The following is a 57,671-nucleotide window of genomic DNA, read 5'->3' on the forward strand; positions in this document are numbered from 1 at the left end:
CAATCCTGTTCAATCAATCCGTATTTGCCGTCATTTCGTTTGTACACGACACTTACCTCGGAAGTGTCAATGTTGGAAAATACAAAGAAATTATGTCCCACCATATTCATTTGCAGGATCGCTTCCTCCACGTCCATCGGCTTCAATGTGAAGCGTTTGTTGCGCACAACCTCCAATTCTTCATCCTGTTCTTCCAAGGCGACGGAACCATTCGATCCGCCTTCCACGAAAAGCGTCTTCAGGCTTCCTTCCTGACGGAACTTCCGGTTGAGTTTGGTTTTGTGCTTGCGGATTTGGCGCTCAAGCTTGTCCACTACCCCGTCGATCGAAGCATACATATCATCGCTGCGGACTTCCGCGCGAAGCGTGACACCGGCCAGCGGGATTGTTACTTCCACCGTATGAAGACCCCGTATAACGCTGAGCGTTACGAAACCTTCTTGAGTAGGGGGCGCATCGAAATACTTCTCAAGTCTGCTGAGCTTCTTATCAACATACTCTCTCAAAGCGTCGGTCACTTCAATTTGTTGACCTCGAATGCTGAATTGCATGGGCACTCCTCCTTTGCACCTTTATTATACCAAAACGTAAGCGCCATGTAAAAAGTTTAAAATTGTGTAATACGCTTTCAAATGTAAAAAAAGACCTGAAGCGCCAAGGCTTCAGGTCCGCGGGTAACTTGCTCCGATATAAGTTGTTGAGCTTTCTATCCTGCTGTTTGTTACTTCGTCTGCACGGTGACGACTTCAACCGTCGAGTATCCCCCGGTGCCGTCCCCTGCTACAAGGTAAACCTTGTATTCCTTGCCGCTGGCAAGGCCGGTGATCGTAATTGGAGTTTGGGTTCCAGGTATAATGACCGGTAGGCCTCCGCTCCATCCGCTGCCGACGGCAATTCCTGAGGCGTTTTGCCCGTTCCACACCTGTTCGGCGGTAGGAGCAGCGGCTCCCGTCGCAATCGACGGGTCGGATGGGATCACGACATAGCGGATTTGTCCGGCCAGATCACCCGCAGAGCCGTAAGTTACATATACCACTGAAGTAACGGTAGTCGATGTTCCTGACGCGGCGTAAGTGATTCCCGTTACCGTGCTTGCCGTTGTCTTGAAGTCCACTCTCGCTACGCTCACCGACCGGTTGCCGTAATTATCAACCAGGATAATAAATGCGGAATAATTCGTACCGGCCGTTAGTCCATATACGGAGAAGGAAACGGTACTGCCGGCGGTTGTAAACTTCAATCCTTTATTCACCACCGATACGCCGCTTCCCGCCGAACCGAGGTAAATCTCATTAACGGTTGGCAGCGCTGCCGAGCCGGCTGCGACCACATAGTATACCGAGCCGGTAACGTTGGACGTGAAATAGACGTCTGCCGTTACCGAGCCTACATGGCCGTAAGTCGCTCCGCTTACTGTTGGATACGAGACCGTGCCGCCTCCTCCGCCGCCCCCGCCAGTGGACGGTGTCGGAGCAGGGGTAGCCGACGGCGTCGGCGTCGCTGGTGTCGCACTCGCGCCGCCGGTATTATGGGCGGACGAGTTGCCAACGATGATCACCGCTTCCGCGCGGGTCAGCGGTTTCTTCGGTCCGAACGTACCGTTCGGATAACCTGTAATAATCTTCAGGTTGGCCACAGCCGCAACCGAGCCACGGGCCCAGGCTGAGATTTGTGCAGCATCCTTGAATGTCGTTGACGTTGCATCGGTGCTAAGGTGCAGTACCTTCGCCGCAATGACCGCCGCTTCCTGGCGTGTAATCGGACTGTTGGGGTGGAAGGTGTTGTTTGAATAGCCGTTGATATATCCGGCTTTAACCGCCTTCGCTACCTCGCTGTAAGCCCAGTTCGTGGTCTTGACGTCCGTAAAAGTAACCGTTGCTGTGTCCTTAAAGCTGAACAGACGATTGACCACAGCTACAAATTCCGCCCGTGTAATCGCTTTGTTCGGCTTAAAGGTACCGTCCGGATACCCCGTCAAATATCCTTTGTCCAGCCAGTCCTGCACTTTGCTCTGCGCCCAGTGCCCTTGAATGTCCTTAGGCGTGGATGCAGCGGATGCGGCTCCAAGCGAGCCGAACACCATTCCGATTCCGAGGACCCCGGTCAGAAGACCGCGCCAAAACTTTTTCATACTATTATTCACTCTCCTATCTTTGTAGTGGGAATAGTCATTAAATAAAGACAGAATAAGCTCAACAATTACCCACTCTCCCTATTCCAGGACATTTTACCGAATTCCTGCTTGAAATTTACAAAAGATGTATTCTTCTCAAAAAAATAAAAAAAGACCCCAGGATACCCCAGGGTCTCTCGCTAGCGTCGTCTCAATTTGCTAACCATCTACCGTATATGTAGGTCGGCTATGCCGGATGATTATAATTTGATTACGTTAGCTGCTTGTGGTCCGCGTGCGCCTTCCACGATGTCAAACTCAACCGACTGTCCTTCTTCCAGTGTCTTGAAACCTTCGGTTTGGATCGCGGAGAAGTGAACGAATACGTCGCCGCCTTCTGCAGTCTCGATGAAACCGTAACCTTTTTCTGCGTTAAACCATTTAACTTTTCCTTCCATTGCTTGAACATTCCCTTCATCATCAAATGAACGTGAGTCTTGCTCACAATTCTGACTATACCACCGCGAGTTCTCTGTTGTCAATTGGAAAAGAAAATGATTACCTTCAATTATTTCCCATACCAATGTTTGTAGAAAACAATACGCGATCATACAATCAAAAGAGGAACAGATGAGTAGTATTACCCCACTGTCCCTCGGTTTGAAACATGTATGCGAAATTATTTTTTTCGGTCCATTAAAATGCTGTCCGGAGTATAGCCGGCTTCGTAAGCGCTTCGCTGAGCCTTGGCCAGATTGCGGCGCTGTAGTCCGTCACGGGCCTCCAGACGGTGTGCATTCATACGGGCAAGGATCGCGCCGTCATGTTCCAGAATGCTGAGGATGGCGAGTTTTTGGGACTCGGCCAAAGACTGATGGTTTTCGACAATCTGTTTTCCGATATCATCGACAAGATTCTGACGGTTCTCGACAAAAGCAGCGAGTTCCTCGTAAGAGGCATCCGGCAGACGAGAAAGAACATTTTGAGTAAGCAAGTTCAGCTCTGTTATTATGCTATCCATTCTGGATTTCCTGGCCCGCCGTCATCTTGGCCGCTTGGGCGAAGGCCTGGCGAAGCTCGGACAGGTAGCCGAGAGCTTCTTCTACCGGCTCCTTAGCCTTCTTGATGTTAGCCTGAATCAATAGATAGTTGGAATATTCGTATAATGAATAAAGTCCATTGGATACCTCATAAGATCGATCCAGAGTCGCCATGAGTTCAGTGACAATAGACTGTACTTTTCCCAGGTTAATATTGACTTTCTCATAGTCGGCGGCGTCCATGCCCTCCAAAGCGGTCTTGCCAAACCGGATCGCTCCGTCAAACAACATAAGCAGCAGCTGTGAGGGACTAGAGGTCTGTACGGACGACTGCCGGTATTTATCGTAAGGAGATGTGATCATAACGTTCACCTTTCTTTTCCGTCTGGCTTATGAATTTAAGTAGCTTGTTAGGCTGGAAGATTGACTGTTATACTTACTAATTGCGGTTTCCATGGCTGTGAATCTTTTGTAAATATTGTCCTCGTAATCGTTCATACGGGCTTGAAGGTCTTTAATTCGTGTGGTATAGTCGGCCAACTCTTTTCCCATTACGCTATCAGTTTTGAAAGCCGCTGTAACATCGGATGAGAACTTCGATGTACCGGCTTTGATCGATAATTTCTCAACTGCATTTGTCATTTCGGTTGAAAGTTTGTCGAACAGTCCGGTAGTCGGACTGCCGGAAGGTCCCTGAAATACCGTGGTAACCTGTTGAGGATTATCTGAAAGGGCTTTTTTGAGCTTCTCTTCATCAACATACAGTTTACCGTTCTCATAATATTGTCCCGTCGTAATCCCTATAGAGCTTAGCTGTCCCAGTTTGTCGGTCAGAGCAGAACGAATCGTGGCAAGGGTAGACTTTAGAATGTCATCATTTTTCAAGAGCCCGCTCTTGGATTTATTCTCCCAAGCCTCAATCTGGGTTTCCGACATCTCTTTCTTCTGTTCATCGGTTAAAGGCGAATAATCGGTATATCGATCCTCATTAACCTTTGTGTTCAATGTATTTAGCAAAGTATTATAGTCGGATACAAAGTTCTTAATGGATTCCAGCGCCTTTGCCGGATCGTTCGTGGTAGTTACTTTAGCGGAAGTTGTTGTTTTATCCAGTAAAGTAAAGGATACCCCGTTCAGCTTGAAGCTGTTGCTGGCGAATTCCAAAGAGGTCCAAACAGCATCCGACCCATTATTCACTTCTATCTTCGATGGTTGGTATGCCGTTTGTACAAGCGCACCTGCACCGAATAATTTCAAAAAGGAATCCGCGGGGTTAAGAGTCACTGTCCCGCTTGCTGAATAGATTTTGGATGAGATTGAAAGTTTACCGGTCACTTCATCAAACTTCGCTGTGACGTTAGCACCATCTGTCTGACTGATTTTGGTAACCGCATCGGCGATAGACATATTTTGAGGCAGATCAATGGATTTGCCATTCACCGTTAATTTAAATACACCGCCTGTGGCTGAAGCGCCAGAGTTAAGCTTCTGCAGATCAGCCAGCGTAGAGCTGCTGGTTAGTCTCGCCTGATTGACCGCCGACATCGTTGCGCCGGAGGTAACAGCAGTCGCCGCTTTAGCAATCTGAGTTACTTTGATATTCATGGTAATGCCATTGGCATCGGCAGTGGCTTCGGCTTTAAGCGCATCTGTGTCGCCTGTAACAACAGCCGATTGCGTATTCAAAGCGCTCGATTTATCGTAGGTAGTAAGTTTATTGGTTTTAAAATCAACAAGCTTGCTGTTGATCTCCCTGTAGTTGTCTCTTTGCCACTCCATGATCTGCTTCTGTTGAGTCAATTTATCTAGCGGTGCTCTTTTGGCTGTCATCATCTGTTTAACGATACTATCAACATCTATACCCGAAGCCAAACCGCTAATTCGAAGAGTCGCCATCGTATCACCCCTGTTCTATACTTTCTCGTCTACAATAATCCCTGCGAATTCCATCATATTGGCAACGAGGTCCAATGTCTTCTCCGGAGGAATCTCTCTAATTAATTCGCCCGTGTCTTTATTGAGGACTTTTACCATGATAGCTTTGGTTTCTTTGTGTACACTAACCTCGAACGTTGTCTCAGGCCCTTCCAATGCCTTCAGCACTTTTTCGAGTGCTTTTACGGTCTGTTCTTGCCCCTTTGAAACGGTGACGCCTTGGATCTCCAATTTCTTCAATTCACCGGTTGTATAAACATTTTCAATACTGTAGTTGTCCGCTTCCGAAGACTTGGAATTCGGCTTGATCCGGTAATCCGGTATTGAAGTTTTGTAACCTCCTGCATTTGATAAGCGGACATCCATAATCAGTACCCTCCGTGGTTTTATTTATACTGTATTTATCGGATAATCCCATAAAGAATTAATATATAGATTACAATAAATCTCCTTGATTCAAAAAAAGATTTCCAATTAAATAGAAATGTTCCATCCGAGTTTATTCAGTGTCGATTCAATAAGTTCATAATTATAACCTTCAAATTCGCCTCTGTTATCGATTATATCTTTCAATAATGCCGGATTATCTTTTACATATATCCAAGATTGAGTACGATAGTCACACACTTTAATAATTTGCGCCGGGTTACCCGCAATAACCACATGATCCGAAACATCTTTTGTAATCACGCTGTTGGCCCCTATGACAGACCCGAATCCTATATTAAGATTACTTACAACTCTGGAACCTGCTCCAATCCATGCACCGTCTCTTACCTTCAGGGTATTATTATCCATTATATTTTGTAAGGCTATCGGCAAATAAGGCGACCTGTATTCATGATTGTTATCGGATAAGTACAACTGAGGACCAAAAATGACATATTTCCCTATCTCTGTTTTATTAAAGGATTCAATAATAACGTTTCTATTTATAAAGACATTGGACTCAATATGCAGATTGACTTCTGTGTTTTTATTAAACGATCTATGTACACAGATAGGAATGATCGCCAAGTTGGACATGATCCCCAATAGAGATGCGCTCCGTGTTCGTAAAACCACGTTCTTGCCAATCTGTATATTTCACCCAAAATGGAAGTGCTTTCTTATTTCCTCTGTATTCATATACCACCCCTTCAAAAAGTACCTTCAATCTCCCAACTTTGGTATATCCATTAATCAAATGCAAATAAAAAGGAGACCCTAGAAGGTCTAGAGTCTCCTTTCTGATTGATAAGATTAACGAAGCAATTGCAGAACGCCTTGCGGCTGTTGGTTCGCTTGAGCCAACATTGCTTGAGCGGCTTGAGCCAGGATGGAGTTCTTGGTTTGTTCGCTCATTTCCTTCGCCATGTCTACGTCACGAATACGGGATTCAGCAGCAGTCAGGTTTTCGGAGGAAGTGTTGAGGTTGTTGATTGTGTGTTCTAAGCGGTTTTGGTAAGCACCTAATTTAGATCTTTCCGCAGAAACGGTTGTGATGGCTTTGTCAATTACTGTGATTGCCGAATTTGCATCCGTTTGAGTGGAGACGTTGATACCTGCAGCTGTAACTGCGTCAGCGGTTTTTGCTCCGTTTGCAAAGGATGCGGAAGTTGCGGAAGTAGTTCCGACAGTGACTGTAGCAGCCGTCGATGCGCTAATCGAACCATCCAGAGTAAGGTTTACACCTTTAAACTTGGTTGGGTCTGTGAATGAAGCCGTAGTTGCGTCATTCTTAACGATAATGCTTTCGTTAGTTGCGCCCGCAGTCAAAGTCAACTTCACTTCGTTGGAAGCCAAACCACCCGCAAGCGTACCTGTAGTCCCTCCAGTAGCAGCTGTACCAGCACCAGCGCCGCCTACTTGGGCAGTGTAACCATTAGCAGTCAAAGCTGCATTCAGAGCTGCTGCTGTCTGTGCACCGGTTGTAAAAGAGCCGAGAGTATCCGTATCGTCAAAGTCGCCAGAAATCGTGAATGTCTTGTTAGCCGCATCATAAGCAACCGATACAGCAGATAAGTCGCCGCCGTCGCTGTAATTGATGGTTACACCATTCAGCTCGGAAGTCTGTCCAGTAGTAGTCAATGTGATACCGCCGATAGCACCTGTAGTTGCCGTAGCAGCTGTTGCGTTAGCCGACAGAGTAATGGCTGTGCCGCTAGTTACAGCAGTACCCAGGTTAACGTCCAGATCAGCGCTCTTCACATCGGTAGCGCCAGTCACAGTTGCCGTAGCTTTGTCGCGAGCAACGCCCAGAGACTTCGCATCCATCGAGGAGATCGACAAAGAAAGGTTTTGATCGGCATTTGCACCGATTTGGAACTTCACTTCGCCCAGGTTTCCGTTTTGGATTCCGCCGTTAAGCAGCTTTTGGCTGTTGAACTCAGTAGTATTGGAAATACGAGTCAATTCAGTTGCGAGTTGGTCAACTTCAGCTTGGATCTTCTTACGATCATCCGAAGTATTCGTATCTGTGCCTGATTGAACTGCCAGTTCACGCACCCGTTGAAGGATGGAATGAGTTTCGTTCAATGCACCCTCAGCCGTTTGGATCATCGAGATAGCATCTTGACCGTTACGGGAAGCTTGGTCCAGACCACGGATTTGGCCGCGCATTTTTTCGGAAATTGCAAGACCTGCAGCGTCATCGCCCGCACGGTTGATGCGAAGACCGGAAGACAGCTTCTCAATGTTCTTGCTTTGGTTGACAGTGTTGGTGTTCAGCTGACGTTGCGTGTTCAGCGATGCAATATTGTGGTTGATAATCATTTGATATTTCCTCCCTGAAATAAGTTGATCCACATCCTTGTGGTAACACTGCTGTTAAGGTCGGCCGCCCCTCCAATCAGTGCCTACTATATATATCGTCCGCTTGCAAGCAATCTTTATAGCATTTTTCTGTTTTTCAAATTTATTTTGACTTGAGGCGGTCAATGAGGGCGTTCAGGCTGCTTGGCGCCGGAGCTGCGGATTCCTTGTTGCTCTCTTTAATAGACAAATAGACCTCCTGCCGAAAAATATCTACATGCCTCGGAGCGGAGATGCCGATTTTAACGGTTTCTCCTTCCACGCCGAGGATCGTAATCTCAATATTGTCCTGAATGACTATCGATTCTCCCTTTTTGCGCGCAAGAACTAGCATGATGGCTCGCCCTCCTTGGTTTGTCCTTCCGTCCACAAAAGCTGCTTGGTTAAATAAGGAGAACGGTGAAGCACAACCTGTTTGCCGAGCCGCTTCACCGGATTAAGCACGACGGGGGCTAGCAGATTCAGCGTAGATTCTTCCGGCGTGTCTCTGATCGTTACAATGGCACACACCACAACCGAATTCGATATTTCCAACTCCTCCGCTTCCGTATCAGGCAGGTCGAACTCATAATGAGGATAAAAAACAAAGGGATCGGTCAGCAAAAAAGAAAGACTCTCCGTCTTAAGAGATTGCAGATACGAAAATGGTCCTTCCTGCAGATCAATCATCGCAAATTCCGTCTCCTGCTCAAAACCGGGAATTCCTTTCGGAAAATGGTAGATCTCTTCATCCTGTATATCTAGCGGACCTAAAGCTGTTGTTTCTATAATCATTGCACTCAGCACTCCTCTGCGTAAAATAACGTATGAAAAAAGCTATAGATGGCCATTAACAATCCATCTATAGCTTATAATCCTAGACCTGCGCGTCAAGCACCTGCGGCGTAAAGGTCAAAGATGGCTTCTGCCGCAAGTAAATCTCCACGCTGGACGGCGTGTAATGAAATTGGGGTTTATTTTGCTCCACCTGGATACGAACTTCGGCTCTGCGGTACTCAATCTGCACCGGAACCGCCTTAATATCAATATCTACATTATCATAGGAGGCGGGGCCGCGCACTTCCGGGTAAGATACTGGCTGCCAGTCCTCCCCATAAACTTCGCCGATCGAGTTCCCGGGCTTGTGAAAATTGGCCATTCGTTCGCCCTGCTCCATTCTCTTCGCGATTCCCTGCAGCCAAAGCTGTTCAACGCCCGAATAAATACGCTGGCTCATCTCGCGGTATGTTCCGCCCGTATATGCCGCGCGAGCCCGGGATTGGTCAATCGTCACCTCTGGTGCCGGCTGGTGGATATTCCATTCTCCCGGGGTTGTCGTAATCTGCAAATCTGCGGGAGGCTGGCTGATGGTCAGATTTCCTGGTGTTGTCTCCATCCCGATCAGCGCCGGTGTCTGAGAGATTTGCACCATCACCTTCATGGATGAACACCTCCTGTTTATCTAATGAAATCCACCAGAGAATTTTGAATAATCTTAGCCCCGACCGACAGGGAGGCATTATAGATGTTTTCCTGAATCTTGGATTGCGTCAGCAGCTCAGCATAGTCTCCGTCCTCGGTTTTGGCTTGAAGATCCGTCAAATTGACCTCCAAATCGCTGAGCCGGTTCTTCATCAGCTCAATCCGGTTTGATTTGGCCCCAACCTCTGCCTGTACAGCCAGCAGCTTATTGGTTCTCGAGTCGATGTTGCCTAATTGTTTAGATACTTCCGCTGTATTACCCACTGTCAGCGCGGCGGAGATATTATCGATCACCGCAAAAATATTATCGCTATCCTGTCCGCCGAACACTTCATTTCCGGTGATGTTAATGGGAAGTTGAACACTGTCTCCTACCGTGTAATTTAACAAACCTTCATCCGTTACAATCGAGGAAGCGGTAGACGTATCCAGTGTACCATCGGCTCCGGTTGGGAATTGATACGGCTGCACATCATACTGCTGGCCGTTAAAGATATACTTGCCCTTAAACTGGCTGTTTGCGATATCAATCAGCTGCTCCTTCAGCTGCTTCACTTCGGCATTAATGCTGTTAAGCGCCTCCTGCGAGTTGGTTCCGCTTGCCCCTTGAACTGATAGTTCCCGCAGCCGCTGAATGACATCCCCGGTCTGTGTAAGCACCGTATCATTAAACTCCAGCCATGAGATCGCATCGTCCACGTTCTCCTGATACTGCGAGTTCGCTGACAGCTCTGAACGGTAACGAAGGGAGTAGGTGATTCCGACGGGATCGTCGGATGGCTTATTGAGCTTTCGGCCGGTAGCCAGTTGAATCTGGGTATCGTTCATGTTACGCGCATTGCGGTTAAGATTGAGCAGCAGCTGAGCGTTCATCATATTGGAAGTTACTCTAAGCATATCAGACCCCTCCTTCCTTATCTGCCGACGGTGCCGGTGGCATTAATGAGTTTATCAAGCATTTCGTCATAGGTCGTCATAAAACGCGCGGCAGCGCTATAGGCATGCTGGAACACGAGCATATTGGACATTTCTTCGTCTAGAGACACTCCGCTCACGGATTGGCGGCGGGCATCCACCTGCTGCACCAGATAGTTGGAGTTCTCCGTCTGACGTGTCGCTTCTTGCGATTGTACACCAAGCTGTCCAACCATAGTTTTATAAAAAGTGCCTGGAGTGCCCTTAATTCCGGTCGGTGCTGTAAATGTGCCGGATTGCTGGTTGGCAATCAACAGCGCCAGCGTATTATTGCCTTTGACAACAGCCTCCGATGCCCCCGTGCCGGTCGTACGCAGGGAAGTTGCCAGCAGATCGGTATTGGCTGCAATTTCAGGGTTAAAGGTGATATTGCCTGCGGTAATCGTACCGCCATCACCGCTTATGGTGAACAGCGGTTTACCCGGATCCAGGGTGCCGTCCATCGTATACCCAAGTTGGTGCAGCCCGTTAAGCCCGTTAACCGTCGTTTTGACGTCTTGGTTCAGCGTTGCTCCCTGCGGCATGGCGTCGCCGGCGGTCAAAGTCGCTGCCGTACCATCCGCCCGAATAATCGAAGCATCATTGGTCAGGATCGTTCCCGCAGGCAAAATGGAGCCCTTGGGCAGCGTGACCTCCACCGCTCCAGTAGCGATTGTATTCGCCATATTGTTCAGTTGGCTTTTATAGTCGGCCACATACCTCCTGCTGGAGTCGATCATTCCGTAAACTTCGCCGGATTTCAAATCGCCGGTAGTCCCATCTCCGTATGCGGTAGTCAATGAATCTGAAGTTACGCTCGAAGCCGCGAAACCCTGAACAAGCTGCTGGCCGCCAAGTGAAATATTATAGCCGCTGTCGGTTTGCGTCACGCTGATATTGATGATTTTGGACAGCTTGTCCGCCATCAAATCACGCTGGTCGCGAAGATCGTTCGCCTTGTCGCCCATGCTCTCTATCCGGAATATCGACTCGTTAAGGTCAGCAATCGAAGAAAGATAACCATTGATTTCGGTAGCTTTAACGCCGATATTGGTCGCCAGGTCGCTGTCCAGATTGTCCAGCTGTCTGCTCATATAGTTGAGCGCGTCCGCCATCGACTGGGAGGTCTGAACAACGATTTTGCGCGCGGTGCTGTCTTCCGGGTTTTTGCTGAGGTCGGACCATGATTTCCAGAAGTTATCCAATACGGTGCTGATTCCCGTCTCCGAAGGCTCATTAAAAATCGACTCCAGCTTGTCCAGCGTATCGGACTGGATGGTCCAACTGCCGAGCGAGGAATTCTCCCCGCGGAACTGATCGTCGAGAAAAGTCTCGCGGATTCGCTCGATAGAGCCGAATTCTACGCCTGTGCCAAGCTGCCCCGGAGAAGTGGAGTTGCTGAAACCGTAAGCTTCAATCGGTCTGGAAGCAGCCATTTTGACAGTCTGGCGTGTGTAGCCTTCGGTGTTGGCGTTGGCGATATTGTGTCCCGTTGTGTTGAGCGCCGCCGTCTGCGTGACAAGGCTTCGCCGGGCGGTTTCAATTGAGTGGAAGGTTGATGTCACTTCTGTTCCCCCTATGCCTTTTGGTTAATCCAAAGCAAGCTTGCGATGAAGTCTTTATCTGTCTATAAGGCGGAACTGCTAACCAATGCTAACCTTTGGCATCAAAAAGACCCGGTCGGCTCGGAGAGCTGGCTCTGCCAGACGGAGGCTGGTACGTAATTTCCTGATTTGGTCTTCCGACCAGCAAATCAAGGGAATAATCTATAAATGCAAGCGACTGCTCAATCAGTCTCTGGTTCAGTTCATTGGCTTTTTTCAGACGGGCTAATGTGTCCGCCAACTGACCTTGGATATGCAGCAGCCGCGCTTTGTCTTCAGGATCAAATACAAGCCGGGACAGTTCGGTCAAATTCAAATTTAATTGAGAACGAATGCCGACTCCCTGTAAAAAAGCGAACACGCTCTGTTCACGCTGCTCCTCAAGCTGAGCGCTAATCTTCGTCAGTTTGGACTCCCGGCTCAGGATATCAACCAGACTCTCAATGTTGTTGTCCATAATAGCCTGTTTCTTCGCAGCGGCCAGATCGAGCATCTGTAAATGATTCTCGTCCAGCCGCTCCAGCAGTTCAATCAATGTTGTTAATGACATGGATGGATTCACCTAATTCTCGGAGGATTGCTTAAAAAAGGGGGCGAGTTTCTCAGCGAGTTGGGATGCGTCTACTTGATAAGTACCGGCGGAGACCTGTTGCTTCAAGCTTTGAATTCTTTGGGCGCGTTCATTATCGACATTCCCGCTGTTCTGCGCTTCCAAAAGCTTCATGGCTTCCGTAGAAATGGTTACCTCGTCTTTGCGTGTGCTTTTTTTCATTTGTTCCTGCCTTTGCGATTCCGCATTCCGTTGGTAAGGGTTAATCGGATTAATTCGTCCGCTTTCGTTGATTTTCACAATTCACACCTTCTTTCGATTATAAAAAGGCCGATAATCTTTACTAAGTTTATCGGCCTTAATTGAAACATACTTTATAGCTGAAAGCGTATTTTTCCGGAAATTATTGGCCGCGCAGCTTGTCAACCGCCCTATAGGCTCCATTGGAACCCTTCCGGGAAGCTTCCGCAGCGGCGCTTTCTTTCGATGCATTCATTAAATCTTTGGTCAGTCTTCCGCGGCAGCTGTCGCACATATGCCCTTCCCGGATCAGCGTTCCGCATACCTCACAAGGGTACATTATATTCGGCGCGTTCGCGATGGAAATTCGCCCCTCACGAATAAAGCGGGTAATTTCTTTGATTGGTATGTCGGTGGCGTCGGAGAGTTCTTGAATATTGGCACCTTTGTTCTCCCGCAAATATTTCACGCAAATCTCATACTGCTTCTCCAGTTCCTTGATGCAGGACTGGCACAGCTCCATAACATTCTTGACGTAAATCCGGCCGCACCGTGGACAATTATCGATATTCATATTCGGCAGCCCCCTTTCCTTCCATAGTAATCCGTCATGAGACTTCTTGTGCTCCTAGATTACATGATTGCGCCGGTTTCGTCTATGGCTTGCCAATCTGGAGAAAGGATTACCTCGAATAGGAACGGCTTACCTAAGCTGTATCAATCATCTCTTGTATGAAAGCTTGTTCCAGCCGGACAGCAAAACGCTTTGTATCACTGTTCTTCATGGCCAGCAAAATACTCCTCTCGAATAATTTTCTTTGTCGGTATCAAGCTCCTATCCCTTTATCCCAACAATTAGGTTTAAATTTACTCAATCGAGTATATCCTGTAAATACATGTTGATTTAATGTTGATTTATTGAGAACTTTTCTTTTTCCTATGTTTAACTTCATGGTACAATGGAGGCAAGAGGTGATGAACATGGCAATCACGGATATTCTGGAAGTGCAGGAACGTCAAGAAATCTATGCAAGTAATATCTTTTCTTCCCGTCAATTGCGGGAAAACATTATTACTTACAAAATGTTATGTGATGCTGTCGAGGCTGCAGGAATTATAACCTACCGGTTATCCGATGAGGATTTTCTAGATAAGGATAAATTTCTGTCTGCCCAACAGGATATCGTGTTCTTGCTTACTCAGGTTCAAGGCTCACCACAAGCAAAGTCGATTAGAGTCAAGCACTATCCAACAAGAGAAGTCGCCCGCATGCTAGGGGTATCTCATCAAACTATTTCCCGCTGGATCTCCCAAGGCCGGTTTAAAGGAGTATCCCGCTCCGAGCCGGGGAAACATGTGGACATTCCTGTTGACACACTCTTGGAGTACCCAAGTGGTGAAGTGGTGCAGATTAGTGGTGTAGCTGAGGCTTACCATCAAAGAATGCAAATAGCCGCGAGAACGGAGACAGATGACGAACTCAGCTTTATTAACAACAAACTTGCTTCCTATGAAGAAAGATATGGTCCATTTGAACAGCTTAAGCAAAAGAGTGATTCCGGGGAACTCTCTGCTTCCGATGAAGATGTGGATTTGGATGTTTGGACGTATTTGCTTAAAAGAAAACAGGAGCTTCTTGGCTGAGTTTACTCAGGAGGTATTTACTTCAATTCCCGGTAACATCAAAAACGTTCATCCCGATATCGTTCTGGATGTAACGCAAGATAATCAATCGGCGTATAACCCTAAGTTTACAATTAAATTAATTGGCTGGAATTCGTATCTCAAATGCGAAGAGCATGGTGATAAGACGGGGAATCTGCAAGCCTTCTTCTATAACTGGTATAACCAAGACGGCACATTGATTATGAAGTTCCACAATCATGGTCATGATCAGTATCCCGATGTACCTGCTGAAATCACTGAGTTTGACCCTGTTCATCTGCAGTTTCCGTTGCTAGGGGTATCCGATTTGGAAGGTAAAATCCGGGACCACAGCATTTATCAATCACTCGACGATGTTCTTGATTTTCTGCGCCATCTGCAGTGGGTTGAGGCTAGGAAGAAATAATATACAGCAAGCCCACGGAACTTTTCACGTTCCGTGGGCTTTTGTTTTATCGTGCAAGTGACAATGTGGATCGCCGTTACGGTAAACGTAAAGAGGTAGACAATCCAACTTCAGATACTAACTTTAGTAAGCATTGACATCGAGATCATGCTATTCACACTGCCATCCATACCAATAAGTTGCGGAATTAAATACGAAGCTATGTATTGGAGGGCAAGCAGTGCCTGAACGAGCAAAGAACAATGGAATGGGTTAATCTGTTTCAGATTTACGATCTCGCCCAAGTCAGGCTGCAAATTTCGGTTTGGCAGCCGGTGGACGATGCCATCTCCTGCAGCACATCCGCACAAGCACGGATGGTGCTTCCCGTCGTATAGATATCGTCCAAAATAACAATTTTCAACGGATGAACACCGTCTGGATATTGCCTGGTGTTCCCGGATACGGAGCGGTAAGAAAATAAAAGCCTTTCCGCAAATACACCTGCCCATGCCGGATTCGGAACAAAAGCGCGCTGCATATCGGCAAGCCGCTCCGCTCTGGTCTTAAAGCTCTGTTTGCCCGTGTGATGCGCGCGGACCAGCAGTTCCATTACGGGGATGTTACGGCGTGCCGATATGAACTGCGCCAGTCTTTCCGCTTGATTGAAGCCGCGCTCGGTTAGCCGGACGTCACTGACGGGTACAGGTACAAGCAGGTCAGCCTCCCATTTAGCAGCATTGCCGGACCGAGCCCCGCGACCGGGCAGCCGCGGATGCTGAGAAGATGCCAGCGGAAATTCAAGCCATGATAGCAGATCCTCCCATCCGCCTCGCCGATGCTCGGAATGCCGCTTGGCTGCAGGTGCCGGATTTCCGGATTTGGCCTTGGCAGCCAGCTTCGCTTCCCGCCCGGGCTTCGCCTCAGTCTCCATTTCCGCTTTAAGCGTACTATAGGCTCTGTCCAACATGACTCCGAGCACCTCGGCATAGCGTTCGTCTCCCCTATACTTGTACTGTCCGAGCCAATCCCGCATCTCGCTGCTGTAGGCCACCGCACTCCTGTTGCATATCAAAGAGGAAGTATCGTTTCCGCGCGCGCAGTCCGGGCAGCCCACATGGCGGCCGCATTTTTGGCAACGGGGGTGCAAAATCCACGGAACGGAAGCGGAACAATGCTCACAGATGCCGGGCAACCGGATAGACAGCCTCCCCTCTCGGCCGCAGGTCAAGCAATGATCCTGTACCGGAGCCAGGAGAGAATGAACGGCTTGCAGCCAGCTTCCCCGCTTCATTGAACCGCCTCCTTGTTCAGATAGCCCTTTTTGCGGGCGATCCGGTTCATTGTCCGAATCTGCGCACATGCGCCGCGCTGCGAGCGGTTCCACTGCGTGGAAGCGAACACAACCCTGCCGCTAGGGTCTTCCTTGGAGCGGCCGGCCCGTCCGGCCATCTGAACCAGTGAAGCCTCGTCAAAAAGCCGATTGTCCGCATCCAGCACGAACACATCGCTGCGGGGAACGGTGACTCCCCTTTCCAGAATGGTCGTTGTTACGAGCAGGGAAATTTCCCGGCGGCGGAAAGCGGCCACTTTGTCAACTCTTCCGGGGTCCTGCGAAGAGGTTCCTTCAATAACAGCACCGGGCAGAGCGCGGCGCAAAAGCGGAAGCAATCTGTCGATCTGCGCAATCCGGGCCACAAACAGAAAAATCTGCGCTTTCCGTTCAAGTGACTGCTTCAGCGCTCTTACCAGCTTTACCGGCAACCATCCACGCTTCAGGCAGTCGCCGACTGGGGGCATTTTTAAATGTTTCGGCACCGGAAGAGGAAAGCCATGGAAGCGGACAGGCACTCTCGCATGCGCCAGTCTTCCCCGGCGAACCTCACGCTGCATATCCTGAGGCGGCGTGGCAGACAAATAAATAAACGCTCCTCCAGGCTTGCACGCTCCTTTAGCGGCAAAAGCGAGCATAGGATCGTTATGATAAGGAAAAGCGTCCAGCTCATCGATAATGACCAGATCGAATCCTTGGTAGAATCTCAGCAGCTGATGCGTAGTCGCAAGGGCCAGCCGGCCCTCCGCCCAGCGGTCCCGGCTGCCGCCGTAAAGCACGGCGATGCTCTCCGCCGGGAACGCCTTGGCGAGCCGCGGCGCAAGCTCCAGCACGACGTCGCGCCGCGGCGTCGCCACGAGCGCCCGCCCGCCTGCGGCGAGCACGGCTTCAAGGAGCGGGAAGATCATTTCCGTCTTCCCCGCTCCCGTCACCGCCCAGAGCAGGAACCGCTCGGGGCGGCCGGAGGCGGAGCCCGCGCGCGGCTCCGCGAGGAACCCCAGCGCAGCGCCGGCGGCCTCCGCCTGCGCAGCGCTTAAGCCCCACCGGCGCCGCAGCCCGGCGGGGTCCATGGCGGCCGTGCCCCGCACGGCCGGAAGCGCTGCTCCGCGCAGCAGCAGCGCGCAAGCCCGGCTGCGCCCCAGCGCGAGGCAGGCCTCGCAGTAGGCGCAGCCGGCAAGGCCGCACGCGGCGCAGGCCGTGCGGCCCGTGGCGGCGCTGCCGCAGCGCAGGCAGCGCGGGTGTGCGGGCGCGGCGGCGAAGCGCCGCGCAAGCCTGCCGCGCAGGGCCGGCAGCCGCGCGGCCCTGGCAAGCATACCCGGGCGTTTCACACGCCCGGCACCTCCCCTCTGCTCCTCTCGCCCGGCGCCTTCCCTGCGCTCCACTCGCCCGGTACCTTCCCTGCGCTCTACTCGCCCGGTACCTTCCCTGCGCTCTACTCGCCCGGCACCTTCCCTCTGCCATAGTCTTCCGGCACCTTCCCTCTGCTCCTCTCGCCCGGCACCTTCCCTCCGTCCTACTCGCCCGGCATCATCCCGCCGCTCCTCTAGCCCAGCTCCTCCCCTCCGTACTCTTTCCGCTCCCCCCGCAGGCTGCGTCCCTACAGCAGCCTCCAGACGAAGCCGCCCCTGCAGATACGCCAGCTGGGCCGCGCTCCGCCAGCAGCCGAGCATCTCCGGGCGGCGCTCGGACAGCAGCGCTTCCATCTCGGACTCAAGCAAAGAGCGGCCCCGCAGCGCCTTAGCGATCCAGTCTGCATAGTCCAGCAGCTTTTGTGGAGATGGCAGATCCTGTCGACCCGCACCGATCTGCCCAGGCTCTTTTTCCATAACGCTTACACTTCCACCGCCAGCCCGCAAAATATTCTGCTCATTATCCAGCTCTGTTTCCAGAACCGCCCGCGCATAGCTTGTCCAAGCCGTTTCGCCCCACTGCTCCATCTCCCCCCGGTAAAAGAAACTCGTCCGCAGCTTTACTGCCCAGCCCAGCGGTAGGGAAGTTCCGAGGAAAATCAGCTTTTTCGCCGCAGGCGCCTCCCCGCTGTCCTTCCGGGTTAGGCATCCCTCCCACCACAGGGCATCCACCCTTGGATCAATGGAGAGATACGCGCCCCAGCTTTTTCTTTGTTTCACCGTATAGACTGCAGCCCTCATGTGCGTCTCTCCTCTTCGTTTCGATTATCCACACAAAAAAGCACACTCCCCCACATTTAGGAAAGTGTGCTTCACCAAGAACTCCGATATGGAATTAAATCCATTAATCGATATTGTATTACATCCTGCCGCGCTTCGATTGAAATCCCCTGCTTCCTACAGCCCGCATGAACGGCAGCGGAATCGGATGCTCCGGCAGCCGCAAGTCAATCACGGTATCTTTATCCCCCCAAGGTGGCTGCGCTTTCCGCTCTTCTTGAAGAGAACCGCCTTCATCGCGCGCCATCCGTACATCCAGAGAACAACCGCCGTCCCGCAGCCCGGAAACAATCCGCAGCGTCCCGTCGCTTGAGCCGTCGTCCATAAAGGTTACCCGCAGCCGCTTCCCCGTCAGAAAAGACTGGAGCGTCATCGCGCGGATAATCCCCTCCACTACGGATTCATGATTGCGGGCAATCAGAATGTAGTGAAGCCATTTTCCCGTCTCACGGGCCGCCTTCATCTTGTCGCGGAATTTAAGCGCATGCACGCACATTACCGCAGATGCATATACGGTTCCGATCCAGATTAGCTGGGCCATCATGGAGATGCACCTCCTCTTATACCAACACTATATGCCGGCAAAAGAGAAGAGGTGACTTGCGAAAATATCGCATACGCGCTTTCGGGACTATTTTACAGCGTTACCCAACCATATTTGATCGAATTGATAACCGCTTGGGTGCGGTCGTCAACCTCCATTTTTTGCAAAATGCTGCTGACATGGTTTTTGACCGTCTTTTCGCTGATAAACAAATATTCGCCGATCATCTTGTTGCTCTTTCCTTCGGCCATCAGTCGCAGCACCTCGGCTTCGCGGCGGGTCAGCGGATTGTTGTCCCCTGCCACGAACTTGACTCCCGCTTCCTTCACTGAAGTTTCCGCAATCGCGCCCGCTTCGTTCAGGTAAGTCATCCGCCGAAGCTGATTAATCAGCTTGCCCGTCACTTTGGGATGGATAAAGGCATGCCCCTCGCAAACCGACCGGATCGCATTGATCAGCGACTCGGCTTCCATATCCTTCAGCAAATAACCGTTGGCGCCCTTGCGCAGCGTTTCGAATACGTAGCTCTCATCATCATGGATGGACAAAATAATCACTTTGACGTCGGGGAACATTTCCCTCAACTTTTCCGTCGCTTCCACGCCGTTCTCAATCGGCATATTAATGTCCATCAGCACGATGTCCGGTTTAGTCTGGTTGCAGAACTCCAATACCTGTATGCCGTCGCCGCACTCGCCGATGACCTCGATATCTTCCTCCATATTCAAAATACGTTTGAGTCCTTCTCTAAACAGCTGATGGTCGTCAGCCAAAAGCACTTTAATGGGTGTCTTGCAGGAATTCAGGTTCTCCATTACATTACTCCTTTCCCTTGTCCACGTTCGTTGGAATATGGATAATGATTGCGGTGCCTTGGTTCTCGGCAGATTCAATTTCCATTCTTCCTTCCAGCAGTTCCACGCGTTCACGCATCCCAACCAGTCCGAAGCTCTCCCTGTCGATCTGCTCTTTTTTCATTCTCTGTACGTTGAAGCCTATTCCATTATCCTTAACAACAATTTTGATCAACTGTGCCTGATATGTAATTTCCACCAATACGTAGCTGGCGCAAGCATGCTTTGCCACATTGGACAACGCCTCTTGAATAAGCCGGTAAACGGCTGCTTCCATAGCTGACGAAAGGCGGTGTTCCTTGCCTCTTGTTTCAAAAGAGGTCCGAATTTTAGTCTTCTCCTCGTAGTCATGAACATACTTGCGCAGCGTGGGAATAAGTCCCAAGTCATCCAATGCCATCGGCCGCAAATTAAAAATGACTTTACGCATTTCCTCCAGGCTTGAACGAACTTGTCCTTTTAAATCTACTATTTCGTCCTGTACCAGTCCAAATTCCTGCTTCACGAACATTCTTTCCACAATTTCCGTCCTGAGAACCAGGTTGGCCAGCATTTGAGCGGGGCCATCATGGATTTCGCGGGCAATCCGCTTGCGTTCCTCTTCTTGGGCCAAAATAATTTTGAGACCGATGATCTGACGGTTTTTTGCCGATTCGACAATTCGCGTTACATGTCCCAGTTCGCCGGTCAGATACTTTAAGACCACACTCATTTGCGAGCCGATCGATTCCGCCCGCTCCACCGAGTTCTCGACGCTTCGAACCCGCTTATGCAGTTCATCGCGTCTGTTCCTCAGATAAGCTTCTCTTTCCCTGCTCATCATAAGCTCAAGCTGCAGCTCCGTCGCCTTCTCGTAGGCAATTCGGATATCTTGTTCTGTATAACGAACAAAATCACGGCTGACCTCCGTTAACCGGATACGTGACCGGCGGTAATCCACCTCCAGCTTATCCACCTTTTGCAACGTTTCATCCGTCTCCTGCCGAACCTGCTGTAGTTCATTGTTGAGATTTGCAAGCTCCTCGCGGGCAGCTTGCAAAATCTCAAAAATCTGATACTTGCTGTCTTCCATTACGTCAATCGTATTCTTGATTACGCGGTCAATGGCATCGGTTTGGAATTCCACGGACAATGGCCCCATTTCTGTCGAATCATATAAAGGCACGCCTTTATATTAACATATCATGATTCGATCGTTACGGTCTTCGTTTCCTGTTCCCATTTTACGGTAAGTCCAAGCTGCTCGGAGACTAAACGAAGCGGGACTAAAGTCCTCCCTTGCAGGAGTAAAGGCGCTACTTCCGCGCTTTGCCGCTTTCCATTCAAGACAAATTCCTTCTTGTTTACGGTAAGGTCAAGCGCTTTGGAGCCGCGGAGCACCATAATCTTCCGGGTTGCCGGGTCCCAAGATGCGCTGCCGCCAAAAGCGTCCAGCACATAGCGTATCGGCACATAAGTTGTTCCGTTCTGCACCAGCGGCGCCGAATCAATGGCTCTCTTCGTTCCGTTAACCGTTAACGTCTTCTGTCCGATCGTCATGGCCGCCGTTCCCTTAGGCAATCCTACCTCGCTGGACAGCGAAGGCATCGTGAAGGAAATGTTGTCAAATGCCACGGTGCCGGTCTTGGCCCGTTCGTCCTGCCCTTCCTCGACGTTGACGACATACATCCGTTTTAGCGTTACCGGAAACTTCATTCCTGAACCTGACAGGTCGATGTCCAATGTCTTCCATCCGGTCCAGTCGATCGTTTTGGCAAGATCTACGTAGACCGTCGCTCCGCCGGCGTCCGTAAATTCGGCGCGGAGCCAATTCAGACTCTGATCTCCCATCACATCAAGCGACATCGAGGTTGCCGCCGCCGGAACCGATTTGCCTGATGCGCCGTTGAGCTGGGCATAGGCATACATCTTGCCTGTACCCGCCGTCATGTCATAGCTGAGAGTCAGCACCTTCGACCCGGCATGATCTTCACTGCCGTCCGTGATGGCAGCTGTGCCCTGAACGCCCGAGGCATTTGTTGTAAATGCGACCGGATAGGCCACATTTTCAAAATCCTCCCATGGCACAGCCGCGGCTGTCGTCAGAACAACCGCCGTGCTGAATCCGTCGTAGCGCGCAATGGCGTAACCGGTCGTCACTCCCGGATTCACCGAATTCACGTTCAGCTTGCCGCCCTGCACGCTGCCCTTGAAGCCGACAAACTCCCATTTCAGCGCAGAATCCGGCACGCTGATGGAAGCTCCGTTTTTGGCGACCGCGGTAATCGGCACCGCAATCGCGGTCCCCGCCTTCAGCGGACCGGTTTCCGTTCCCGCCGTCAAACGGGTCAAATCGTCGCCGCCAAGCACGGTAACCGTCGTAGAGGCGCTTACCGACCCGCTGGTCGCCGTCAGAGCAGCCGTGCCCGGCTTCACCGCCGTAGCCTCGCCTCCGCTGACGCTCACACTGCCGCTGCTTGATTTCCAGGCTGGATTGCCGGAGGCGACGTCAATCGGATTGTAATACGTATCGTAGCCTTTCAACGTATAGGCTGCTTTCTGACCAATCAGCAGAACGCTGCTGCCGCTGATTTTGATTCCTTTAACTTCACCCTGCGGCGCGGTTGTATATACGCCAAGCCCATTCACAATGCTGCGCTGCTCTGTGCCGTATTCCGTATCGAACGTGAGGCTTGTCTCGGTTTCGGCAAGCGGCCGGTCGACCATTGTCGTTGAACCGCCGCCATCCAGGTTAAGTCCTTTGTATACGCCGACGCTCGTCATAAAGGACTGCAATTCGGACAGGGACATCCCCGAGCTGCTGTCATTCTTCTCCACCGCGACAATGTAAGCGTAGCGCCCGTCCTCGGAATACCCAAGCGCCGTTCGTGCACGGTAGCCGCCGATACTGCTGACGGAACGGGAGAATGCCGTCGCTTTGCCTTTATCGACCAGAATCGTATGCCCTCCGATCATCATCTGCAGATTCGCCGGATCGATGGTCTCGTTCGTTGTTGCCGAGCGCAGCGAGCAGGTCATTGCCAAAGGCTGTCCGACCTGCAAATGATCGGCGACGAACTGTGCAGCCGTTCCGTGCGTCCGCAAAATAAAGGCCCCCGCCGGCACAGTGATCGGCAGCGCGGTATTTCTAGCTGAAATTTGCGTAATGATTCCATTTTCGACAAGCACTTCGGTTGGGGAAGTCGAGCTGTTTTTCGGGCGATCCAGCGCTGTCCAAGCATCCGTATAAATATACGCCGCATTGACATGACTGTAAGTGGAAGCTCCGCCTTCCGGATTGTATGCCCCTTTGTTGATTCCCGCTAAAGCGAGCTGCGAGCCGTCCGCTGCCGTGACCGTTCCCTCGAACGAGAATTGGTCGATTATCGGTTTTCTGTCAGTCGTTAGGGCAAAAGCATAAAGTCCATTCAGCTGTGATGGTGTCGATACGAGGGTTCCCCGCGATACTTCGCCACCAATCGGCGCTCCTTCGCCGCCGGTATTGAAATAGTCCCCGTTCACCGCCGCTACCGCGCCGGTCTCTTTGGCCATTCCGCCAGTGCTCTGGCGCGTGGTTAACTTTCCATTCTTGCCTGTCATGACGTCAATGGAGACGTAAGGATTGTTCAGATCAACGCGGACGATATCCGCCAGGCCAGTTGCTTTGCTCCCGGAGCGCGTTACGGTATATTTATATTTCAGCTTCACGGCGCCGGAAGTAATGATTTCTTCACTCACTTTGGTTGCCGTGAACGTGGAAGCGGCCTCCACAATTGAAGCGGAACCCTGTTGAAACAACGGCAGCTCGCCGCCAATTACAGGCATGATCCACAGCACACCCGCGAGTGAAGCAGCCACCCATTTAGGGGCGACGGATTTCTTATTGCTCCCTGGTTTATCTTTTCTAGTCTGGTTCGACGAACAACTACTATTCATTCACAGTAACTCTCCCATCACATTTATTCCCCCACCGCTTTCCGCCTACATAATTAATAGACTAAGTTTTACCGAAAAAGTTACGAAATTGACATAAAAAAAGTTCTTCACATAGACTTCGGGCAAGCAAAAAGGCCTTTCGCATGGAGTCCGTTCATTAAGAACTTGTCCATACAAAAGGCCCTTTTCTTAAGTATTCCGTAAGATGAAATCCATCTCGCTTGTTAAAATTACAGACCAGCCTGCTCCCTGAGCAGCGTCGCTTTGTCCACACGTTCCCAAGGAAGATCCAGATCGGTGCGTCCGAAATGTCCGTAAGCAGCGGTCTGTTTGTAGATCGGTCTGCGCAGATCCAGCATGGAAATAATTCCGGCAGGACGAAGGTCGAAGTTGCCGCGCACCAGCTCGACAAGCTGTTCTTCACCAATCTTGCCTGTGCCGTATGTATCGACGTTAATGGAAACCGGGTTCGCTACGCCAATTGCATAAGCCAGCTGAATTTCGCATTTGTCGGCAAGACCAGCGGCTACCAGATTTTTCGCTACATAACGCGCAGCATAGGCAGCGGAACGGTCGACTTTTGTCGGATCTTTTCCGGAAAAAGCGCCCCCGCCGTGACGGGCATAACCACCATACGTATCGACGATGATTTTCCGTCCGGTCAGCCCGGCATCTCCCTGCGGTCCGCCAATAACAAAGCGTCCGGTCGGATTGATGAAATACTTGGTCTCGTTATCCAGCAGGCCATCGGGCACCACCGGCAAAATGACATGCTCCTTGATATCCTTCTGGATTTGTTCCAGTGAAATTTCCTCCGCATGCTGTGTGGATACGACGATCGTATCAACACGTACAGGCTTGTCATCCTGATACTCAATCGTAACCTGTGTTTTACCATCCGGTCTCAAATAATCCAAAGTGCCATTTTTGCGGACTTCGGACAAACGACGGGCGATTCGGTGGGACAAAGCAATCGGAAGCGGCATCAGTTCGGGCGTTTCATTGGTCGCGAAGCCGAACATTAATCCTTGGTCCCCTGCGCCAATATTGGCCGTTTCTTCAGCAACCTGAGCAGGGTCACGATTCTCCAGCGCCGCGTTAACCCCTTGGGCAATGTCCGCGGACTGCTCGTTAAGCGAAGTCAGCACAGCACAGGTATTGTAATCAAAGCCGTATTTGGCGCGCACATATCCGATATCCTTAACTGTATTCCGTACAATGGCCGGGATATCCACATACTCTGACTTCGTGCTGATTTCTCCAATAACGAGAACTAGACCAGTCGCTACCGATACCTCACAGGCTACGCGCGCGTAGGGATCGTTGGTGAGGAACGCATCCAGAACCGCATCAGAAATTTGATCACAAATCTTATCCGGATGTCCCTCTGTAACAGACTCGGAAGTAAACAAATGACGTCCTTTAATAGGCATGAATTCAACCTCCTATATAATAGGTAGAAACTGCTCAATCAGTCCCCATATTCGATCTCATTTTGCATATAAATTCATATAAATTCACTACTTAACCCGGCAAAAAAATCAACCTTTTCCACATGGAAAAGGTCGGTTTTCCTCAAAAGTCATATTAACTTATTTGCGTGGCAGTGTCAATCAAAGCCCCTCTGTTACATGCCTGATTGTCACCCTTCTATTCTATAAGAAAAGGGCTTGCTCGGCCTGCTTGACGAGCCGCTTCGTAATTTCACCGCCAACAGAACCATTATCCCGGGATGTTATATGTCCGAGATAGGGGGTCCGGGATGTCGCTGAAACTCCTCCCAGCGATCCCAATTCGGAGGCAAACTCCGTATCCGCTCCTGCTCCAGGAACGGGACCATAAAGACCAAATTCGGCTGCAATTTCGAACTTCATCTGCTTCAGCATTTCCCGGCTTTCCGGAACAACCGTGCGATTATTGCGTGCCATGAACTGCACCTCCTGTATTAGTTGTATAAGTTACAGGATTATTATGTGCAGCCATCTTTCTTTCAGTCGCAGTAATGTTTGTTGGTTTTGGTAGTATAAAACAAATCAAATCTGCCAATGCTTTTTATAAATGCGTTCCTGTGTTAACTAGTTGGTTACTTTAAAGTATGCCCGCCTCTAACCATAACAACCAACCCAAGGGTTTGGCCGTCTTGTACGGCAATTCCGCGTCCATCCCTTGGAAAGGATAATAAATGGTTGGATGGCGCTGTCTGGCCGTTCGTTAAATCCAGGCCGTCTGTCAGATCGGCTACACCATTTGAATCCTGAGAATAGATCACGGCCTTGCCAGCTCTAACAATAAATTCGGCTCCCGCTGAGGCGATTAAGGTTTGTCCCGGCTTCACATCCACAATAATGCTATCATTGCCGCTTCCTGTATTAGGTACCGGAGATGCAATGGCTGTTGCTGTTGGTTTCGTAGTAGCTGGTGTTGAATTGGCTGCTGCAGTTGGACTGGGCGACGGGGATTTGGTGGCAACCGGAGACGTTACTATGCCACCCTGAAGCACTTTTTGAATCTGCTGATCCACGTAACTTTTAGTAACAACAGGGTCATCGGCAGTTCCTGGCTGATTTCCAACATCAGCTCCTTGCGCCGTATTGCTGACAATTGAACCTGCCCAAATACCGCCTGCCAGCAATACTGCGGCAAACGTTATTTTCCATAGCGGCTTCATGCGGGTCCTCCTTCTAATGTAGGTATAAAAAAAGAATAGCCTCCGAAGAGGCTATTCTTGCTTCGGTGAGGAAGCTAATTATTTACCGGAAACCGTAGTTCCCTTAGTGATGTTGTTGCCAGCTCCGTCAACGATAGAAGTTGTAGTTTCATCCTTGACAGTTACAGTGATGGTGTAAACGTAGCTTGCAGCCAGGTTCAGGTTGCCAGCAGCATCGCCAGTGTAAGCGATGATTTCGTCTGCTTGAACACCAGCTTCTTTACCGTTCTCAACATAGAGGACGGAGTTGCCGCTGTAATCACCCTTAGCTACCGGTACGTTCAGAACCCATTTCTTGCTGGAGCCAGTAGTTCCACCTGTCAGCTTCTCTACGTTAGCAGCAGAAACTTCTACTCCGTTAACAACAACCTTCAGATCGTCTTTGTCTACTCCTTCTACTGCTTCGGAGAAGGTCAGGATCAATCTGCTGGAGATGTCGGAAGATACTGCGGCAGAAGACAGAGTCGGAGCCACGCTATCAACGAAGTTTTTGATCGTTTTCACTACAGGAACAATAGTGTTGCCTGCAGTATCCTTGATACCGTTGATCACCAGATCTTGATCATCGGCCGAGGAGATGGAAGCAGAAGGAATGTACAGCGAAGCTGTTACATTAGTTGGGTTGCCTGTTCCATTGTAGCTAGTTGTGATGTAAGAACCTGCTGGAAGTGCTTTGCCACCCAGAGTGTAGTTGTTAACATCACGTACTGTGGAAAGGTTAAGGCCCGTTGTATCATATACATCGAACGTTACTCTTTGGTCAGTACCTACCACTACAGCATTACTGATGTTGTTAGCACCTGGTTTGTCGGTATCAGTTGAAGTCGTTGTCGTAATAGTTACAGGCAGAACAACTGCAGCGTTGGCATTCTTAGCAGCTGCTTTATCTTTAACCAGACCTGCTGGCAGACGCAGCGTGTAAGATCCGGCAGCCAGACCTGTTACATTCTTAAATGTAACTGTAGCGCCATCAACAGAGTAAGTGCCGTCGGTAACAGTGAAGCCATTTGCAAATCCAGTTGCATCGGAGATCAGCGTGATAGCATTTCCGGCAACAGTTACGTCTTCGGAGAACTTAACTACCAGACCAGCGCTTCCGTAAGTAGCACTTACTACTGTAGGAGCAGCTGTATCTTTAGTGAAGGTAACAGCTTGGGAATACGTGCTTGCCAGTGTATTGCCCAGGGAGTCACGGATGCTCGTTCCGAATACGATCGTACCAGTGAATGTACCGCTGCTTGGGAACGAGAATGCCGGAGCAGTCAACGTGTAAGTTTTGGAATCATTTTTGGATACGATGAATGCGCCTTTGCTTTCGCCATTAGCGTCCAGCAAGCGGATGCTGCCGTTCAGGGAAAGCTGATCAATGCTCTTGTTGAATACAACTTTAACTTTGTTTTCGCCTGTTACCGTTACACTTGCTACCGTAGGAGCAACAGTATCGGAAACAACCGTTACAGTAGTCTTAGTTGGGTTCGGGGAAATGTAGTTGCCTGCAAAGTCCTTAACGTTAAGCAGAGATACGTCATAAGTTTTGCCGGCTTCCAGCGTACCGGTAGTCAGTACCAGTTCATCCAGGGAATCGCCGTTAGCAATGCTGTTCACAGCAGCTCCGTTAACATAAGCGATAGTACCCAGAACTTGTACCGGTTCGCTCAGTTTAACCGTTACTTTGTTTGTTGTAGCTTTAGCTACTGCGGATACCGAAACAATTGCCGGAGCAACTGTATCGTCAACAGTCAGCAGTTGTGTATAAGCCGGGATTTTCTCTCCAGCAGTCGTCTTAACAGCGTCAGTCAGCGTGAATGCGTATTGACCTTTAAGATATTCAGTGTCAGCAAAAGTGATAGTAGCGTCCGTGCCATCAGCTCCAATAACAACATTAGCGGTGTTTGGAGTTACTGCAGGTGCGCTGCCCAGTTTAGTCAGGCTAACTACGCCGTCAACCAGAGTAGTGTTGCCGTATACTGTTTCAGAAATGGTGCTAGCGTCAACCGGACGGTTGAATTTCACAACGACTTGCTTGCCGTTCGGAGCAGTTACGGAAACTACTTTCGGAGCAGCCAGCGTTACTTTCGCTGTGTAGTCATGACCGTTGTAAGTAAAGTTGATCGTTTTTTCAACGCCTGCAACCAGAGCTTCGGTCAAAGTAACTGTAGTCGTTGCTTTGTCGGAGAAAGTTACAAGAACGCTAGTTGGGCTCAGCGCTTCAGCAGATGCAACCACTGGAACAGTGGACAGGTTGCTTACTGCATAAGCAGTTTCAACTACCAGGGAACGAGTAGCGTTAGCTTTGAAGTTTGTGCTAGCTGCTACCAGGCCTTTGTTGATTACAGCTTGAGCGTAACCTTTAGCCCATGTCGATGCGTTGTTGTCGGTAGTAGTAGGAGCTTCCAGTTTCAGAGCGCGGAACAGTACTGTTGCCACTTCTTCAACTGTTACTTTACCGTTATAGTCGAAGATACCTTTTACAGTATCTTTACCTTGCATCAGGTTAGCTGCAGTAACAGCTTCGATGTAAGGAACTGCCCAGTTCTTCGCGTTGTAACCTTTGTCTTTATAAGACAGTTTGTTGGTTACTTCAGTCAGGTTGAACAGTTTAGTTACGATCTTCGCGAACTCAGCGCGAGTCAGATCTTTTTCCAGATGTGCTTGGCCGTCCGGATATCCGTTCAGGACACCTTTCGCTGCCAGAGCGTCGAATTTAGCTTGCGGGGTTGTTGCAGTTTCACCAAATGCTACAGAGGCAAACATCGAGAATGCCATTGCTGTAGACAATGCTACGGACAAAATTTTCTTCATAACCTTTTTTTCTCCTCCTTGAACATTCATGAACTGAGATTCTTGTTTAGTTGGGTAGCTCATGTCACTCATTAGCCGATGCACCCCCTTTCCCGAGTTGAGCAAGTTAAGTATAAATGATGTCTGTGACGGGTATCACAGAAACTGGTAAATGAATTCAAGGCATAACAATACTAGATTCCTAATTCTACCTTAGTATTATACAATGTGCCTTAAGTCACGTAAAGCTAATTTTTCCAAGTGGTCTTACCAGCTTTACAGCCATTAATCCAACAATTTGCTGTTGTAATGACTCTACATCTTTAACGCAGGAGTTTCACAAAAGTTGCGGTTCACTCAAAAAAAAACTAAAAATATATTTTCACCATACTTCCATTAAATGAACCGCTTGTATGTAATTCAAACTATTGTTAAACTTGGGCGGCTACGGAAGACAGTATATCACGCTCTTGATTCGATGGTCATTAAGAAATATTTTCTAAAGGGTTGCTAACTCCTATCGATTATCCCCACAAAATAAAATGAGCGCCGAAATCCGGCGCCCTGAAACTACAAAGTTATCTGATTTTCATGGAAAGCTGGATCAGTTCCTGCCGTTTTTCAGGGCTGGAATTCACATTATTATATAGAGCATCAATGGCCTCACGGTTCTCTCGGTAGCTTTTCTCATGTTTAATCGTGGAGTGGGACCAGTCAATCAGTGCGTTTTCCGCTATCACAAGGTCATTGTATGCATCATGGAATCCAGTCGCCTGGACAAGCTCTTCCATAACCTCCTGGGTAATTTCCTGAAGCGCGCGTTTCGCCTCAATTTCCTTTTCCATTATTTTTGCTGTATTCTCAAACTTGTTTTTGGCTTTCATGTAGTCAATTTGGGCTTTTGATAAAATCGGTTTCATCTAGCGTTCTCCTTCTTGCTTGAGTGTGTACTTTCACCTTCTTACGTCATTGTAACGTAAAGTACGCCACATTTCAAAGAATTGTAATTGGAAACTGCATAACAGAAGCCCCCCTCCCCATATCGGGAGCAGAGGCTTCCTTCACTTCGTCCTTAACCGGAAAATCGCAGTTTATAATTTCTTCATCTTGATCATCATGCGTTGGGCCATAATCGCCGCATCGGCCCGGGTGAATCTTGCCTGCGGGTCAAAGCGGTAGGTAACCTTCTTTGCGCCGGAAGCCAGCTTATTGGCGACGCCTGAAATTACGCCGGCTTTGTACACTGCCAAAATGGACGGTACGGAGTAAGAAGAACTGATGGACCCCGTGTCTGTGAACAGCTTTTGCAGGGCTGCCAAATCCTTGTCTACTGTACCCAGCTTCAGATTCATCGCTCTTGCGATCATGACTGATGCATCTTCCCTGTTGAGGGTGCTGTTAGGCGAGAAGACTCGCGGTGCGGTCCCTTTTATAATTCCTTTACGGACGGCTGTTTCAATGTAACGGTAATCCCAATGGTAGTCGCTATACTTCACGACATCAGCGAAGGTAAGATTATTCGGTTCGTAATCAAGCTGAATCCCCATTATCTTAACCAGCATCGTTGCAAATTCGCCGCGCGTCATATTTTCGTAAACACCGAATTCGCTGGAATCCTTGGCGTTCATAATCCCTTTGGCCATCATCGTCTCAAGCTCGTTGCGAGCGTAAGTGTGCGAGACAATGTCATCGTAGCTGTAACGAAGGCTCATAACCGTATAGTAGCCGAACCCGTCAAATGTCGCGGTTATAGTTTTGCTGCTCGTATTAATCTTTCCGCCCATATTATACCAGGTCCCATCTACGTTCTTCCAGACGGAAATGTTGGAGGTGGCTGCGTTGGCCAAGCTTGGATCGTACTTCAACGTGATGGTTCCCTGCTGAGTCGGCTCAAGCCATTTACCCATATGTCCGAGATAAAATTCATTGCCTGTCTTGTATGGATGCGAGGAAATCACCGTTTCATAATCATTAACCGAATTGCTGGCGACGAAATAGCCCGGATCAATCCAATACAGGTTGGAAGCATAACCATAATGCAGCTTGGGGGTCAGATAGGTGGTTGCCAATGAATTGGCGCTGACTTCTTTCAGCTTGCCATCCAGATAGTTTCCGCTGATGTCGGTTTCTCCTACCGGATTATACTGCTTAACGGTACGTCCATCCTGCTTATCGGCGATACCCAATAAAATATATTGGTCATTAAAAAGGTTGATCTGACGGGTATTCGTTGTCCCTGGCGTCGGCGTTGCATCCCGCAGCACGGTTCCCTTCGGAAAGTTTAGCGTTACCGCGTTTTGGAACGCACTCAGCTTGCCTGATGCGTTAAGAACCGATTTCAACTGCGACCCTTGAAGAACCTCGTCCGAATAAGTGACGCTGAACGAACCGTTCGTTTTTTGAGTGCCGGTGTTAATCGTAAACTTGAACGTATTAGCCCCTTTTTTCAAATTCTTCATTTCAAGCCGGAAAATATCTTTCTCACCTTTAACCATTGGCGTCTTGCCGATTAGAATACTATCCGCGCCTTCCGCCTGAATGCTGATATTCAGGAAGTTCTGCTTAATAATGCTTTCGTTCGGAAGCTTGGGCGACAGAATGTTGTAAGGGGGCACTTCACGCGTAATTTGCAGCGCCTGAGATACGGTCGACGTCTCCAGACGTGCGGTTACCACAATGGTGCGCAGACCGGTCTTCGGAAGACTCTGCCCGCGAAGCGTGAATGTTCCGGCCTGATCCACCGGCACCGAAAGATTTACGGTTGTAGGTGAATAGGTCCATTTCGAACCATCCCAGTTAGCCACCACTTTCTGCGTTCCGTCCACCATAATGACTATCTGCGTAGCATTATTGGTCACAAACTGAATATCCGCGCTAGTCTGGTTGGTCGTGTACGCAAGATTTGCGGTTTTGACAAACAGCTGATCGGGATCGGTTGTCTCGTTGACCGGAAGCGGGATTAGCCCTGCCAGCGAAGGCAGATTGTCCGGGAACAGGTATACAGTAACGCTCGTGGAAACAGGAACCCCGTTGGCTATACCGGAGATTGTAATTTTATTTGGTCCGGTAACCAGCTTGTTATTGACCGTGTTAAAGCTGAAAGAATTCGTGTTGCTGATCATGGATGACGTCAAGGAACTGTTCGAACCGTTTATTGAAATCACAGCCGAGCCGATGTCGCCGGAAGGAAAATTGACCAGGTTCCCGGTTACGGCCGTAAATGAATCATTGGTTTTGAACACCTGATTATTATAAAGATTCGTTAATTCGATATAGGGTGCCGATATATAGTTGACTGTATAAGTTTTGGAATCCAAAACGGTGCTGCCGCTCATCAGATCAATATGAAGCGTTTGTTCGCCGGTAGGGAGTCCGGTAATTTCAAACACTCTGTAACCGTCGGCAGTTAGATAGCTGTTCTTGCTGAATGCCGAAGTCGCGACCGGGCTTCCGTTCTGATAAGTGGTAAGCGAAAGGCCGTTCACCACCGCAGCTGTCGTCTTGTCGGTTTTGACTAGCAGCCAGAGCGGAAGCTGGAATAGATTCGAGTTGTCGCTGAATGCACCGGAAGAAGTATACGATACAATGCCGCTGCTGACACTCGGGCTATAAACCTGCTGAACATCCGTAATATAAGCCGTGGCTGCATTGCGGAAATCAAATTTGACAGGAGTAATGCTCTTGCCGTCATAGCTTCCGGTAAAAACAATGGTATAAGCGCCGTTCACGGAAAGAGCCGGCACATCTGCAACCGAGGTGTAATTAAAGGTAATAAAATTGCCGGATGACGTAGGTGCTGAGACAGTCGCTGCCTGACCGGTTACCAAATCACTACCGGTAGTTGTATTCCGAATGGCGTAAGTTAACGTCGAAAGATTCGTGACGCCCGAGCTGTCAGGCACTTTAAAAGTAATGGAACCGCTCAGCTTCCCGCTGGCCGACGTAACCACACTGCCGGTGTCTACCGGCGTGCTGCCGATTTTCGTATTATTAGGGGTACCGGAGTCTAACGGGGCATAAACGACTTCGCGGGAAACGGAATAAGTGCGTGTGCCGCCATCCGTCGTAGCCACAAAGGTAAGCTTGTTATATCCCACCTTAAGCTGGTAGTCGGCGATAACAAATGTGGTGCTGCCGCCATTGTACATTTTGGACGAATTCATCATGACTTCGGAGGCATTCGGCGCTTGGAGCGTTAATGTCAGTCCGGAAGTGTTGACGAAGGTTGGTGTTCCTTCATTCAACGCCGTTCCGTCCGGAAGCGCAATATTATAGATGGCAGGCACATTCGAGAAATTCACATAAGCTTCTCCGCTTGCCACGCTTCCGTCCGAAGTCGTTCCGTAAACCGTTATGCGGTTAAGCCCCTGACTCAATTTGACGTTGGGGAACGTGAAATATTTTTCATTGGCGATGGTCGGTTTCACATCCGCTCCGCTTGCGCCAGGCACTTCCGTGCCATTCACTATACTGTCAACCTTATAATAGATACTGTCCGGGGATACGCCATTGAATGTACCCTCAACATCAACCGTACTTGAGTTCACATTGGTCGGAGAGTCCTTACTCGTACTGAATTTGGTAAAGGTAAAATATTGCCCTGCAGCGGCGTATGCCGCTCCCGATGCCGAAAGAGTCGACAGCAGGATTACAGCCGCCATGACGAAACTGCCTATCGACTTGATTCTGTTCTTCACGTATGAAACCTCCTACTGCTATATTGGTTTGTGGTCTAGGACGTGACATCTCCCGTGCTTCATCCATCCTCTTTTATTTTATCGGCGAACCTCAATCTATTAATTAGCAATTAATTAACAGAAAATAAAAAGGAGCTGTCCCATAAGTAGTTCTTCTACGTCAGAGACAGCTTTCTTCATTCTAAAAAATCGTAAAAAGTCAGCAAAGCAGTGATTCTCCCGTTATTGGAGAATCGCTGCTTTGCGTTTTTGGTCCACTGCGGCTTGCTTCAGCACATTATGGGCAAGTGAAAGCCACCCGACCTCAAGCGTCACTTTCTCCATGCCGCGAAGCAGAAAACGCCGGAACCCTCGGTTGTTCTTCAGTTGTCCAAATACGCTTTCCGGTTCCGTCATTCGCCGTACCGTCAAAGCATAGCCATCTTCACTTCGCAATATTTCCCTAGCCTGCTTCTGGTACCTTAGCCGTTCCAGACTGACGGCCACTTCCCGATTTCCTGCCGCTTTGGTGCAACGGTCCTTCAGTGGGCAACCGTCGCAGTTTTGGCTTCGGTAATGACGTTTGCGAATTTCATACCCACTTGCCAAGGTTTCCTTGCTTTCTCTGCGGAAATGCAGCATTTGTCCGGCCGGGCAGGTCCACGTATCTTCGGCTTCGTCATACGCCCAGTTCTCAATCCTTCCGACCTTCTCTTTCCAGGCTTTACTCTTCTCTTGATGGTAGCTGCCGTATTTCACCACAGCCTGAATCTCTTCCTTTTCCAAATAGGCGTAGTTTTCTTCACTGCCGTAGCCTGCATCTGCAATGACCGTCTGTGGGAGTTTGCCAAGCATCTGCCTTGCCTTTTCCATATGCGGTTGTAGGCAGCGGGTATCGGTCGGTCTTGGGTGTAGACTGTAGGCTAAAATAAACTGGTTTTCGGTCCCAATCTGAACATTGTATCCCGGTTTGAGTTGACCGTTTCGCATGTGATCTTCCTTCATTCGCATGAAGGTCGCATCCGGGTCGGTCTTGCTAAAGCTATTCCGGTCGCCGAGCAACGCTTGGTACTGTTCGTACTTCAGCAGCCGGGGAAGCAGGTCTTTTCGAAGCTTACGAACCGCTTTCTTCAGGAGTTTATCTTTAGGCTTGTTCAGAAGCCGGGCTTCGAGTTCCTGGGTCACTTGTTCGAGTTTCTCGGCGCTAATCGCTGAGGACTCGCCAAGTTCAGCGAGATCGTTGCCTTGGTGTTTCGCTTCTTCTTGGTTCTCTGCAGCTTCGATGGTGGCAAACAGCGCGTGTACGTTCTCTTGCAGTTTGGTCTTATGTTTGCTGACCGCTTTGCCCCAAACAAACGTGTAGCGATTGGCATTGGCCTCGATCTTGGTGCCGTCGACAAAGTAATGCTCCAGGGAGATGTATTTTTCGTCCGCCAGAAATTGAAGAACGGCGGTAAATACGGTTTCGAGGACATCCTTCATCCGCTGAGAACGGAAGCGGTTAAGGGTGCGGAAGTCCGGGCGTTGTCGTCCGGCCAGCCACATGAAGGGAATGTTCTCCCGCACAGCTTTGGCCATTTGCCGGGAAGAGTAGATGCGCTGGGTGTAGGCATAAATAATGACTTTGGTGAGCATTTTGGGGTGGTAGCTGTCGCGGCCACCGCCGGGATAAGCGGCATCAAAGATCGAGTCGTCCAGGCGGTTTACGGCAGTGTTGATGACACGAACGAGGTGATTTTCTGGAATGTCTTCTTCTAAATCCATTGGCAGGAAAAGTTGGTCCATGGTATATTGAATGTACAAAGAAATCGCTCCTTTTAGAGATGGTGGGTGGTACTTCCATTTTACCAAAGGGCGATTTCTTTTTGTGTTTTCAAGAAAGAATTTTAGTAACAGCTACAGCTGAAAGCAGCGGAGGGGACGGAACGATTGTGGAAAAGCGGTAGCGGTCGCCTTTGGGTCCGGATTTTCACCGCTAAGGGGAATGAAAAAAATCTGGACACAACAGCGATTGGAACAACGGTCCGTTCGCGGAGCGTCCACACCAAGTGCTTACCTAAATCCTACTCAAAAAACGAGGGGTGTCCCAAGCAGCCATTTCATGGCTTTTGAGACACCCCCTTCAGGAATTATATAAGTCCGTAAAAGACGCTTCATTATATATATCAGGATTTTGAACCTTTTTCCGCGCTCACTTTCATGAATACCCGGGAAAGGAAGCTCAGCAGCGGTTTCTTGGTTTGTCCAACCAAGCCGATAACCTCGGCGCCAATCTGCAGGAAGAAGAGCATTACACAAATGACTACGAAAGTAACCCAGTTCGCTTCATACAGAGCGGAAGAGGATTGAATAACGGCCAGGATTCCGAAGAAGCCTGCAATTCCGTAAATAATGAGCACCGTCTGCCGATGGCTGAAACCAAGCTCGCGGAGGCAATGATGCAGGTGACCTTTGTCCGGAGCAAAAATCGGTTTCTTCTGCAGCTTGCGGCGCACGATCGCGAAGAACGTGTCCGACAACGGCACACCGATAATAAGCAGCGGCGTAATAAAGGAAACGACGGCGATCTGTTTGAACCCGAGCAGTGCCAGCATGGCCAGACAGAATCCGAGGAACAGTGAGCCCGCATCACCCATAAAGATTTTGGCCGGATGGAAATTGAAAAAGAGAAAGCCCACAATGCTGCCGAGGAGCAGCAGACAGAGCATGGCAACCATCACATTGCCCATCAAAAAGGCCATTGTAGCGATTGTCGCAATAGCGATACCCGAAACGCCGGCAGCCAGCCCGTCCAATCCGTCGATCAAATTAACAGCGTTTGTGACGCCGACAATCCAAAAAATCGTAAGCGGAATAGCGATCCAGCTCTCAAGCGAAGAATAAGTATTGTTAAAAGGAATATTCACAAAGTCCACCGTAATGTCAAAGCCGAACACTACGATGCAGGCTGCGGCAATTTGACCAAGCAGCTTTACTTTGGCCGATAACTCAAACTTGTCGTCAAGACCGCCAAGCAGCACAATAAGACCGCCGCCGCTAAGCAGCGCCTTAATGAAATTAATATCCCGTGTGGAAAACTCGTAAGGAACAAACGGCGATATGGCAAGCAGTCCTAACACAAACGCCAGAAAAATACCCAAGCCTCCAAGGCGCGGCATTATTCTCGTGTGCACTTTGCGGGCATTAGGCACATCCGTGGCGCCAATGGCAAGAGCGAATTTCTTGACAAGCGGCGTCAAACATAATGCAAGTCCCATGCATACGATAAATCCGGCGATGTATATGATTAACATTGGTCTAGTCAACCCCCATTTCTCTACCGCATTGAATTATACTCTGTTCCAAAAACAAATTCCAATTCCGTTTTCAGGCGATTTTCGATATATATTCGAGGAATATCGGCGTTTTATCTGCTTTTTGTGACTCTATCTCTCTCCCGCATCACTTTTACTGCGAATTTCGGTAGCGCAAGCATTCTTTTGTACCTGGTCGGTTCTTTGAGAAGACGGTAAAACCACTCCAACCGCAGTTTTTGGAACGCTACAGGCGCACGTTTCGTTTTGCCGGAAATGACGTCAAAGCTTCCGCCGACCCCCATCATAACCGGAATACCCAAACGCGATTTATGCTTCGCAATCCAAGGTTCCTGGGTATCCGCGCCGCGAGCGACAAATAAAAGGTCCGGTTTTGCTTCAACGACCGTCGCGATGACTTCATCATCCTCCGCCGCACCGAAAAATCCATCGCGAAAACCGGCGATCGTTATCCCCGGATATTGCATTTGTAACCTGCTTGCCGTCTCCCGAATCACTTCGGGAGTCGAACCAAGCAGATAGACCCTCCAGTGATAGTGTTCTCCCTCTTTCATCAATTCATGTAGCAAATCGTACCCGGGCACTCTTTCCTTGACGGGATTTCCGCCGCGTTCGGCCGCCCACACCACTCCCGTGCCGTCGGGAACGACCAGCTCCGCGGAGACCATGATCTCCTTATAAGCCGGATTTTCCAAAGCGGCCATTACCATGATCGGGTTCGCTGTGATCACCTGATGCGGCGTCCTGGAATGTATGGCTTCAATTAAATAGGAGATCGTTTCCTTCATATCCATTTTGGACACCGGAATGCCAAAAATCGCTACCGTAGGCAAAGCGCCTGCGTGTTTCACTATAAATCACCCTTTATGGCTTAAATATTCAACAATTTGCCGGGCCGGAGCTTCCGCTTCATGGATTAATGAATCAATCCGTGATTCCCGCTGCCCCCGCCAAGCGGTTCCGTCCTTCAGAAGCCTGACAATCTCCCCGGAAAGGGTTTCGCTGTCCAAGGAAGCCGTTGTGCCGACAGGACGGCAATCGATACGGCTTAAAAAATGATCAATCTTGGGATCATACGATATTCCGAGCAGCGGCACGCGACGTCCGGCGGCATAAATGAGGCTGTGCAGCCGCATACCGAGCAGCACGCTGCATGCTCCAACTTCGCGGAGCATTTTCTGCGGATGGTCGGCTTGTTCGCTCAGGCTTACGACGCTTCCGCTTTCAGCGATATCGCCAAGCCTGTCCATGCAATATTTCGACGCTTCGGTATCGGAAGGAAGATGAAACGGCAGAAACCGCAGGTGCACCGGAAGGGTGCGGCATACCTGCCGCAAACCTTGGGCGATAGCGTCCAGCTCTCGCCGGTCCTTCTCCCAGTAACGTACGGAGACACCGACGATCGGAAGCTCAGAACTCCCGAAACCGGGACTGGCGCCAGAATCTGCTTTAGCACCATCCGCCTCACGCGGCTGTCCCGAAAGCGTGCTGCCGGGGACCGTTTCTTCCGGCAGGGTCAGACCCATGACGGGATCGGGCACAACCTGCACATCGGCCTGCCGAAGTCCCATGAACATAAGCAATGCCCTGGATTGTTCATCACGCACGGACACATAAGCGCATTTACGGAATACCGATTTGATCATCGGATGGAACCATTTCCGCTGCACCGGCCCGATTCCTTGGGCATATATGAATGTCGGCTTGCCCATCCATTGAGCCAGCTTGATAATGCCGAGATAATACGGAATGGATTTGCCGCTTGTTACATCCTGCAGCAGGCTTCCTCCGCCGCTGATCAGCCCGGAGCTTTCGCCTATAACCCGTCGGACCTCAGACAGCTTCATACGGTGCACCGCTTCAACGCCGTAAGTAGCGGAAGTCCATTCCGGATCGATGGATAGTACGACCGGTTTAATGGATATACCCGCCAATTCGGATTGGCGCTTCAGTGCAATCAAAATCGATTGAAGCACCGCTTCATCTCCGCTGTTGCGGAAGCCGTAGTAACCGGACAACACTATTTTTTGAGCAGGGGCAGCCATCGTTTCCAACATCCTTCCGCAATTTGCCACACGATTACCGCGATCACGCCAAGGATAAGACCTAGGCCAAGCCCAAGCAGCCCACGGACAAGCGAAATCAGAACAGGTGAATGAATATGCGCGAACGTATCCACCATAGACAGTTGGCCGATTACGGCAACAATCATAAGATAGGCGGCGTTCCGGTATTTAAGGGCCAGAAAAGTTCCAAGAATAAACACTGGATGAGCAAGCAAAAATTCCTTGCTGCGCGGCCGCACGCCGAAAACACTTTCCATAAAGTTCCGGAAGGCAAGCTCATAGGAACTCGCGGTGCCGCTGTTGCCGGTGCGGCTTAAATAGTACAATCCAATTACCCCAAGTACGGCAGCCGCAGCAACCATCGCCAGCGTGACTGGCGTTCTTAACAGCTTACCCGTTTTATTCAAAGCAAACTCTCCCCGGTACAAGAGCACATAAATGCCCACAAGCCCGATCGGAGCGATATGCAGCAGACTGACGCCTCGGAACTGGTTTAACACCAGGCTGTAAGTAATATTATTCAGCAGCGCGATAACGAACGGCACCGCGCTGAGTGAGATCAAGGCTGTCTTTACGTACAAAACAAGACTCTGGACCAAGCGTCGCTGCGGATTCATAACTCCCTGCACGGAACCGGGGATGCTTCCCCGAACCGTTGTCGCTCCCTGAACGGCCAGCGGCGGACCCGATCTATTGATTTTGCGAACAGCTAGCACCATCGCTAATGTCGGCGCGCTGATGGCAACCGCAAGAGCGAGCGCTTGTTCAAACAGCACGGGCTTCACAAGCAGCAGTCCCGCGCTTCCGATCAGACCGAGGGCCCAAGCCAAAAGCGTTAGCCACGGAACGAAGTGAGAGATCATCAGCGCCACCATCGCCACGGCTCCGATGACGGCGGCCAGCTTGAAATAACGTTGGAACGGCGAATCCACTACATCAAAAGCAGCAGCTTGTCCCAGCGTAAAGCCGTTGTCCTTGATCTTGTCCACTGCCCCGCCCGGCTCACTCAGACTGGTAACCAAATTGTCCACAGAGTCGTCGATCTGCGCCTTGGCGGTATTTCTCGTGGGGGCGGTGTTCAAGTATAGCATGCGAATATTGCGGTCCTTCGTCGCCAGTGCGAAGCGGTCGGCAATAACATCCGGTTTCAGCGTTGAATCGTTCTCGCTCAGTGAGTACAACCGGGTCACATTGTAATCGAGCAAAAATGCAAGCTTGTTGAACCCTTTTTGCTGCTCTTTAAGATTCTCGATGGTGGCTATGCCGATGCCGTTTTGTTTCAGCAGTTCAGCAAAGGAAGCAATACTCTGAAGGTCCTCATTGTCGTTAAATCCTTTGACCGAATCGCCCTCGAACAGGATTCGCTTCACATCAAGACTTTTAAACCGCTCAATTAGCCGATTCATCGCTTCTTCATTATAGGGAAGGGAATCCACAAGCCGGGGAACGATATGGAATCCCTTGTCATGCAAAGTTATAAGCGTAGATTCGTCCGGAGCCATCGGCTTCAACAGCGCATCTTCCACCGGAGTCTCAATAATCAAGCCCTGTTGGCCGCGAAAGTTCCAATCTTCCGCCCTAATTCCAAGATCGCTGAACGTATCCCGGATCGTGGGCGCAAGCGCCTCAGCGTTAGCTTTGCTTGTAAAAAGCACATACGTATAATTCTCGTTCTCCGGAATGACGCTATCCGTTAAGTTGGCGACATCCTGTGCGCCCCAATACATGACGCGACGGGCTTTGCGGTAATCCTCCAGCGTATTTTCATATACAGCCATACTTTGTACACCGGCTTCTTTAAGCCGATCCAACTGCTGGGATATGTAATCCTGCGGGTTGGCCCGGTAGCTCGCAGCGTCCACGAGATCCCGGTAATCGAATACAATTTCCACCGTCTTGGATGATTTCTCAGTCTGCAAACGATCGTAAACAACAGGCAAAGTCGCAATCAGGCCAATCACAACCACGATCCAGAGCCATTTCCGGGAATTCAGGTTCCAACGCTGCCATTTGTGCTGCACCAAAAGCTCCTCCTCTTTCCATAAACGAATCTCTTCTACAAAAGACAACCCCACAATGTGAGGACTTGGCTTCGAAGCCTGATCAGGTACTTTGCGTGGTCCCCGAAAAAAGAAACGGTTTCGCCCTCCATTCCCAATCGGAGGGCGGCACCCGTTTCCCGTAAAAGAGATTCAAATCATCATCTATTAATTGCTTCCGCCGTCCACTCGTTCCATAACTTCCCCGGTGAGTGCGGCAACCTTGGACTTGGCATCCTCAAGCGACTCACCGCGTACAGCGAAGTACACCTTGATCTTGGGCTCGGTGCCCGAAGGACGCAGGCAGACCCAGGAACCGTCTGCAAGCAGATATTTCAGCACATTCTCCTTCGGAAGTCCATCCAGACCCAGAGAGTAATCCAGCACCTCGCTTACGGCAATACCTGCGATTTCTTTAGGCGGACTCTGCCGCCAATCGGTCATGATGCCCTGGATTTGGGCAACCCCGTCCTTGCCTTTGAGTGTACGGGATTCCAGGCTTTCGAGGAAATAGCCGAACTGCGCATAAAGCTCCTGAAGCACCTCGTAGAGGGTCTTTCCTTGAGCTTTGTAATAAGCGCCCGCTTCGGCAATCAGCATGGAAGCCAGAACGGCATCCTTGTCGCGGGCATAGTTCCCGGCAAGATATCCATAGCTTTCCTCATAGCCAAACAGATATGTGTAATCACCCGAGGCTTCGAACTGGGTCATTTTTTCACCGATATATTTGAAGCCCGTCAGCGTGTTAAACACGGTTGCTCCATAATGGCTGGCAACCGCAGCGCCCATTTCGCTGGTTACAATCGTCTTGACTACCGCGCCATTGCTCGGCAGCTTGCCGAGTTCCTGCAACCGGCTCAGATAGTAGTGAATCATCAGCGCGCCGGACTGGTTGCCGGACAGGACGACGAATTTCCCCTCTGGGTCGCGCACGACGGCGCCCATCCGGTCCGCGTCCGGGTCAGTCCCGATGAGCAGATCGGCCCCAAGTTCCTCGCCAAGCTTGATCGCCAGCGTAAAGGCTTCCCGCTCTTCCGGATTGGGCGATTTCACTGTTGAGAATTCGGAATCCGGTTGTTCCTGCTCCGGCACGACAAGCACGTCGGTGAAGCCGATCTTCTTCAGTACGCTGCGCACCGGAAGATTGCCTGTTCCATGCAGCGGCGTATATACGATTTTGAATTTGCTTCCCAGACCGCCGGCGATATCCGACTTGCCGACACTGACCGCCGCAACGGTATCGGTGTAGGCTTCGTCTTCCTTCTCGCCCAGCCAATGAAGGAGTCCGGCAGCCTCCGCCTCTTCCTTATCGGCACGCTTGACGGCATTAAAGGAATCAATATTGAATATGTAGGAGATCACCTTCTCGGCTTCATCCGGTACAAGCTGACCGCCTTGAGAATTATATACTTTATACCCGTTATATTCCGGAGGATTATGACTCGCTGTAATGACGACTCCGCCTGTAGCTCCCAGATGACGCACGCTGAAGGACAGCTGCGGCGTTGAGCGAAGGGAAGGATATAAATAAGCTTCGATTCCGTTGCCGGCCAGAACCAGCGCGGTTTCCAGCGCAAACTCCGGGGAGAACCGGCGGGAGTCATGAGCAATAACTACAGATGGACGGCCCTCGCCTTTATGCTGCTCCAAAATAAAATTAGCGAAACCTTGAGTTGCTCTTGCTATCGTGTAGCGGTTCATCCGGTTGCTTCCTGCGCCGATCACGCCGCGCAAGCCGCCTGTCCCGAATTCCAAATCCCGGTAGAAGCGCTCTTCAAGCTCCTGTGGATCATTTTCCAGTCCGCGTAGCTCCTGCTTGGTGGTCTCGTCAATGGATGGATCTTGCAGCCAGCGTTCCAGGGTTTCTGCAGCTTTTGGACTCAATTGGGTCATAAAAATCTCTCCTTCTCCAGGTATGATTTAATTCAGCGCAAACATAATTTCGCCTTCGGCCACAACCTTGTCTTCCACTTTGGCAACTGCCTTCCCTTTGCCGATACTTCCTTTAAGACGCGTAATCTCCACTTCGAGCTTCAGGGTATCCCCCGGCACAACCTGTCCGCGGAAACGGAAACCGTCCAATCCCGCCAAAAAGCCGATTTTGCCCCGGTTGGCTTCGACTCCCAGAATCGCCACTGCTCCAACCTGCGCGAGAGCCTCGGTAATCAATACGCCGGGCATAACGGGGTAGCCTGGAAAGTGCCCTGTAAAAAAGGGTTCGTTCACCGTGACATTTTTAATGCCTACCGCCCGTTTCCCCATTTCGATTTCGATGATTTTGTCCACCAGCAGAAAAGGGGGACGATGGGGGATAATTTCCTGAATTTGATTGACATCCAACATGTAACCTTACTCCTTCCAGTTCGAGAGAAGGGCCTCGAAAGACAGCCTCTCGGTATAAAGGCCTCTTATTCTCGCCGGCGTGCATAAATATAGCTCCCTTTGGCAAGAACTATACTTATCCTTCACCGGCTGCAGAAGTGGAGGTTGAGATAAGGGGCTTCTCCCGCTGCATAAGCGGAGAGGGCCCTTTTTGATCTCCAAAGCCCCCAATCATTATACATTTTCCAGTATAAAAAAGAAAACTCCCTTGTACAAGTGTACAAGAGAGCCACTATCCGTGGTCTTCACGGAGCAAAAACCAAATCGTATACATGCTTCCAGGTGCTCCAATGGAACACATCGCTCAGTTCCTTATTTCCGAGGACGACGTAACCCGCCGCCAAGCCGCCCCCGAGGGCAAGCAGAAGCAGCAAAGGAATCAGAAACCATTGAACGATTTTCCATTTCGATCGTTTGCGCTTTATCGGCGCATTATCTTCGGTCAGTTGTTCTTGTTTCAAACGATCTTCTTTCTGACGGCTCATTCCTTCACCTACCCGCGCATGTTATTTGCCAAACCAAGCATTTGGTCGCTGGAGGAGAGGGCTCTGGCGGCAAGCTGATACGTACGCTGAATCTGCATCATTTCCGTCATTTCTTTGTTCAGATCAACATTGGACTGTTCCAGCCAGCCGGAGCGAACTGCCACTCCTCCGCCTTGGCCCGCTGCCGCAAAGGCCTGCCCTGTTGTGACCCCGTCGGCCAGAACGAACCTGCCGCCGTCCACCCCTTGCAGCACCTGGCCGTTACGCGGTTCGACCAGCATTAGCTGACCGGCTAGCGTCGGCGGGTCGTTTTCATTACGCTTCATCCATACATTGCCCGTCTCGTCAAAGGCGACACTAGTTCCCGCTTCCACCGTCAGCGGATTCCCCTGAGCATTCAGCACCGGATTGCCTGTATTGTCCACCAGCATCATATTGGCCGGATTGGCGTTATCGGGCGTAAAATGGAAATCCCCCTGACGGGTATACGTCGTTACGCCATTTACTTGAACGGCGAACAAGCCGTTTCCTTGTAGCGCCAAATCGCTCGGATTGCCGGTTTCCTTAAGCGCTCCCTGCTCCCAGCTCGTGGTGATCTTGGGAATCCGCATCCCGTAGCCGATATCAAACCCCAGCGGCATAATGCGTCCCGCCAGCTCGTACTCCTTCGTCTGCTGCTGCACCCGGGTCAGCACATCTTCAAAAGATCCTTCTTTGCTCTTGTAGCCTGCCGTATTGACGTTGGCAATATTATCGGCGATAAGATCGAGCCGCTGCTGAAGGCTGGCCATCGAGACGGCCGCGCCAATTGTCGAATTGTTCATCGATCATCAACCTCCTATACTCTGCCGACATCGTTTACAGCCTTTTGCAGGCTGCTGTCATAGAACTGGATTACCTTCTGGTTCGCTTCATACGCCCGGTAAGCCGCGTTCAAATCCACGGTAGCCTGCGTCGCATCGACATTGGAGCCTTCAATGTATCCCTGGCGCACCTGAACCTGCATATTATCTCCCGCAGCCGCATAACGCACTCCCGCAGCCGCAGCATCGGCAACGTGAAAGACGCCATTCCCGTCACGCACCAATTCCTGCGGCCTGGTAATAATACTGACTCCGAGACGAACGCCGGTTGTCGTCCCAGTTGAAGCATCAAGAAGATTGCCTTCCGCGTCTACCTTAAGACTGTCCACCGTACCGTTAAGCACCACCGGTTGGCCATCGGCGCCAAGCACCTTGTATCCTCCGGAACTCAGCAGTTCACCGGACGGGCTTACGGTAAAGCTGCCGTTTCGTGTAAACAGTGTATTCCCATCATTGTCCTGAACCGTAAAAAAAGCCTGCGGCTGGTAAACAATTTCGCCTTGATTGCTTATATACTTGCCGGAGCGGTCAAAAGCGATGTTGCCGCCCGTGGCAGGATCGGTCAGACGCAAATCGGCGGACAGCGCAAAATCGGTGGACTTGCCGCTTTCAATCAAATCCCCTTGCAGGTATTTGGATATGGACTGCTCGGCGAACACGCCCGTATTCATTCTGCCAATCGGCTTCACCGTTCCGCTCTGCATAGAGGAGATCAGCACCTCCGGGAAGGAACGGCTGACGCTTTCGACCTGCTTGTACCCCGTCGTATTCAGATTGGCTATATTTTGCGTAGCCGTGTCGTGTCTGCGCTGCTCCGTAACCATGCCGGCAGCGGCCGTATATAACCCTCTTATCATAAAGGCGTTTCCCCTTCCTAAACCGCAGAAGCTAGAACTTCAGCTTTTGAACCTTTACCCTATATCTTTGAACCTTTACTTCATATATCGGTTGCTTAAAATTTTTTCTTAACAACCTTATCCAAATGATCCAGCAAAATGCCCGTTCCCTTTACGACGCAGTGCATCGGATCTTCAGCCACCCAAACCGGCACGTGCAATTCTTCGGCTAGCAGCTCGTCCAATCCGGTCAGCAGGGCCCCTCCTCCGGTCAGCACGACGCCGCGGTCAATGATATCGGCGGACAGCTCCGGAGGCGTCCGTTCCAAAACCGTCTTCGCCGCGACCACAATGGACGATACCGGGTCCCAAAGCGCCTCCTGCACCTCGGCCGATGTGATCGTTAAAGTCTGGGGAAGGCCGCTAACCATATCCCGGCCGCGTATATCCATCTCGGCCTGCATGCCGCCCGGACGCACATTGCCGATGGCAAGCTTGATGTCTTCCGCCGTCCGTTCACCGATAAGCAGCTTATACTTCTGCTTGATATATCTTAAAATGGATTCGTCGAACTTGTCCCCCGCCACTTTAATGGAGGAGGCGGTAACAACGTCGCCCATCGATAACACGGCTACGTCCGTCGTTCCGCCGCCGATGTCGACGACCATATTTCCGCTGGGTTGATAAATATCCATGCCCGCTCCGATTGCGGCGGCTTTGGGCTCTTCTTCCATGAAGACTTCCTTCGCCCCGCTGCGTTCGGCCGCTTCCCGGATCGATTTCTGCTCAACAGACGTGATATTCGTGGGGGCGCAAATCAAGATGCGGGGACGCGAATACCAGGTACGGCCTCCGACGCGGTCGATGAAGTATTTCAGCATCGTTTCCGTAATTTCAAAATCGGCGATAACGCCGTCTCGGAGCGGACGAATCGTTGAGATATTGCCGGGGGTGCGGCCGACCATACGGCGCGCCTGCTCTCCCACCGCAAGGACCTTCTTCGTGTCGCTTTCAAGCGTGACCACGGAAGGCTCATCCAGAACGACTCCTTTTCCTTTAACATGAATAAGCACATTGGCTGTGCCGAGATCGATTCCGATGTCCTTGCTAAGCATAATGAAAGAGCCCCCAAAGTATTATTTTAGATGAGAAAGATGAGTTAGTGCCAAATTTAAAACTACCATACTTTAGGGGAAGAATTCAATGGATTCTGTCTGAAAATCACCTTAAAAATCCGAGAATATTACGGCTGTGCTGCTACGGCCACCTCCCGTTTCTTCCCCGTGTTCTTCTTATATTTGATTTTTGTGGCCTCGCCCCCCCGGAGATGACGGATGGATTTGTGGTATTCAAGAATGTGCTTCACCTGATCGGCCAGATCAGGATTGATTTCCGGCAACCGCTCGGTCAAATCTTTATGCACCGTGCTTTTGGAAACGCCGAATTCTTTGGCTATGGTCCGGACCGTATGCCTGGTTTCCACGATGCAGCGTCCGATTTTAATGGTACGTTCCTTGATGTAATCGTGCACGCTCCCGCCTCCCAACTGTGGATAGTTTGGTACATTATATGAGGGGCGGGCCTATATATTCGCGCTTTAACGGGATGACAAGCCGGTGCAGGCTCATTTTATTTGCGGGACAACCGTAAAATAGCCCTAGAAAGCGGGGACTATGCTCCTATCCCATGAAGATGAAACACGAAAAAACAGGAGGACGAGCGTCCCCCTGCCTTAGGCATTTGTTTCTTATTTTTGCGGAAGCAGTTCCGAAGGATTGACGAGCTTGCCGTCCTGGTACACCTCAAAATGCAGGTGGTTGCCCAGATTCTTCTCGATTTCATTGCGTCCGGCGGCGGCGAGCGTATCGCCCTGCTTCACCTGGTCTCCCTGCTTCACTTTGGCTTCTCCGAGACTTTGGTAGACCGTCTTCAGATTGCCTTGAGTCACTTCGACTACCGTACCGAGTGTAGGAACGTCCTCGACCCGGGTCACTTCGCCGCTGATGGCGGACTTGACGTCAAACGACTTGTTGTCTTCGCGAGCAAGATCGATGCCGCTGTTGGGCGTAAAAGTATCGCCGTTTTGCACAGTAGCCGCGATATGATTCTCTTCGGTGCCATTCTCGTCATAGTACGGCTTGACAACTTCCACGTCGCTTGGGTTGGCCACCGGCCAAGCCAGGCTTTCCGCCGAAGCGGTAACCTCCAGCGCATTCGGCTCCTTGCCGGCATCCGCGGTTCCAGCCGTATCGCCGGAAGCTCCAACATCCTCGGAAACAACGGCGGCGGTGTCTGTGGAAAGCGGCTTATGGCCGGCATCCTGATAGACCCACACCAAGGTTAGTATAATTGCCGCTGCCGCTGTGTAGACTGCCGGAAATACCCAACGTTTGGAGAACAGTCTGTTCCATGAAGAAGGCTGGCTGCCGGTTTCTCCCTGATTTGTTTTGAGAGAGTCTTCATGGGATGGTTTGTTTTTGTTTTGTTCATTCATTTGCTATCACCTCAGTAACCATTGTTACCGGGCGGTTCGCTTTTATACGTTTCTTTCACTTTATTTTTTCAAAAGAATTGAGACTTGCGTAAACGATATTCCGCTGTAGTAGTGTTTGAGAATTTGCGTTGCCGTGCCGCCCTCCTTCGCCATCCCGTTCGCTCCCCACTGGCTCATGCCGACACCGTGGCCGTTGCCGTAGGTCGTGATGGCAACCTCCCCATTCTTCATCGTCCAGGTGAACTGGCTGGAACGAAGCCCAAGCCGCTCCCGCACTTCGCGTCCCGTAAATATCCGGCCGTCAATTGAAATCTCTTTAACCCGGTGGCCGGCGGTAACGGACAGCACCTCCATCTGCGGTTGCGGTTGTCCCTCGTAAGCCCGCTCCGCGGTGAGCGGTTTTACCTTCCCGGCCGCTCCTCCCGAGGAGGCCAGCACTCTCCGCGCACCCGATGCGGTGATTCCGTCGATTCCCAGCTTCTCTCTCAGCTCGGAAACGCTGAAGGTGGCGGTAGCCTTAAGCTCCGGATTCACTTCCCGGTCCCAGGGACTCGCCACGCTCCGCAGATAAGGCACGGCGGCCTTCCAGTAATCCTCTGAATTCTCTGTAAAACCTCCGCTGGAGGCAAAAAAAGATGCCGTAATCGGCTCTCCCTTATACGTCATCACGATGCCGCGTGTCTCGCGAACCGCGCGGCGGAGCTTGGCCAGGTCGGCGCTGCGGCCGGCCTTCGTCCAGTCCCGTTCCAGCACGGCGGACGAGACGTAAGCCTGATGGCTTACGGTGTCGGTCACATCCGCTCCCGGAACGGGAACGCCGCTTCGGTCGCCGGCCCGCAGGCGGCGGACGATAAAGGTGCGGGCCGCGATCGCCTGCGCTTTGAGCGCTTCGAGCTCAAAGTCGGCCGGCATCTCGGCCGCGATTACGCCGGTGACGTAGTCCTCCAGCGGCAGGGTTTCAATTTGCCTTGCGCGCGACAAATAGACGGACACCTTCGGCTGCGCGGCTTCCGCCGCAGCCGGTTCCCGCGCCGCGGGTGCGCCGGTGCGCTGCGGCGCGGCCGGCGGCGCCGGCGGTGCCGGGTCGTGCCGCAGGTGCACGACCGTCAGCGGCAGCAGCAGCGCCGCCAGCAGCGGCGCGGCCAGCCAGGCGGCGGGCGCCAGCCGCCTGGACCACACCCGTGCCGGAAGGTTGCGTCTCCGGCGGCCGGGTCTCCACCGCGCCGCTTTGCGGCGCCAAGGGCGGAAATCTTTCATCTCTTCCTTCTCCCCTCCTGATTATCCTCGTACTACATCATATGAGTCTTGGACAATTGATAGAACGGAGTATCCGAGAGAAGAAAGAGTTGAAGCCAGCCCGCACTGCCGCGCAGCCTTATATCCGCTTCGATAAAGCGCGGACAATTTAGTTCAAAAAAAGAGGCCCGCCATATGGACGGACCTCTTATTATTTAATTGTCAGAGAGTTATACCCAGGTCGGTTGAATCTGAACCTGGAACCGGGGCTTCGCTTCCTCGCTCCCCAGAACGGCGTTCTTGGCCGTTTCCGGTTTGAGTGTTTCTCCTGCAGCGGCATCAGCCGGGCTTTCATCCAGCGTCACGCGCCAAATGTCCGCTCCAAGGCCGGACAGCTTCTCAGCCAGATGCACATAGCCGCGGTCGATATGATGCGTGCCGCTCACTTCCGTCGTTCCTTCCGCGACCAGACCAGCCAGAATCAGCGCCGCTCCCGCACGCAGGTCCGTTGCGCAGACCTTTGCTCCGACCAGACGGGCGTCGCCGGTAACGATGGCGGAGCGTCCTTCAATCTTGATTTCCGCGTTCATGAGCTGGAATTCGTCTACATGCATGAACCGGTTCTCAAAGACCGTCTCCGTAATGACGCTCGTTCCTTCCGAACGAAGCAGCAGCGCCATCATCTGAGACTGCATATCGGTCGGAAAGCCCGGATAAGGCAAAGTCTTCACGTCGACGGCCTTCAGCGGCTTATCGCTGATCACGCGGACGCCATTGTCGCCCGGAATAATGGTTACGCCCATTTCTTCCATCTTGGCGATAACCGGGCCGAGATGATCGGCAATAGCGCCTTCCACGTAGACGTCACCGCCGGTAATCGCCGCAGCGACCATATAAGTGCCCGCTTCGATCCGGTCGGGAATGACATGATGTTTTACACCGTGCAGACGCTCTACCCCTTCAATCCGGATAACGCCGGTGCCCGCGCCGCGAACGACAGCGCCCATACTGTTCAGGTAGTTGGCCAAATCGACAATTTCCGGCTCCTTCGCCGCATTCTCGATCGTTGTCACGCCTTCAGCCAAGGCTGCGGCCATCATGATATTCTCGGTTGCGCCGACACTGGCAACGTCCAGATAGATCTTGGCTCCGCGCAGTCGGCCGTTGCTCTTCGCTTCGATATATCCCTGCCCCAGGCTGATCTCGGCTCCAAGGGCCTCAAACCCTTTCAGATGCTGGTCAATGGGACGCGTGCCGATCGCGCAGCCGCCGGGCAGCGAAATACGTGTACGGCCCAATCGGGACAAAAGAGGTCCCATCACCAAAAAAGAAGCCCGCATTTTGCGCACCCACTCGTAGGGCGCTTCACAAGTGGAGAGATTTCGGGCATCCACCTGAATGATATCGTTCTGATATGTAACTCCCGCCCCCAGAGATTCGAGTACCTTGCTGATCGTTAATACATCATCTAGCGGAGGCGCGTCGACAATGACGCTTTCTCCTTCTTCTGCCAATAGAGAGGCGGCTATGATCGGTAGTACGGAATTTTTAGCGCCGCTTACTTTTACGCTTCCGGTCAATCTTTTGCCACCGCGGACGATAAATTTACTCATCTTTCGGTTCCCTCCGCGTCCATTATTTTCACTGACATTCGTGTTATTCTCCATATCCTTGCTTGTTTGAGTAACAATTTTAGTTAAAAGTCAATTTACAAATGCTTCGATTTCCGCTACTTGGCCCCGGCTGTGCGTGGGACACTTCTTAGATTTAAGTTTTAACCTAAAAAAATGTAATTATGCGGCGCTTTTTGGCGAATCAGGCCCAAGACATTAATAACCTAACCGCTCATCATTAAAACATATGACGTATTTGGACACTGTAGCCCAGATAATCCAGCAGGAAGCCCGCCACAAAATGCCCCAGTACGATAGCCAGCAGCAATTGAAGCAGCCGCCCTTGCGGGCTCTTGGGATATCTTATGATCAAATCCAGCTTAAGGTTCTGCAGGGCCCACCAGGATAATGCTACACACAACAGCGATACAATCATCGACATCAGCCCACTGATTCCTATAGAGCTGGTTAATTCGTTTGCCATGATTTTATCCATCCTAACCCCCCAAACCTAGACTTGCTCGGAAATCGACTCTTATATCATACTTGCGTAATGGAAAAGAATCCAGTACTTTTACATTATTTTAACTAAAATGCTCCTGGTAAACGCTATCACACATAGTGTCCTTCCAGAAGTTACAAAATGACATCTTCTGTTAAAGGTATGTCGCCATAAGATTTCATTTTCTTAATAAGAAAGTCCAATAAAAAACAAGAATTTCAGCAATAAAAAAAGCAGCCCGGCGCAAGGCCAGACTGCATTTCATTTTATTTTTGTCCTTTTCTGGTGGACACTTTAATCCGTGTAACCGCACGCTGCAGCGCAAGCTCCGCTCGGCGATGATCAATCTCGTCCTGTTTGCCGCGGGACTGCAAGCGGCGCTGTGCCCGTTCCTTGGCAGCCTCGGCGCGTTCAATATCGATGTCGCTGGGCAGCTCGGCGCTTTCCGCCAGCACGGTCACTTTATCCTTATGCACTTCAATAAAGCCGCCATGAACGGCGACCGTTGTCACACCGGCTTCCGATTTAATGGTCATCGGTGCAACCTGAAGCGGAGTTACAAGCGGAACATGTCCCGGCAATATGCCCAGATCGCCTTCTGCCCCCCGTACGGTCAAGCTGTAAACCTGCTTGGCATATACGAGGTGATCCGGCGTGACAATTTCCAACAAAAAGGTGTTCACTTCGAATTCCTCCTCAAAGCTTCAGGTTACAACGTTTTCGCCTTTTCTACAGCTTCCTCGATCGTACCTACGTAAAGGAATGCCGCTTCCGGAAGATCGTCATGCTTGCCTTCCAGAATCTCCTTGAAGCTGCGGACCGTTTCTTTAATCGGTACATATGCACCCTTGAAGCCGGTGAACTGCTCCGCCACGTGGAAAGGCTGCGACAAGAAGCGCTCCACCTTACGGGCACGGGCCACGATCAGCTTATCTTCCTCGCTCAGCTCATCCATACCGAGGATGGCGATAATATCCTGAAGCTCGGTATAGCGCTGCAGCAATTGCTTAACGCCCTGAGCCACAGTGTAATGCTCTTCGCCGACGACATCCGGAGCCAAAATCCGGGAACTGGATGCCAACGGGTCCACTGCAGGGAAAATCCCTTTTTCGGAGATTTTACGCTCTAAGTTCGTCGTTGCATCCAAGTGGGCAAATGCCGTTGCCGGAGCGGGGTCAGTGTAATCGTCCGCCGGAACGTAGATCGCCTGGATGGATGTAACGGAGCCTTTTTTGGTGGAAGTGATCCGTTCCTGCAATTGGCCCATTTCCGTTGCCAGCGTCGGTTGGTAACCTACCGCGGAAGGCATGCGGCCCAGCAAAGCGGATACTTCGGAGCCGGCTTGGGTGAAGCGGAAAATGTTATCGATAAACAGCAGGGTGTCGCGGCCTTCCACATCGCGGAAATATTCCGCCATCGTCAGACCCGTCAGCGCAACGCGCAGACGTGCGCCCGGCGGCTCGTTCATTTGTCCGAACACCATCGCCGTCTTCTTGATAACGCCGGAGTCGGTCATTTCGTGGTAAAGGTCATTTCCTTCGCGCGTCCGTTCGCCGACGCCCGCAAATACGGAAATACCGCCGTGCTCCTGCGCGATGTTGTTGATCAGTTCCTGGATCGTTACCGTTTTGCCTACGCCCGCGCCGCCGAACAGGCCGATTTTACCGCCTTTGGCGTAAGGAGCGAGCAGGTCGATAACCTTAATTCCGGTTTCCAGAATTTCCGCCTGCGTCGACAGCTCATCGAACGTCGGCGCCAAGCGGTGAATCGGGTTCTTTTGCGAAGCGGGGATTTCCGCTCCGTTGTCAATTGTGTTGCCCAGCACGTTGAATACGCGGCCAAGCGTTACATCTCCGACGGGAACCGAAATCGGGGCTCCTTGATCTACGGCTTCCAAACCGCGAACCAGTCCGTCAGTGGAGGACATGGCAATACAGCGTACCAGATTGTCGCCCAGATGATTGGATACTTCCAGTGTCAGCTCGTTCTGACGCCCTTGCTCTGGGCTGGCTCCGATCTTGATCGCATTGAAGATTTCGGGCAACTGGCCGCGTCCAAATTCAATATCGACAACCGGACCCATAATACTTACTACGCGTCCTACGTTCATCTATGTTTCCCTCCTTGAAAACTGTTACCCAAGAAGAAACGACTACGCCTTCCTATTAAGTCGGCGTTCGTTTCTCGTCGAAATAGAAGACCTATTGATATGCCCCAGCAAATAAATTCTTTTATAAGCCGATGCTTCCAAAACCGGCGATACATGTATCGCTATTCAGGAATCCGTTAAGACTGCGCGTTGGCACCCGCTACGATCTCGGTAATTTCCTGAGTAATAGCCGCCTGACGGGCACGGTTGTACGTAAGCGTCAGATTTCCGATCATTTTCGAGGCATTCTTGGTCGCACTGCCCATTGCCGTCATCTTGGCGCCAAGCTCGCTGGCTTTGCCGTCGAGGATGGCGCTGTAAATCAAAGTCTCCGCATACTTGGGCAGCAGAACCTCCAGCACGCCTTCCGGCGATGGCTCGTATTCATAGCCCGCTTTGAGCTCATGACCTTGAGGTTCCTCCGTCTGTAGGGCTCCATCCATTGGAAGAAGCCGTTCCACAGTCGGAATTTGGCTGATCGGATTGACGAACACGTTATAGCATATATAGATCTCATCGAACATGCCTTCTTCGAATTGTCCCACCGCCGCATAGGCGATCGACTTAATGTCGGAGAAGGAAGGGGTGTCGGAAAGATCGGTGACTTCCTCGGTGATCGGATAATTACGCCGGCGCAGGAAGTCGCGGCCTTTGCGGCCGATGACAAACAGGCCGTATTCATCCTTGGACTTGTGACGCTCCTGGATAAGGGTTGTCACTTTGCGCAAAATATTGGCGTTGTAGCCCCCGGCAAGGCCGCGATCCGAAGTGACGACGATATAACCGGTTTTCTTGACGGGACGGCTCACCAGCATGGGGTGCTGGATTCCTTTCGTGCCGGCAGCGATATTCGACACGACTTCTTTCAGCTTTTGCGAATAAGGGCGGGCCGCTTCCGCTTTCTCCTGAGCTTTTCTCAGCTTGGAGGCGGCGACCATTTCCATCGCTTTGGTGATTTGTCTGGTGTTCTGAACGCTTTTGATTTGACGTTTAATATCACGCATGCTTCTTGCCATGATTTCACCACCTATAAGCTTTGGCGAAGCCAAAGCTGGCTTCGTAAGCATATTCTTTGCCTTTGGCGAAGCCAAAGCTGGCTTCGTAAGCATATTCTTTGCTCTTGGCGAAGCCAAAGCTGGCTTCGTAAGCATATTCTTTACTTTGGCGAAGCCAAAGCTGGCTTCGTAGTATCCGCCAAGCCCGGGACAAGCCCGAAAGCCTGGCATCATACCCCTGTTTCCTTATCGATTGCGCCACGCTAGTTCCTTAGCTTGTCGCAAAACCTTTTTTGAACTTCTCGATGGCAGCCTTCAGCGCCGCTTCGTTATCAGCCGTCAGGTCCTTTGTTTCCGTTATGGAGGCGGCCACTTCCGGCACATTGCTGTCCATATAAGAAAGGAATTCTTTTTCAAAACGTCTGACGTCCTTGACCGGAATCTCATCCAAGTATCCTTTGACCGCCGTGTACAAGCTAATTACCTGATGCTCGACGGAGAGAGGCTGGTTGACGCCCTGTTTCAGGATTTCCATCATCCGCGCGCCGCGGTTCAGACGGGCTTGAGTCGATTTGTCGAGGTCGGAGCCGAACTGGGCAAACGCCTGCAGCTCGCGGTATTGGGCAAGATCCAGACGGAGCGAGCCGGCAACCTTCTTCATCGCTTTGATCTGCGCCGATCCGCCTACGCGGGATACGGAGATACCTACGTTGATCGCCGGACGCTGGCCGGAGTAGAACAGGTCGGACTCCAGGAAGATCTGACCGTCGGTGATGGAAATAACGTTCGTCGGGATGTACGCCGATACGTCGGAAGCTTGTGTTTCGATGAACGGCAGAGCGGTCAGCGAACCGCCGCCAAGTTCGTCGCTAAGCTTCGCGGCGCGTTCCAGCAGACGGGAGTGAAGATAGAATACGTCGCCAGGGAATGCCTCACGGCCCGGAGGGCGGCGGAGCAGCAGGGACAATTCGCGATAAGCGGCCGCCTGTTTCGACAGGTCGTCATAGATGACCAGAACGTGCTCGCCCTTGTACATGAAGTATTCGCCCATTGCACATCCGGCGTATGGAGCGATGTACAGCAGCGGCGACGGCTCGGAAGCCGACGCGGTAACGACGATCGTGTAGTCCAGCGCACCGTGGCGGCGAAGGGTTTCTACAACCTGTGCTACCGTGGATTGCTTTTGTCCGATGGCAACGTAGATACACTTCATCCCGTTGCCCTTTTGGTTGATGATCGCGTCGATGGCGATTGCCGTTTTACCGGTCTGACGGTCGCCGATGATCAGTTCGCGTTGACCGCGGCCGATCGGCACCATGGAGTCAATTGCCTTAAGGCCCGTCTGCATCGGTTCATGCACCGATTTACGCTCGATAACGCCCGGGGCGTTGTTCTCGACAGGACGGAATTCCGTCGTCTCGATCGGTCCCTTGCCGTCCAGCGGCTGGCCAAGCGGGTTAACGACGCGGCCGAGCAGAGCTTCGCCGACGGGAACCTGCATAATGCGGCCCGTACGCTTCACTTGATCGCCCTCGCGGATTTCCGTATATTCACCGAGGATAACGACACCGACGTTGCTTTCCTCCAGATTGAGCGCCATGCCCACTACGCCGTTGGAGAACTCCAGCAGTTCGCCCGCCATCGCATTTTCCAGACCGTACACGCGGGCGATCCCGTCGCCGACTTGAATAACGGTTCCGATTTCGGCTACTTCAATATCGGATTTATATTGTTCGATTTGACTTTTAATCAAAGTGCTGATTTCTTCAGGTCTGATGCTCAAGTACGCTCACCCCTATCTTCTGTGCTTATCGTTAAAGGATTTTTCCAGACGTTCCAGCTTGCCGGCAAGACTGCCGTCGTACAGCGTATCGCCGATGACGACTTTAAGTCCGCCCAGCAGGCTTTTATCGACTACATTGGCAATGCGGATTTTACGGCCGGACAAGGTGCCAAATTCTTCAGCCACAGCTTCTTTTTCCCGCTCATCCAATTCATATGTGGAATACACGGTAGCGTCGGCCAACCCTAAGCTCGCGCCTTCGATCTTAATGTAGCTGTCCAGAAGGTCGGAAAGAATGCTCATTCTGCCGCGCTCAACGAGAAGTTCAAGCGTGTTGATTACAATCGTCGAGAGCTTGCCATTCAGCGTGTTCTTGAGCACTGACAGCTTGTCTTCCCCCGAAATCTTCGGGGTGCTGATGAATCTTTGAAGATCGGTATCCGAAGCCAGTGCAGAAACCAGAGCTTTCAGCTCTTCTTCCACTTCCAGCGTCTTCTTCTCTTCCAAAGCCACCTCGAACAATGCCTTCGCGTATCTTTTGGCGACTACCGTATCCTGACTCATGATCTGCCCCCAACCTCTTTGAGGTACTGATCAACGAGCTCCTCCTGCGCGGCGTCCGAGCTGACTTCCTTTTCAAGCAGCTTGGACGCAATTTTTACGGATGCCGAACCGAGTTCGCTGCGAAGCGCCTCGACGGCCTTGTTCTTCTCGCTCTGAATGTCGCGCACGGCTTCATCCTTGATTCGAGCCGCTTCCGCTTTGGCTTGCTCAAGCAGCTGTTCGGTTTGCTTGCTGCTCGTCTGTCTGGACTGCTCGATAATATCGTAAGCTTCTTTGCGGGCATCCTGGAGAGCCTGCTTCTGTTCCTCTACGTAAGCGACCGCCTGCTCCCGTGTCTGCGAAGCTTCATTAATTTGCTGCAATACCAGCTCGCGCCGTTTCTCCATAACGGAGAACAGGGGGCCGAAGGCGTATTTGTTAAGCAGAAAATACAAGATAAGAAAAGCGATCAGCGCCAGGACGAGAGATGTAGGTTCGAAATGCATGTAAGGTCACTCCTTTCCGGTAACATTCGTTATCGTCTTGTGTGGACAAGGCCCTTGGGCCAAAAAGAAAGCGCGGAGGGCCGTGGCCTTCCCCGCCAATAGTATAAAGCTTGTCTTAGGCACCTG

Annotated in this window: 55 protein-coding genes (2 of these 55 running past the window's edge); 2 read left to right on the top strand and 53 right to left on the bottom strand. The window is 51.0% G+C overall.

The features are described from left to right. From hpf to PUR_RS24075, 17 genes are all read right to left on the bottom strand, one after another. Positions 1–551, bottom strand: the 5' portion of a protein-coding gene (hpf, locus tag PUR_RS23995; protein WP_124696648.1) for a ribosome hibernation-promoting factor, HPF/YfiA family. 1 nt of this gene lie to the left of the window's left edge; only the first 551 of its 552 coding nucleotides appear in the window; its start codon is at positions 549–551; the stop codon is cut by the window's left edge — 2 of its three bases fall inside, at positions 1–2. A 170-nt stretch (positions 552–721) separates the two neighbouring features. Beyond that, on the bottom strand, positions 722–2,131 hold the full coding sequence (locus PUR_RS24000; protein ID WP_179037380.1) for an S-layer homology domain-containing protein: 1,410 nt from the start codon (positions 2,129–2,131) through the stop codon (positions 722–724). A 242-nt stretch (positions 2,132–2,373) separates the two neighbouring features. Next, positions 2,374–2,571: a cold shock domain-containing protein gene (locus PUR_RS24005; protein WP_025336789.1), complete on the bottom strand. Its 198-nt coding sequence runs from the start codon at positions 2,569–2,571 to the stop codon at positions 2,374–2,376. 221 nt (positions 2,572–2,792) lie between these two features. Next, positions 2,793–3,134 (bottom strand): flagellar protein FliT, encoded by a 342-nt coding sequence (locus PUR_RS24010; RefSeq protein WP_179037381.1) that lies wholly within the window; start codon positions 3,132–3,134, stop codon positions 2,793–2,795. Next, positions 3,127–3,516: a flagellar export chaperone FliS gene (gene fliS, locus PUR_RS24015; protein WP_179038056.1), complete on the bottom strand. Its 390-nt coding sequence runs from the start codon at positions 3,514–3,516 to the stop codon at positions 3,127–3,129. The genes PUR_RS24010 and fliS overlap by 8 nt, the downstream gene beginning before the upstream one ends. A gap of 27 nt (positions 3,517–3,543) precedes the next feature. Beyond that, the gene (gene fliD, locus PUR_RS24020) at positions 3,544–5,049 is read right to left on the bottom strand and encodes a flagellar filament capping protein FliD (protein WP_179037382.1); all 1,506 of its coding nucleotides are present in this window, start codon (positions 5,047–5,049) and stop codon (positions 3,544–3,546) included. A 15-nt stretch (positions 5,050–5,064) separates the two neighbouring features. Continuing rightward, complete coding sequence (locus tag PUR_RS24025) at positions 5,065–5,454, bottom strand: flagellar protein FlaG (RefSeq protein WP_179037383.1); 390 nt, start codon at positions 5,452–5,454, stop codon at positions 5,065–5,067. Between the two features lie 108 nt (positions 5,455–5,562). Beyond that, the gene (locus tag PUR_RS24030) at positions 5,563–6,123 is read right to left on the bottom strand and encodes an acyltransferase (protein WP_232101625.1); all 561 of its coding nucleotides are present in this window, start codon (positions 6,121–6,123) and stop codon (positions 5,563–5,565) included. 207 nt (positions 6,124–6,330) lie between these two features. Then, the gene (locus tag PUR_RS24035) at positions 6,331–7,842 is read right to left on the bottom strand and encodes a flagellin N-terminal helical domain-containing protein (protein WP_179037385.1); all 1,512 of its coding nucleotides are present in this window, start codon (positions 7,840–7,842) and stop codon (positions 6,331–6,333) included. Positions 7,843–7,984: 142 nt separating this feature from the next. After that, on the bottom strand, positions 7,985–8,215 hold the full coding sequence (gene csrA / locus PUR_RS24040; RefSeq protein ID WP_179037386.1) for a carbon storage regulator CsrA: 231 nt from the start codon (positions 8,213–8,215) through the stop codon (positions 7,985–7,987). Next, positions 8,209–8,655, bottom strand: a complete 447-nt coding sequence (gene fliW / locus PUR_RS24045; protein ID WP_179037387.1) for a flagellar assembly protein FliW — start codon at positions 8,653–8,655, stop codon at positions 8,209–8,211. Before fliW ends, csrA begins: the two co-directional genes overlap by 7 nt. A gap of 82 nt (positions 8,656–8,737) precedes the next feature. After that, positions 8,738–9,301, bottom strand: coding sequence for a DUF6470 family protein (locus tag PUR_RS24050; RefSeq protein ID WP_179037388.1), 564 nt, complete (start codon positions 9,299–9,301; stop codon positions 8,738–8,740). A gap of 17 nt (positions 9,302–9,318) precedes the next feature. Then, complete coding sequence (flgL, locus tag PUR_RS24055; protein ID WP_179037389.1) at positions 9,319–10,239, bottom strand: flagellar hook-associated protein FlgL; 921 nt, start codon at positions 10,237–10,239, stop codon at positions 9,319–9,321. 17 nt (positions 10,240–10,256) lie between these two features. Further along, on the bottom strand, positions 10,257–11,861 hold the full coding sequence (gene flgK, locus PUR_RS24060) for a flagellar hook-associated protein FlgK (protein WP_179037390.1): 1,605 nt from the start codon (positions 11,859–11,861) through the stop codon (positions 10,257–10,259). An 88-nt stretch (positions 11,862–11,949) separates the two neighbouring features. After that, a complete protein-coding gene (locus PUR_RS24065; RefSeq protein ID WP_179037391.1) occupies positions 11,950–12,450 on the bottom strand; it encodes a flagellar protein FlgN in 501 nt (166 codons plus the stop codon). Positions 12,451–12,462: 12 nt separating this feature from the next. After that, positions 12,463–12,750 (bottom strand): flagellar biosynthesis anti-sigma factor FlgM, encoded by a 288-nt coding sequence (gene flgM / locus PUR_RS24070; RefSeq protein WP_179037392.1) that lies wholly within the window; start codon positions 12,748–12,750, stop codon positions 12,463–12,465. 103 nt (positions 12,751–12,853) lie between these two features. Beyond that, complete coding sequence (locus PUR_RS24075) at positions 12,854–13,264, bottom strand: TIGR03826 family flagellar region protein (RefSeq protein WP_179037393.1); 411 nt, start codon at positions 13,262–13,264, stop codon at positions 12,854–12,856. A 407-nt stretch (positions 13,265–13,671) separates the two neighbouring features. Here PUR_RS24075 and PUR_RS24080 point away from each other — a divergent pair, with 407 nt between their 5' ends. Both PUR_RS24080 and PUR_RS24085 read left to right on the top strand, forming a co-directional pair. Next, a complete protein-coding gene (locus PUR_RS24080; protein ID WP_179037394.1) occupies positions 13,672–14,334 on the top strand; it encodes a helix-turn-helix domain-containing protein in 663 nt (220 codons plus the stop codon). Beyond that, complete coding sequence (locus PUR_RS24085) at positions 14,327–14,761, top strand: hypothetical protein (RefSeq protein ID WP_179037395.1); 435 nt, start codon at positions 14,327–14,329, stop codon at positions 14,759–14,761. Before PUR_RS24080 ends, PUR_RS24085 begins: the two co-directional genes overlap by 8 nt. 268 nt (positions 14,762–15,029) lie before the next feature. Here PUR_RS24085 and PUR_RS24090 read toward each other — a convergent pair whose 3' ends face one another. The 36 genes from PUR_RS24090 to atpE all read right to left on the bottom strand — a co-directional run. After that, positions 15,030–16,034, bottom strand: a complete 1,005-nt coding sequence (locus PUR_RS24090) for a ComFC family protein (RefSeq protein WP_179037396.1) — start codon at positions 16,032–16,034, stop codon at positions 15,030–15,032. After that, the gene (locus tag PUR_RS24095; protein WP_179037397.1) at positions 16,031–18,223 is read right to left on the bottom strand and encodes a helicase-related protein; all 2,193 of its coding nucleotides are present in this window, start codon (positions 18,221–18,223) and stop codon (positions 16,031–16,033) included. Before PUR_RS24095 ends, PUR_RS24090 begins: the two co-directional genes overlap by 4 nt. Positions 18,224–18,341: 118 nt before the next feature. Further along, positions 18,342–18,806 (bottom strand): glycosyltransferase family A protein, encoded by a 465-nt coding sequence (locus PUR_RS24100; protein ID WP_179037398.1) that lies wholly within the window; start codon positions 18,804–18,806, stop codon positions 18,342–18,344. A gap of 92 nt (positions 18,807–18,898) precedes the next feature. After that, a complete protein-coding gene (locus tag PUR_RS24105; protein ID WP_179037399.1) occupies positions 18,899–19,621 on the bottom strand; it encodes a response regulator in 723 nt (240 codons plus the stop codon). A 4-nt stretch (positions 19,622–19,625) separates the two neighbouring features. Continuing rightward, positions 19,626–20,786, bottom strand: a complete 1,161-nt coding sequence (locus tag PUR_RS24110) for a sensor histidine kinase (protein ID WP_179038057.1) — start codon at positions 20,784–20,786, stop codon at positions 19,626–19,628. 56 nt (positions 20,787–20,842) lie between these two features. Further along, positions 20,843–23,575, bottom strand: coding sequence for a stalk domain-containing protein (locus PUR_RS24115; RefSeq protein ID WP_179037400.1), 2,733 nt, complete (start codon positions 23,573–23,575; stop codon positions 20,843–20,845). Between the two features lie 230 nt (positions 23,576–23,805). Further along, positions 23,806–25,008 (bottom strand): methionine adenosyltransferase, encoded by a 1,203-nt coding sequence (metK, locus tag PUR_RS24120; RefSeq protein ID WP_179037401.1) that lies wholly within the window; start codon positions 25,006–25,008, stop codon positions 23,806–23,808. A 222-nt stretch (positions 25,009–25,230) separates the two neighbouring features. Continuing rightward, positions 25,231–25,503 (bottom strand): alpha/beta-type small acid-soluble spore protein, encoded by a 273-nt coding sequence (locus PUR_RS24125; RefSeq protein ID WP_124696600.1) that lies wholly within the window; start codon positions 25,501–25,503, stop codon positions 25,231–25,233. A gap of 155 nt (positions 25,504–25,658) precedes the next feature. Next, positions 25,659–26,243: a hypothetical protein gene (locus tag PUR_RS24130; protein WP_179037402.1), complete on the bottom strand. Its 585-nt coding sequence runs from the start codon at positions 26,241–26,243 to the stop codon at positions 25,659–25,661. 78 nt (positions 26,244–26,321) lie between these two features. Beyond that, positions 26,322–29,156, bottom strand: coding sequence for an Ig-like domain-containing domain (locus tag PUR_RS24135; protein ID WP_179037403.1), 2,835 nt, complete (start codon positions 29,154–29,156; stop codon positions 26,322–26,324). Positions 29,157–29,641: 485 nt separating this feature from the next. Continuing rightward, on the bottom strand, positions 29,642–29,983 hold the full coding sequence (locus PUR_RS24140; RefSeq protein WP_124696555.1) for a hypothetical protein: 342 nt from the start codon (positions 29,981–29,983) through the stop codon (positions 29,642–29,644). A gap of 171 nt (positions 29,984–30,154) precedes the next feature. Next, on the bottom strand, positions 30,155–33,760 hold the full coding sequence (locus PUR_RS24145) for an S-layer homology domain-containing protein (protein ID WP_179037404.1): 3,606 nt from the start codon (positions 33,758–33,760) through the stop codon (positions 30,155–30,157). 222 nt (positions 33,761–33,982) lie between these two features. Beyond that, positions 33,983–35,542 carry an IS1182 family transposase gene (locus PUR_RS24150; protein WP_179037405.1) on the bottom strand — a complete coding sequence of 520 codons (1,560 nt, stop codon included), beginning with the start codon at positions 35,540–35,542 and terminating at the stop codon, positions 33,983–33,985. Positions 35,543–35,904: 362 nt separating this feature from the next. After that, complete coding sequence (locus tag PUR_RS24155) at positions 35,905–37,032, bottom strand: glycosyltransferase family 4 protein (RefSeq protein WP_124696553.1); 1,128 nt, start codon at positions 37,030–37,032, stop codon at positions 35,905–35,907. Between the two features lie 113 nt (positions 37,033–37,145). Further along, complete coding sequence (locus PUR_RS24160; protein ID WP_179038058.1) at positions 37,146–37,847, bottom strand: WecB/TagA/CpsF family glycosyltransferase; 702 nt, start codon at positions 37,845–37,847, stop codon at positions 37,146–37,148. Positions 37,848–37,910: 63 nt separating this feature from the next. Next, positions 37,911–39,098: a polysaccharide pyruvyl transferase CsaB gene (gene csaB / locus PUR_RS24165; RefSeq protein WP_179037406.1), complete on the bottom strand. Its 1,188-nt coding sequence runs from the start codon at positions 39,096–39,098 to the stop codon at positions 37,911–37,913. Then, complete coding sequence (locus PUR_RS24170; RefSeq protein ID WP_179037407.1) at positions 39,074–41,140, bottom strand: DUF5693 family protein; 2,067 nt, start codon at positions 41,138–41,140, stop codon at positions 39,074–39,076. Before PUR_RS24170 ends, csaB begins: the two co-directional genes overlap by 25 nt. A 186-nt stretch (positions 41,141–41,326) precedes the next feature. After that, positions 41,327–43,051: a phospho-sugar mutase gene (locus PUR_RS24175; RefSeq protein WP_179037408.1), complete on the bottom strand. Its 1,725-nt coding sequence runs from the start codon at positions 43,049–43,051 to the stop codon at positions 41,327–41,329. Between the two features lie 27 nt (positions 43,052–43,078). Further along, entirely contained in the window at positions 43,079–43,501 is a 423-nt protein-coding gene (gene fabZ, locus PUR_RS24180; protein WP_025336820.1) for a 3-hydroxyacyl-ACP dehydratase FabZ, read from the bottom strand. 284 nt (positions 43,502–43,785) lie between these two features. Further along, a complete protein-coding gene (locus PUR_RS24185; RefSeq protein WP_179037409.1) occupies positions 43,786–44,025 on the bottom strand; it encodes a DNA-directed RNA polymerase subunit beta in 240 nt (79 codons plus the stop codon). Between the two features lie 8 nt (positions 44,026–44,033). Next, positions 44,034–44,849, bottom strand: coding sequence for a flagellar hook-basal body protein (locus PUR_RS24190; RefSeq protein ID WP_179037410.1), 816 nt, complete (start codon positions 44,847–44,849; stop codon positions 44,034–44,036). Positions 44,850–44,863: 14 nt separating this feature from the next. Further along, positions 44,864–45,745 (bottom strand): flagellar hook-basal body protein, encoded by an 882-nt coding sequence (locus PUR_RS24195; protein ID WP_179037411.1) that lies wholly within the window; start codon positions 45,743–45,745, stop codon positions 44,864–44,866. Between the two features lie 95 nt (positions 45,746–45,840). Then, positions 45,841–46,839 (bottom strand): rod shape-determining protein, encoded by a 999-nt coding sequence (locus tag PUR_RS24200; protein WP_124696547.1) that lies wholly within the window; start codon positions 46,837–46,839, stop codon positions 45,841–45,843. Between the two features lie 128 nt (positions 46,840–46,967). Continuing rightward, a complete protein-coding gene (gene spoIIID / locus PUR_RS24205) occupies positions 46,968–47,255 on the bottom strand; it encodes a sporulation transcriptional regulator SpoIIID (RefSeq protein WP_124696546.1) in 288 nt (95 codons plus the stop codon). 216 nt (positions 47,256–47,471) lie between these two features. Further along, complete coding sequence (locus tag PUR_RS24210) at positions 47,472–48,218, bottom strand: M23 family metallopeptidase (RefSeq protein ID WP_179037412.1); 747 nt, start codon at positions 48,216–48,218, stop codon at positions 47,472–47,474. 60 nt (positions 48,219–48,278) lie between these two features. After that, on the bottom strand, positions 48,279–49,475 hold the full coding sequence (gene spoIID, locus PUR_RS24215; RefSeq protein ID WP_179037413.1) for a stage II sporulation protein D: 1,197 nt from the start codon (positions 49,473–49,475) through the stop codon (positions 48,279–48,281). Between the two features lie 209 nt (positions 49,476–49,684). Next, complete coding sequence (gene murA, locus PUR_RS24220; RefSeq protein WP_179037414.1) at positions 49,685–51,067, bottom strand: UDP-N-acetylglucosamine 1-carboxyvinyltransferase; 1,383 nt, start codon at positions 51,065–51,067, stop codon at positions 49,685–49,687. Positions 51,068–51,305: 238 nt separating this feature from the next. Next, positions 51,306–51,551 (bottom strand): DUF1146 family protein, encoded by a 246-nt coding sequence (locus tag PUR_RS24225; RefSeq protein ID WP_442953738.1) that lies wholly within the window; start codon positions 51,549–51,551, stop codon positions 51,306–51,308. Positions 51,552–51,835: 284 nt separating this feature from the next. Then, complete coding sequence (locus PUR_RS24230) at positions 51,836–52,252, bottom strand: F0F1 ATP synthase subunit epsilon (RefSeq protein ID WP_179037416.1); 417 nt, start codon at positions 52,250–52,252, stop codon at positions 51,836–51,838. Between the two features lie 26 nt (positions 52,253–52,278). Beyond that, positions 52,279–53,679, bottom strand: a complete 1,401-nt coding sequence (gene atpD, locus PUR_RS24235; RefSeq protein WP_179037417.1) for a F0F1 ATP synthase subunit beta — start codon at positions 53,677–53,679, stop codon at positions 52,279–52,281. A gap of 176 nt (positions 53,680–53,855) precedes the next feature. Further along, complete coding sequence (gene atpG / locus PUR_RS24240; protein WP_179037418.1) at positions 53,856–54,734, bottom strand: ATP synthase F1 subunit gamma; 879 nt, start codon at positions 54,732–54,734, stop codon at positions 53,856–53,858. A 4-nt stretch (positions 54,735–54,738) separates the two neighbouring features. Beyond that, the gene (locus tag PUR_RS24245) at positions 54,739–54,975 is read right to left on the bottom strand and encodes a hypothetical protein (protein ID WP_179037419.1); all 237 of its coding nucleotides are present in this window, start codon (positions 54,973–54,975) and stop codon (positions 54,739–54,741) included. Between the two features lie 9 nt (positions 54,976–54,984). Continuing rightward, positions 54,985–56,496, bottom strand: a complete 1,512-nt coding sequence (gene atpA, locus PUR_RS24250) for a F0F1 ATP synthase subunit alpha (protein ID WP_124696538.1) — start codon at positions 56,494–56,496, stop codon at positions 54,985–54,987. A 12-nt stretch (positions 56,497–56,508) separates the two neighbouring features. Further along, positions 56,509–57,060, bottom strand: a complete 552-nt coding sequence (locus tag PUR_RS24255; RefSeq protein WP_179037420.1) for a F0F1 ATP synthase subunit delta — start codon at positions 57,058–57,060, stop codon at positions 56,509–56,511. Then, complete coding sequence (gene atpF / locus PUR_RS24260; RefSeq protein WP_179037421.1) at positions 57,057–57,545, bottom strand: F0F1 ATP synthase subunit B; 489 nt, start codon at positions 57,543–57,545, stop codon at positions 57,057–57,059. The genes PUR_RS24255 and atpF overlap by 4 nt, the downstream gene beginning before the upstream one ends. 115 nt (positions 57,546–57,660) lie before the next feature. Beyond that, positions 57,661–57,671, bottom strand: partial view of a F0F1 ATP synthase subunit C gene (gene atpE / locus PUR_RS24265; RefSeq protein WP_179037422.1) — the 3' end only. Its footprint extends 220 nt past the window's final position; 11 of the gene's 231 nt are visible here — the last part of the coding sequence; its start codon lies off the right edge, out of view; the stop codon is at positions 57,661–57,663.

Source organism: Paenibacillus sp. URB8-2 (genome assembly GCF_013393385.1).
Taxonomy (GTDB): Bacteria; Bacillota; Bacilli; order Paenibacillales; family Paenibacillaceae; genus Paenibacillus_AQ.

Excerpts from the sequence above, each read along its gene's own strand:
- csrA (WP_179037386.1), bottom strand. The coding sequence starts at position 8,215 with ATGCTAGTTCTTGCGCGCAAAAAGGGAGAATCGATAGTCATTCAGGAC.
- flgL (WP_179037389.1), bottom strand. The coding sequence starts at position 10,239 with ATGCTTAGAGTAACTTCCAATATGATGAACGCTCAGCTGCTGCTCAAT.
- PUR_RS24210 (WP_179037412.1), bottom strand. The coding sequence starts at position 48,218 with ATGAATGAACAAAACAAAAACAAACCATCCCATGAAGACTCTCTCAAA.
- PUR_RS24175 (WP_179037408.1), bottom strand. The coding sequence starts at position 43,051 with ATGACCCAATTGAGTCCAAAAGCTGCAGAAACCCTGGAACGCTGGCTG.
- fliD (WP_179037382.1), bottom strand. The coding sequence starts at position 5,049 with ATGGCGACTCTTCGAATTAGCGGTTTGGCTTCGGGTATAGATGTTGAT.
- PUR_RS24090 (WP_179037396.1), bottom strand. The coding sequence starts at position 16,034 with ATGAAGCGGGGAAGCTGGCTGCAAGCCGTTCATTCTCTCCTGGCTCCG.
- PUR_RS24160 (WP_179038058.1), bottom strand. The coding sequence starts at position 37,847 with ATGGATATGAAGGAAACGATCTCCTATTTAATTGAAGCCATACATTCC.
- csaB (WP_179037406.1), bottom strand. The coding sequence starts at position 39,098 with ATGGCTGCCCCTGCTCAAAAAATAGTGTTGTCCGGTTACTACGGCTTC.
- PUR_RS24255 (WP_179037420.1), bottom strand. The coding sequence starts at position 57,060 with ATGAGTCAGGATACGGTAGTCGCCAAAAGATACGCGAAGGCATTGTTC.
- PUR_RS24135 (WP_179037403.1), bottom strand. The coding sequence starts at position 29,156 with ATGAGTGACATGAGCTACCCAACTAAACAAGAATCTCAGTTCATGAAT.
- PUR_RS24125 (WP_124696600.1), bottom strand. The coding sequence starts at position 25,503 with ATGGCACGCAATAATCGCACGGTTGTTCCGGAAAGCCGGGAAATGCTG.
- PUR_RS24105 (WP_179037399.1), bottom strand. The coding sequence starts at position 19,621 with ATGGAGAACCTGAATTCCTGCAAGACACCCATTAAAGTGCTTTTGGCT.
- fabZ (WP_025336820.1), bottom strand. The coding sequence starts at position 43,501 with ATGTTGGATGTCAATCAAATTCAGGAAATTATCCCCCATCGTCCCCCT.
- PUR_RS24225 (WP_442953738.1), bottom strand. The coding sequence starts at position 51,551 with ATGGCAAACGAATTAACCAGCTCTATAGGAATCAGTGGGCTGATGTCG.
- PUR_RS24005 (WP_025336789.1), bottom strand. The coding sequence starts at position 2,571 with ATGGAAGGAAAAGTTAAATGGTTTAACGCAGAAAAAGGTTACGGTTTC.
- PUR_RS24200 (WP_124696547.1), bottom strand. The coding sequence starts at position 46,839 with ATGCTTAGCAAGGACATCGGAATCGATCTCGGCACAGCCAATGTGCTT.
- PUR_RS24000 (WP_179037380.1), bottom strand. The coding sequence starts at position 2,131 with ATGAAAAAGTTTTGGCGCGGTCTTCTGACCGGGGTCCTCGGAATCGGA.
- PUR_RS24050 (WP_179037388.1), bottom strand. The coding sequence starts at position 9,301 with ATGAAGGTGATGGTGCAAATCTCTCAGACACCGGCGCTGATCGGGATG.
- PUR_RS24065 (WP_179037391.1), bottom strand. The coding sequence starts at position 12,450 with ATGTCATTAACAACATTGATTGAACTGCTGGAGCGGCTGGACGAGAAT.
- spoIID (WP_179037413.1), bottom strand. The coding sequence starts at position 49,475 with ATGAAAGATTTCCGCCCTTGGCGCCGCAAAGCGGCGCGGTGGAGACCC.
- PUR_RS24195 (WP_179037411.1), bottom strand. The coding sequence starts at position 45,745 with ATGATAAGAGGGTTATATACGGCCGCTGCCGGCATGGTTACGGAGCAG.
- PUR_RS24140 (WP_124696555.1), bottom strand. The coding sequence starts at position 29,983 with ATGAAACCGATTTTATCAAAAGCCCAAATTGACTACATGAAAGCCAAA.
- atpF (WP_179037421.1), bottom strand. The coding sequence starts at position 57,545 with ATGCATTTCGAACCTACATCTCTCGTCCTGGCGCTGATCGCTTTTCTT.
- PUR_RS24190 (WP_179037410.1), bottom strand. The coding sequence starts at position 44,849 with ATGAACAATTCGACAATTGGCGCGGCCGTCTCGATGGCCAGCCTTCAG.
- PUR_RS24155 (WP_124696553.1), bottom strand. The coding sequence starts at position 37,032 with ATGTTAATCATATACATCGCCGGATTTATCGTATGCATGGGACTTGCA.
- PUR_RS24130 (WP_179037402.1), bottom strand. The coding sequence starts at position 26,243 with ATGAAGCCGCTATGGAAAATAACGTTTGCCGCAGTATTGCTGGCAGGC.
- PUR_RS24100 (WP_179037398.1), bottom strand. The coding sequence starts at position 18,806 with ATGATGGCCCAGCTAATCTGGATCGGAACCGTATATGCATCTGCGGTA.
- PUR_RS24035 (WP_179037385.1), bottom strand. The coding sequence starts at position 7,842 with ATGATTATCAACCACAATATTGCATCGCTGAACACGCAACGTCAGCTG.
- PUR_RS24025 (WP_179037383.1), bottom strand. The coding sequence starts at position 5,454 with ATGGATGTCCGCTTATCAAATGCAGGAGGTTACAAAACTTCAATACCG.
- PUR_RS24115 (WP_179037400.1), bottom strand. The coding sequence starts at position 23,575 with ATGAATAGTAGTTGTTCGTCGAACCAGACTAGAAAAGATAAACCAGGG.
- fliS (WP_179038056.1), bottom strand. The coding sequence starts at position 3,516 with ATGATCACATCTCCTTACGATAAATACCGGCAGTCGTCCGTACAGACC.
- murA (WP_179037414.1), bottom strand. The coding sequence starts at position 51,067 with ATGAGTAAATTTATCGTCCGCGGTGGCAAAAGATTGACCGGAAGCGTA.
- PUR_RS24010 (WP_179037381.1), bottom strand. The coding sequence starts at position 3,134 with ATGGATAGCATAATAACAGAGCTGAACTTGCTTACTCAAAATGTTCTT.
- PUR_RS24185 (WP_179037409.1), bottom strand. The coding sequence starts at position 44,025 with ATGAGCCGTCAGAAAGAAGATCGTTTGAAACAAGAACAACTGACCGAA.
- fliW (WP_179037387.1), bottom strand. The coding sequence starts at position 8,655 with ATGATTATAGAAACAACAGCTTTAGGTCCGCTAGATATACAGGATGAA.
- PUR_RS24095 (WP_179037397.1), bottom strand. The coding sequence starts at position 18,223 with ATGAGGGCTGCAGTCTATACGGTGAAACAAAGAAAAAGCTGGGGCGCG.
- PUR_RS24080 (WP_179037394.1), top strand. The coding sequence starts at position 13,672 with ATGGCAATCACGGATATTCTGGAAGTGCAGGAACGTCAAGAAATCTAT.
- atpG (WP_179037418.1), bottom strand. The coding sequence starts at position 54,734 with ATGGCAAGAAGCATGCGTGATATTAAACGTCAAATCAAAAGCGTTCAG.
- atpD (WP_179037417.1), bottom strand. The coding sequence starts at position 53,679 with ATGAACGTAGGACGCGTAGTAAGTATTATGGGTCCGGTTGTCGATATT.
- PUR_RS24075 (WP_179037393.1), bottom strand. The coding sequence starts at position 13,264 with ATGAATATCGATAATTGTCCACGGTGCGGCCGGATTTACGTCAAGAAT.
- metK (WP_179037401.1), bottom strand. The coding sequence starts at position 25,008 with ATGCCTATTAAAGGACGTCATTTGTTTACTTCCGAGTCTGTTACAGAG.